Source organism: Luteococcus sp., assembly GCF_043424415.1.
Lineage (GTDB): Bacteria > Actinomycetota > Actinomycetes > Propionibacteriales > Propionibacteriaceae > Luteococcus.
Genome location: NZ_JBHWOO010000271.1, coordinates 1 through 43,990, shown reverse-complemented (window position 1 = coordinate 43,990; position 43,990 = coordinate 1). Strand labels below are relative to the sequence as shown.

The 43,990-nt window shown below is 70.7% G+C and carries 45 protein-coding genes and 1 riboswitch; of the genes, 8 read left to right on the top strand and 37 right to left on the bottom strand.

Annotation, left to right across the window (positions count from 1 at the left end; genetic code table 11):
- Positions 1–268: 268 nt before the first annotated feature.
- From ribH to ACHFFZ_RS15450, 5 genes are all read right to left on the bottom strand, one after another.
- Positions 269–736 carry a 6,7-dimethyl-8-ribityllumazine synthase gene (gene ribH, locus ACHFFZ_RS15470; protein WP_394277492.1) on the bottom strand — a complete coding sequence of 156 codons (468 nt, stop codon included), beginning with the start codon at positions 734–736 and terminating at the stop codon, positions 269–271.
- On the bottom strand, positions 733–1,965 hold the full coding sequence (gene ribB / locus ACHFFZ_RS15465; RefSeq protein WP_394277491.1) for a 3,4-dihydroxy-2-butanone-4-phosphate synthase: 1,233 nt from the start codon (positions 1,963–1,965) through the stop codon (positions 733–735). The genes ribH and ribB overlap by 4 nt, the downstream gene beginning before the upstream one ends.
- A complete protein-coding gene (locus tag ACHFFZ_RS15460) occupies positions 1,962–2,573 on the bottom strand; it encodes a riboflavin synthase (protein WP_394277490.1) in 612 nt (203 codons plus the stop codon). Before ACHFFZ_RS15460 ends, ribB begins: the two co-directional genes overlap by 4 nt.
- Complete coding sequence (gene ribD / locus ACHFFZ_RS15455) at positions 2,574–3,602, bottom strand: bifunctional diaminohydroxyphosphoribosylaminopyrimidine deaminase/5-amino-6-(5-phosphoribosylamino)uracil reductase RibD (protein ID WP_394277494.1); 1,029 nt, start codon at positions 3,600–3,602, stop codon at positions 2,574–2,576.
- A 127-nt stretch (positions 3,603–3,729) separates the two neighbouring features.
- Positions 3,730–3,860, bottom strand: a riboswitch (FMN riboswitch).
- Positions 3,861–3,949: 89 nt separating this feature from the next.
- The gene (locus ACHFFZ_RS15450; protein ID WP_394277489.1) at positions 3,950–4,744 is read right to left on the bottom strand and encodes a DUF3152 domain-containing protein; all 795 of its coding nucleotides are present in this window, start codon (positions 4,742–4,744) and stop codon (positions 3,950–3,952) included.
- Between the two features lie 111 nt (positions 4,745–4,855).
- On the opposite strand from ACHFFZ_RS15450, the gene ACHFFZ_RS15445 reads away from it, so the two are divergent.
- On the top strand, positions 4,856–5,419 hold the full coding sequence (locus ACHFFZ_RS15445; protein WP_394277488.1) for an O-methyltransferase: 564 nt from the start codon (positions 4,856–4,858) through the stop codon (positions 5,417–5,419).
- A 9-nt stretch (positions 5,420–5,428) separates the two neighbouring features.
- Here ACHFFZ_RS15445 and ACHFFZ_RS15440 read toward each other — a convergent pair whose 3' ends face one another.
- From ACHFFZ_RS15440 to ACHFFZ_RS15370, 15 genes are all read right to left on the bottom strand, one after another.
- The gene (locus ACHFFZ_RS15440; protein WP_394277487.1) at positions 5,429–6,322 is read right to left on the bottom strand and encodes a patatin family protein; all 894 of its coding nucleotides are present in this window, start codon (positions 6,320–6,322) and stop codon (positions 5,429–5,431) included.
- 170 nt (positions 6,323–6,492) lie between these two features.
- Positions 6,493–7,521, bottom strand: coding sequence for a ketol-acid reductoisomerase (gene ilvC / locus ACHFFZ_RS15435; protein WP_394277486.1), 1,029 nt, complete (start codon positions 7,519–7,521; stop codon positions 6,493–6,495).
- Positions 7,522–7,578: 57 nt separating this feature from the next.
- Positions 7,579–8,091, bottom strand: a complete 513-nt coding sequence (ilvN, locus tag ACHFFZ_RS15430) for an acetolactate synthase small subunit (RefSeq protein ID WP_394277485.1) — start codon at positions 8,089–8,091, stop codon at positions 7,579–7,581.
- Positions 8,088–9,836, bottom strand: coding sequence for an acetolactate synthase large subunit (locus ACHFFZ_RS15425; protein WP_394277484.1), 1,749 nt, complete (start codon positions 9,834–9,836; stop codon positions 8,088–8,090). Before ACHFFZ_RS15425 ends, ilvN begins: the two co-directional genes overlap by 4 nt.
- Before the next feature lie 348 nt (positions 9,837–10,184).
- Positions 10,185–10,589 (bottom strand): hypothetical protein, encoded by a 405-nt coding sequence (locus ACHFFZ_RS15420; RefSeq protein ID WP_394277483.1) that lies wholly within the window; start codon positions 10,587–10,589, stop codon positions 10,185–10,187.
- Between the two features lie 158 nt (positions 10,590–10,747).
- Positions 10,748–11,143, bottom strand: a complete 396-nt coding sequence (locus ACHFFZ_RS15415; RefSeq protein WP_394277482.1) for an HIT family protein — start codon at positions 11,141–11,143, stop codon at positions 10,748–10,750.
- A 47-nt stretch (positions 11,144–11,190) separates the two neighbouring features.
- Positions 11,191–11,952, bottom strand: coding sequence for an imidazole glycerol phosphate synthase subunit HisF (hisF, locus tag ACHFFZ_RS15410; protein WP_394277481.1), 762 nt, complete (start codon positions 11,950–11,952; stop codon positions 11,191–11,193).
- 68 nt (positions 11,953–12,020) lie between these two features.
- Positions 12,021–13,088: a DUF808 domain-containing protein gene (locus ACHFFZ_RS15405; protein WP_394277480.1), complete on the bottom strand. Its 1,068-nt coding sequence runs from the start codon at positions 13,086–13,088 to the stop codon at positions 12,021–12,023.
- Positions 13,089–13,202: 114 nt separating this feature from the next.
- Positions 13,203–16,136, bottom strand: a complete 2,934-nt coding sequence (locus ACHFFZ_RS15400) for a DEAD/DEAH box helicase (protein WP_394277479.1) — start codon at positions 16,134–16,136, stop codon at positions 13,203–13,205.
- 49 nt (positions 16,137–16,185) lie between these two features.
- Positions 16,186–17,190: a diacylglycerol/lipid kinase family protein gene (locus tag ACHFFZ_RS15395; RefSeq protein WP_394277478.1), complete on the bottom strand. Its 1,005-nt coding sequence runs from the start codon at positions 17,188–17,190 to the stop codon at positions 16,186–16,188.
- A 1-nt stretch (position 17,191) separates the two neighbouring features.
- The gene (gene tatC / locus ACHFFZ_RS15390) at positions 17,192–18,040 is read right to left on the bottom strand and encodes a twin-arginine translocase subunit TatC (protein ID WP_394277477.1); all 849 of its coding nucleotides are present in this window, start codon (positions 18,038–18,040) and stop codon (positions 17,192–17,194) included.
- 2 nt (positions 18,041–18,042) lie between these two features.
- Positions 18,043–18,270, bottom strand: a complete 228-nt coding sequence (gene tatA, locus ACHFFZ_RS15385; RefSeq protein ID WP_394277476.1) for a twin-arginine translocase TatA/TatE family subunit — start codon at positions 18,268–18,270, stop codon at positions 18,043–18,045.
- Positions 18,271–18,315: 45 nt separating this feature from the next.
- On the bottom strand, positions 18,316–18,525 hold the full coding sequence (locus ACHFFZ_RS15380; RefSeq protein ID WP_394277475.1) for a hypothetical protein: 210 nt from the start codon (positions 18,523–18,525) through the stop codon (positions 18,316–18,318).
- Positions 18,522–19,559 (bottom strand): helix-turn-helix transcriptional regulator, encoded by a 1,038-nt coding sequence (locus ACHFFZ_RS15375; RefSeq protein WP_394277474.1) that lies wholly within the window; start codon positions 19,557–19,559, stop codon positions 18,522–18,524. Before ACHFFZ_RS15375 ends, ACHFFZ_RS15380 begins: the two co-directional genes overlap by 4 nt.
- Positions 19,556–20,560 carry a helix-turn-helix transcriptional regulator gene (locus tag ACHFFZ_RS15370; protein ID WP_394277473.1) on the bottom strand — a complete coding sequence of 335 codons (1,005 nt, stop codon included), beginning with the start codon at positions 20,558–20,560 and terminating at the stop codon, positions 19,556–19,558. The genes ACHFFZ_RS15375 and ACHFFZ_RS15370 overlap by 4 nt, the downstream gene beginning before the upstream one ends.
- Before the next feature lie 112 nt (positions 20,561–20,672).
- Here ACHFFZ_RS15370 and gluQRS point away from each other — a divergent pair, with 112 nt between their 5' ends.
- Positions 20,673–21,620 (top strand): tRNA glutamyl-Q(34) synthetase GluQRS, encoded by a 948-nt coding sequence (gene gluQRS / locus ACHFFZ_RS15365; protein ID WP_394277472.1) that lies wholly within the window; start codon positions 20,673–20,675, stop codon positions 21,618–21,620.
- An 86-nt stretch (positions 21,621–21,706) separates the two neighbouring features.
- Here the strand turns inward: gluQRS and ACHFFZ_RS15360 are convergent, their stop codons facing one another.
- The 11 genes from ACHFFZ_RS15360 to ACHFFZ_RS15310 all read right to left on the bottom strand — a co-directional run bounded on the left by ACHFFZ_RS15360 (position 21,707) and on the right by ACHFFZ_RS15310 (position 31,258).
- Positions 21,707–22,801 carry an FKBP-type peptidyl-prolyl cis-trans isomerase gene (locus ACHFFZ_RS15360; protein WP_394277471.1) on the bottom strand — a complete coding sequence of 365 codons (1,095 nt, stop codon included), beginning with the start codon at positions 22,799–22,801 and terminating at the stop codon, positions 21,707–21,709.
- Between the two features lie 10 nt (positions 22,802–22,811).
- Positions 22,812–24,260, bottom strand: a complete 1,449-nt coding sequence (locus ACHFFZ_RS15355; RefSeq protein ID WP_394277470.1) for a proteasome accessory factor PafA2 family protein — start codon at positions 24,258–24,260, stop codon at positions 22,812–22,814.
- Positions 24,260–25,102, bottom strand: coding sequence for a pseudouridine synthase (locus ACHFFZ_RS15350; protein ID WP_394277469.1), 843 nt, complete (start codon positions 25,100–25,102; stop codon positions 24,260–24,262). The genes ACHFFZ_RS15355 and ACHFFZ_RS15350 overlap by 1 nt, the downstream gene beginning before the upstream one ends.
- Positions 25,080–25,790: an SMC-Scp complex subunit ScpB gene (locus ACHFFZ_RS15345; protein WP_394277468.1), complete on the bottom strand. Its 711-nt coding sequence runs from the start codon at positions 25,788–25,790 to the stop codon at positions 25,080–25,082. Before ACHFFZ_RS15345 ends, ACHFFZ_RS15350 begins: the two co-directional genes overlap by 23 nt.
- Positions 25,783–26,628, bottom strand: a complete 846-nt coding sequence (locus tag ACHFFZ_RS15340; protein ID WP_394277467.1) for a segregation and condensation protein A — start codon at positions 26,626–26,628, stop codon at positions 25,783–25,785. Before ACHFFZ_RS15340 ends, ACHFFZ_RS15345 begins: the two co-directional genes overlap by 8 nt.
- Before the next feature lie 13 nt (positions 26,629–26,641).
- Positions 26,642–27,148, bottom strand: a complete 507-nt coding sequence (locus tag ACHFFZ_RS15335; RefSeq protein ID WP_394277466.1) for a hypothetical protein — start codon at positions 27,146–27,148, stop codon at positions 26,642–26,644.
- Positions 27,133–28,023, bottom strand: a complete 891-nt coding sequence (locus tag ACHFFZ_RS15330) for a ParA family protein (RefSeq protein WP_394277493.1) — start codon at positions 28,021–28,023, stop codon at positions 27,133–27,135. Before ACHFFZ_RS15330 ends, ACHFFZ_RS15335 begins: the two co-directional genes overlap by 16 nt.
- Before the next feature lie 147 nt (positions 28,024–28,170).
- On the bottom strand, positions 28,171–28,851 hold the full coding sequence (locus ACHFFZ_RS15325; protein ID WP_394277465.1) for a hypothetical protein: 681 nt from the start codon (positions 28,849–28,851) through the stop codon (positions 28,171–28,173).
- Between the two features lie 45 nt (positions 28,852–28,896).
- The gene (locus ACHFFZ_RS15320) at positions 28,897–29,106 is read right to left on the bottom strand and encodes a hypothetical protein (RefSeq protein ID WP_394277464.1); all 210 of its coding nucleotides are present in this window, start codon (positions 29,104–29,106) and stop codon (positions 28,897–28,899) included.
- A 504-nt stretch (positions 29,107–29,610) separates the two neighbouring features.
- Positions 29,611–30,591 (bottom strand): site-specific tyrosine recombinase XerD, encoded by a 981-nt coding sequence (locus tag ACHFFZ_RS15315; protein ID WP_394277463.1) that lies wholly within the window; start codon positions 30,589–30,591, stop codon positions 29,611–29,613.
- On the bottom strand, positions 30,584–31,258 hold the full coding sequence (locus ACHFFZ_RS15310) for an NUDIX domain-containing protein (RefSeq protein WP_394277462.1): 675 nt from the start codon (positions 31,256–31,258) through the stop codon (positions 30,584–30,586). The genes ACHFFZ_RS15315 and ACHFFZ_RS15310 overlap by 8 nt, the downstream gene beginning before the upstream one ends.
- A 43-nt stretch (positions 31,259–31,301) precedes the next feature.
- Here ACHFFZ_RS15310 and ACHFFZ_RS15305 point away from each other — a divergent pair, with 43 nt between their 5' ends.
- Genes ACHFFZ_RS15305 through ACHFFZ_RS15280 form a run of 6 tightly spaced genes read left to right on the top strand, consistent with a single transcriptional unit; the run spans position 31,302 to position 37,175 of the window.
- A complete protein-coding gene (locus tag ACHFFZ_RS15305; protein ID WP_394277461.1) occupies positions 31,302–32,375 on the top strand; it encodes an ATP-dependent DNA ligase in 1,074 nt (357 codons plus the stop codon).
- Positions 32,376–32,410: 35 nt separating this feature from the next.
- Positions 32,411–33,292 carry a siderophore-interacting protein gene (locus tag ACHFFZ_RS15300; protein WP_394277460.1) on the top strand — a complete coding sequence of 294 codons (882 nt, stop codon included), beginning with the start codon at positions 32,411–32,413 and terminating at the stop codon, positions 33,290–33,292.
- Positions 33,293–33,342: 50 nt separating this feature from the next.
- The gene (locus ACHFFZ_RS15295) at positions 33,343–34,398 is read left to right on the top strand and encodes an iron-siderophore ABC transporter substrate-binding protein (protein WP_394277459.1); all 1,056 of its coding nucleotides are present in this window, start codon (positions 33,343–33,345) and stop codon (positions 34,396–34,398) included.
- The gene (locus tag ACHFFZ_RS15290; RefSeq protein ID WP_394277458.1) at positions 34,395–35,387 is read left to right on the top strand and encodes a FecCD family ABC transporter permease; all 993 of its coding nucleotides are present in this window, start codon (positions 34,395–34,397) and stop codon (positions 35,385–35,387) included. Before ACHFFZ_RS15295 ends, ACHFFZ_RS15290 begins: the two co-directional genes overlap by 4 nt.
- Before the next feature lie 22 nt (positions 35,388–35,409).
- On the top strand, positions 35,410–36,381 hold the full coding sequence (locus ACHFFZ_RS15285; protein WP_394277457.1) for an iron chelate uptake ABC transporter family permease subunit: 972 nt from the start codon (positions 35,410–35,412) through the stop codon (positions 36,379–36,381).
- Positions 36,378–37,175, top strand: a complete 798-nt coding sequence (locus tag ACHFFZ_RS15280; protein ID WP_394277456.1) for an ABC transporter ATP-binding protein — start codon at positions 36,378–36,380, stop codon at positions 37,173–37,175. Before ACHFFZ_RS15285 ends, ACHFFZ_RS15280 begins: the two co-directional genes overlap by 4 nt.
- Here the strand turns inward: ACHFFZ_RS15280 and recN are convergent.
- The 6 genes from recN to ACHFFZ_RS15250 all read right to left on the bottom strand — a co-directional run bounded on the left by recN (position 37,166) and on the right by ACHFFZ_RS15250 (position 43,665).
- On the bottom strand, positions 37,166–38,869 hold the full coding sequence (gene recN / locus ACHFFZ_RS15275; protein ID WP_394277455.1) for a DNA repair protein RecN: 1,704 nt from the start codon (positions 38,867–38,869) through the stop codon (positions 37,166–37,168). The two genes, ACHFFZ_RS15280 and recN, sit on opposite strands and share 10 nt — an antisense overlap.
- Complete coding sequence (locus ACHFFZ_RS15270; protein WP_394277454.1) at positions 38,869–39,789, bottom strand: NAD kinase; 921 nt, start codon at positions 39,787–39,789, stop codon at positions 38,869–38,871. Before ACHFFZ_RS15270 ends, recN begins: the two co-directional genes overlap by 1 nt.
- Positions 39,790–39,862: 73 nt before the next feature.
- Positions 39,863–40,615: a TlyA family RNA methyltransferase gene (locus ACHFFZ_RS15265; protein ID WP_394277453.1), complete on the bottom strand. Its 753-nt coding sequence runs from the start codon at positions 40,613–40,615 to the stop codon at positions 39,863–39,865.
- Positions 40,608–40,856, bottom strand: coding sequence for a hypothetical protein (locus tag ACHFFZ_RS15260; protein WP_394277452.1), 249 nt, complete (start codon positions 40,854–40,856; stop codon positions 40,608–40,610). The genes ACHFFZ_RS15265 and ACHFFZ_RS15260 overlap by 8 nt, the downstream gene beginning before the upstream one ends.
- On the bottom strand, positions 40,853–41,845 hold the full coding sequence (locus ACHFFZ_RS15255) for an HAD-IIA family hydrolase (protein WP_394277451.1): 993 nt from the start codon (positions 41,843–41,845) through the stop codon (positions 40,853–40,855). The genes ACHFFZ_RS15260 and ACHFFZ_RS15255 overlap by 4 nt, the downstream gene beginning before the upstream one ends.
- Positions 41,845–43,665, bottom strand: a complete 1,821-nt coding sequence (locus tag ACHFFZ_RS15250; RefSeq protein ID WP_394277450.1) for a hypothetical protein — start codon at positions 43,663–43,665, stop codon at positions 41,845–41,847. The genes ACHFFZ_RS15255 and ACHFFZ_RS15250 overlap by 1 nt, the downstream gene beginning before the upstream one ends.
- Positions 43,666–43,990: the final 325 nt, after the last annotated feature.

Here is a 43,990-nt window from a genome sequence, read left to right as displayed (position 1 = left end):
TCGACCACCTGGGCCGTGGCGAGGACGCCCGTCGGATCGAGGCGGCCGTCACCGCCGACATCGCCAGCCGGGGGGATGCGAAGCGCTCCACCAGCGAGGTCGGCGACGCGATCGCCGCCGCCGTCCGGGGCTGACGCTCCCCGAGCACACGCGAGGGCCCCCGAGTACACGACAGGGCCCCCGAGCACACGTTCCAGCGTGTTCTCGGGGGCCCTTCACTGTGCGCGGGCGCTGGCGAGGTTGCCCCACGCCACTCAGGCGTACCCCGTCAGCCAACCTGGCGCAGTGCCATCACCGTCGCGACGGCGGCGGTGGCGGCCTCGTGGCCCTTGTCCTCGTCCGAACCCGGAAGCCCGGCACGGTCCAGGGCCTGGTGTTCGTCGTCGCAGGTGAGCACGCCGAAGCCGACCGGCTTGCCGGTGCGCACCGCCACCTCGGTGAGGCCTACGGTGGCCCCCTGGCAGACGAAGTCGAAGTGCGGGGTGCCGCCGCGGATCACGACGCCCAGCGCCACCAGTGCGTCGAAGCGGTCGGCCAGCGCCGAGCAGGCACCGGCCAGTTCGAAGGTGCCGGGGACCCGCACCAGGGTGACATCGGTGACGCCGGCCTCGGCCAGACCTCGCTGGGCGCCGTCGACCAGGCCGTCCATGACGGTGGTGTGCCAGCTGGCCGCGACGATCGCGACCTTCAGCCCGGGGGCCTGGACGGTGATGTTGGGTGCTCCTGCGCCGCTCATGCGGGTTCTCCGTTCGTGGTGGTGATGTCGGTGGTGGTCAGGTCGGCCGGGAGCGCATGGCCCATCCGGTCGCGTTTGGTCCTCAGGTAGGTGAGGTTGTCGGCGCTGACGCCGGTGGCTCCGCTGCGCAGCCCCAGCACGTCGAGGCCAGCCTGGCGCAGGGCGTCGAGCTTCTCGGGATTGTTGCTCAGCAAGGTGATGCCGCGCACGCCCAAGGTGCTGAGGATGGCCGCCGCCGCCCCGTACTCCCGGTCATCGACGGGCAGCCCGAGCTCGGTCTGGGCGTCCACGGTGTCGGCGCCGCCGTCCTGCAGGTGGTAGGCGCGCAGCTTGTTCAGCAGGCCCACCCCGCGGCCCTCGTGCCCGCGCAGGTAGACCAGCACGCCGGGTTCGTCGGCCAGCAACTGCTGCGCACGGCGCAGCTGTGGCCCGCAGTCGCAGCGCAGCGAGCCCAGCGCGTCGCCGGTCAGGCACTCCGAGTGCACCCGGACCAGGTTGGCCTCGCCCAGCCCATGGGGGCTGACCATGGCGAGGTGCTCGGCACCGGTGACCAGGTCGCGGAAGCCGATCGTCTCGAAGCGTCCGGCCTCGGTGGGCACCCCGGTGCGGGCCACCTCCTCCACGCGGTCGTGCAGCTGGCGCCAGGCCGCCAGGTCGGCGATGGTGACCACGGGCAGGCCCTCGCGGGCGCCGAGCTCCAGCACCGCGTCGGTGCGCATCATGGTGCCGTCGTCATGCACCAGCTCACCAATCACGCCGACCGGGCAGAGCCCGGCCAGCCGGCACAGGTCGACGGTCGCCTCGGTGTGGCCGCGGCGGGTCAGCACTCCCCCGTCGCGGGCCCGCAGCGGCACCACGTGGCCGGGGCGGTTGAAGTCGGCGGGCGTGGCGTCTGGATCGGCCAGCAGCCGCACCGTGGTGGCGCGGTCGTGGGCGCTGATGCCGGTGGTGGTGCCCTCGGCGGCATCGACGGTGATGGTGTAGGCGGTGCGCAGGCTGTCCTGGTTCTGCTGCACCATCATCGGCAGCTCCAACCGGTCGGCCCACTGCTCCGGCATCGGGGCGCACAGGTAGCCGGAGCTGTGCCGGATCGTCCAGGCGGTCCACGCGTCGGTGAGCGTCTGGCCGGCGACGATCACGTCGCCCTCGTTCTCCCGGTCGACGTCGTCGAGCACCAACACGGGCCGGCCCTCGCGCATCGCCTGCAGCGCCTCCTCGATGGTGTTCATGCCTGCTCTCCCGCCACGACGCCGGCCACCAGCATCTTCTCGACATACTTGGCCAGCACGTCCACCTCGAGGTTCACCAGGTCGCCCACCTGCCGGCTGCCCAGCGTGGTCAGCTCCAGCGTGGTGGGAATCAGCGAGACCTCGAAGAAGCCCTCGCCGACTGCGCTCACGGTCAGCGAGACCCCGTCGACGGTGATGGACCCCTTCTCCACCACATAGCGCGCCAGGGCGGCGGACAGCTCGAAGCGCACCACCTCCCAGCGCTCGCCGGGGGTCCGCTGGAGCAGCCGGGCGGTGCCGTCGACATGTCCCTGCACGACGTGGCCACCGAAGCGGCCATTGGCGGCCATGGCGCGCTCCAGGTTCACCGGGGATCCCTCCACGAGTTCACCCAGGCTGGAGCGGCGCAGGCTCTCGGCCATCACGTCGACACTGAAGGTGGCCTCGTCGTGCTCGACGACGGTCAGGCAGACGCCATTGCAGCTGATCGAGGCGCCGGGGGTGGCGTCGCTGACCACCAGCGGGCCGCGGATGCGCAACACGGCCGATTCGGCGCCGTGCTCGATGGACTCGACCCTGCCGAGCTCCTCGACGATTCCGGTGAACATTCACTTCTCCTTGGTGGTGTTGAGCGGGTTGAGGATGAGGGCGAGGTCGTCGCCGTGGTGCTCGGCCTCGACCAGACGCAGCCGGTCGATGTCGGCGATGGTGCTGATGCCGAGGTCGGCGACGGCGGCCGGTCCCGCGCCCAGCAGGGCCGGGGCCAGGCAGCAGACCACCTCGTCGACGAGGCCGGCACGCCACCAGGCGGCGGCCAGGGTGGGTCCGCCTTCCAGCCAGAGGTGGTGGATCCCCTGCGCGGCAAGGCTTTCCAGCGTCGCGCGGGGGTCGCTGCCGGGCAGTTGGAGGAAGCGGCCGTCGTTGCCGCGAACCCGTGCGGAGGCGGGCACCGGGCGGTCACCGACCACGACACGCAGCGGCTGGCGCCCGGCTGGCTGGTCGGCGGCGTCCCGGACGGTCAGGCGCGGGTCGTCGGCCAGCACGGTGCCGGTGCCGACGACGATCGCCCCGCACCGGGCCCGGCGGGCATTCATCGCCCGGCGCATCGGCTCGCCGGTGATCCACTGACTGGTGCCGTCGGCGGCGGCGCTGCGACCGTCAAGGGTGGCGGCGAACTTCCAGGTGACGAAAGGACGGCCGGCGCCACGGGAGAAGGTCCATGTGGCATTGACCGCCCGGGCCTCGTCGGCGAGCAGCCCGCCGCGGACCGTCACCCCTGCCGCAGCCAGGGTGGCGGCCCCGCCACTCGCCTCGGGCGTCGGGTCGGCCTGGGCGTAGACGACCTCCGCGATATCGGCCGCGAGCAGTGCTTGGACGCAGGGGCCGGTGCGGCCAGTGTGGTTGCACGGTTCCAGCGTGACCACTGCCGTCCCCCCACGGGCGGCCTCGCCTGCGGCTGCCAGCGCCACCACCTCGGCGTGGGCGGTGCCGGCTCCCTTGTGCCAGCCCTCGCCGACCACGTCGCCGTGCGCATCGAGGATGACGCAGCCGACGCGGGGGTTCGGATCGGCCTCGAGGCCGTGCTGGGCGAGCTCGAGGGCACGCTGCATGGCGGTGGCCTCGGCTGTGGTCTGCATCATCTGCTCCCGGTCGGTCGACACTGTCGCTGCACCGGGGCGGGCGGGCATCAGCGGATGCGCCGCCGGCGTGCCCGGCCACTGGCCGCGCACGTCCTGGGCAGCCCGACGACGACGCCTGGCTGCTCCACGTGTTTCCTCCCATCCGGACTTTCACCGTCGGTCCTGGAATTGCACCAGGTCAGCCGATCGCTGGCTGCGATCGGGTCGCGGACTGTCACCGCCGGTTCGGACTTGCACCGACCCCGGAACACGTTGGGGCCATTGTGCCACGGCACCCGGGCAGGACGAGCCGGGGTCCGTGCGGCGACCGGGCATCCTGCGTGGCAACCCAGCACAGGCGAAACTCACTTGGGGTCGAGCGAGGGCCAGGCATTGGGCCGGCACCCGTCCAGCCCCTTGCTCTGCTGCATCATCACCGGCGCATTGGCCCCGGCCTTGGGGCATCCCAGGTGCCCCTTGCCGATGAAGTGCCCCACCTCATGGTTCACCTGGTAGGCGCGGTACTCGTCCACGTCGTCGAAGGTGGGCGTCATGTAGAGCCAGCGGTCGGTGTTCAGGATCACCTTGGTGCCGGCCCGGCAGCTCCAGGTCATCCGGATGTCAAGGGGGCACATCTTCTGCGCGGTGCCCGGGGTGGCCAGGTAGATCGTGAACTTCGCACGAGCCGGATCGGTGACCAGGCGGAAGGAGTTCCCCTGGTGTCCCAGCCAGCCACGGGGATCGTTCAGGATGGAACTCACCTGGCGGGCGGCCTGGTCGACGTCGATGCCGCTGCCATCCTCGGCCCGCACCACGTAGTCATGAACTGCGACGGTCTTGCGGGGCGGTTCGACGGTGAGCGTCGAGTTGCGCCACGTCCCCTTGCCGGTGATGCCGCTGCGACGGATGCCGTCGGTGCCGGCCGGGGCGTCGTCGGCGGCATCGGACGAGGCCGACGGGCTGCTGGTCGGACGTGAGCTGGCCGACGCAGGCGTGCTGCTGGGCGAGGGGACCGCCGGAGACGTCCGGTCATCCGGGTCGGCACGACAACTGCGCAGACTGGCCATGCCGACCAGCAGGAGCAGCAGGGCCAAGGACGCGGCCTTGAGGCGCCGTCCACGCAGGGTCAACCGCGTCGGGGCGGGGATTGGCTCACTCACGGGACCAGACTAGGTCTCAGGGGACGCGCACGGAGTTGCAGCGCCGAGGACCCGGCCATCTCACTTGGCGAGCCACCCCTTTCACTTGATGGACTCTGCGAGACTGGCGCCGTGAGCACCGCAACCGAGATCCCGCCCCTGGTCAGCAAGGCGCTGAGCCAGTGCCTGCGCACAGGATGGTTGCACACCACCCGAAACGAGACCGGTCGTCTACTGGCCACCCTGGCGGCCAGTCGCACCGGCACCGTCGCAGGCGTCTCCACCGGCAGCAGCACCGGGGTGGCCTGGTTGCGCAGCGGAGCCAGCGAGGCCACGCGCGTGGTCTGTGTGGAGTCAGACCCCCGGCGTGCCGCCCAGGCCCGTGAGATCCTGTTCGGCAGCGACATCGAGGTGCTCGACGGCGACTGTGAGCAGTTGCGCTGTCGGGCTCCCTTCTCCCTGCTCTACATGAACCGCGCCACGGCGCAGGTACTGAGCCGTGACCTGGCCCACGAACTGGTCGAGACCGGCGGGCTGGTGTTGATCGACGATCTCGAGGAGGACCCCTTCCGCGACAACGTCCCCGGCGTGCACGTCGACCCGCTCCTGGAGGGGTGGCTCACCGACGAGCGCTTCACCTCCACCGAGAGCCAGCTGGCCCCCGACCTGACGGTCATGATCGCCACCCGGACCTGAAGCGCGCGGTCAGCGCCCCAGGAAGTCCTCCCAGCGCGGCACCTCCCGACGAGCCTGGGCCATGCCCAGCCGGTGCGCCTCCCGCAGCCGGTCGATGCGCCGCTCCTGGTTGACGATCTGCATGTGGGTGGGGCGGAAGACGTAGGCCCTGCCCCTGGCCTCCAGCTCGGCCAGTTCGTCGAGCACCCGGTTGTAGTTCTCGGCACGCTCCAGAAGGCCCCGCGCGATCTGGGGGTAGCGGCGAAAGAGCACGTCATAGGCGTGCGGCAGGCGCGACGGAGCCTTGCGGTAGCCGGCCGGGCGGGTGAGGACGACGAAGAACTTCTCGTAGCCCGCATCCTGGGCGGCGTCCAGGGCGATGCCCCCATTGGGGCCCAGTGCACCGTCACACCAGGGTTCGCCGTCGATCTGGATGATCGGCATCAGTCCGGGCATGGTGGACGAGGCCCGGATGCGCTTGGCCATGGCCCGCAGGTCCGGCATGTCGTCGTCCTTGTTCCAGTAGACACACTCGCCGGTGCGGGCATTGAACCCACCCACGTTCATGGTGATCGGGTTGGCCTTGAAGGCCTCCCAGTCCAAGGGGAGGGGCTGGCCGGCCTCGCCGGTCTGTTCGTAGATGAACTCGGAGTTGAAAACCCCCTTGCCCCGCACCCAGGTGCGCCAGCTGCCGAACTCCGGCTCCAGCACCAGGTCGACGAAGCTGGCCCGGGCGCGTTCGGCGTCACGGGCCACGTAGTTCAGGCTGTTCGACGAGCCCGCCGAGATGCCGGCGACGAAGTCGAAGTACATCTCCTGGGCGAGAAGTTCCTGAACCACGGCACAGGTGTAGGCGGCGCGCATGCCGCCACCCTCGAAGATCAGGGCGGTGTCGGTGATGTTGCTGCTCAGTTCTGGTGCCACCCCGCCACCCTAGCCATCGGGCACGATGCCCTATCGGCCCCCGAAACAGACGGATTCCTGCCCCCCAACCTGTTGTGCACGTTCAAAGCCCCAGATTCGTCTGTTTTCGTCAGCCGGACGCGAAAGGGCCCCCTTCCCGCGTGCAGGAAGGGGGCCCGAAGAGCCATGGGTCAGCGGTCGGCCTTGCCCTCGGTGTAGTCGGTGTCGGTCGGCTTGATCCAGCTGAACATCTTGCGCAGTTCCTTGCCGGTGGCCTCGATCTGGTGGGCCTGCTCGGCCTCACGCATCTTCTTGAACTCGGGCGCGCCGGCGTCCTGGTCCTCGATGAAGCGCTTGGCGAAGGCGCCGTTCTGGATGTCGGCCAGCACCGCCTTCATGTTCTCCTTCACCTGGCCGTCGACCACGCGCGGGCCGGAGACGTAGTCGCCGTACTCGGCGGTGTCGGAGATGCTCCAGCGCTGCTTGGCGATGCCGCCCTCGATCATGAGGTCGACGATCAGCTTCAGCTCGTGGAGGCACTCGAAGTAGGCGACCTCGGGCTGGTAGCCGGCCTCGACGAGGGTCTCGAAGCCCGCCTGCACCAGGTGGCTCATGCCGCCACAGAGCACGGCCTGCTCACCGAACAGGTCGGTCTCGGTCTCCTCGGTGAAAGTGGTCTCGATGCCACCGGCACGAAGGCCACCGATCGCCTTGGCATAGGACAGCGCCAGCGGCCAGGCCTGGCCCGACTCGTCCTTCTCGACGGCGACGACCACCGGCACGCCACGGCCGTCGGCGTACTCACGACGCACCAGGTGTCCGGGGCCCTTTGGGGCGACCATGCACACGTCGACGCCGGCCGGCGGGGTGATGTAGCCGTAGCGGATGTTGAAGCCGTGGGCGAAGAAGAGCGCGTCGCCCTCCTCCAGGTTGGGCTCGATCTCCTCGGTGTAGAGCTTGCGCTGGGCCTGGTCGGGGGCCAGGACCACGATCAGGTCGGCCTCCTCGACGGCCTCGGCGACGCCCAGCACGCGCAGGCCCTCGCTCTCGGCCTTCTCGCGCGAGGAGCTGCCCTCGCGCAGGCCGACGCGCACGTCGACGCCGGAGTCGCGCAGGCTCAGCGCGTGGGCGTGGCCCTGCGATCCGTAGCCGATGACGGCGACGCTGCGCCCCTGGATGATCGACAGGTCGGCGTCGTCGTCGTAGAACATCTTTGCCATGGTGGGGTCTCCTTGTGCTTGGTTGGGTTCAGGTCTGTGACGGTCCGCGGACCGGTGTCAGGCGGAGGGACGGGACTTGTCGGAGATGGACCGGCTGCCGCGGCCCAGGGCCACCTGACCGGACTGCACCAGTTCGATGATGCCGTAGGGACGCAGCATCTCCAGCAGCGCGCCGAGCTTCTCCTTGCCGCCGGTGGCCTCGATGGTGATCGACTCGGGGCCGACGTCGACGGCCTTGCCACGGAAGAGCGCGACGGTGTCGATGATCTGGCTGCGGTTGGCCGGTTCAGAGCGCACCTTGACCAGCAGGAGTTCGCGCTCCACCGATCCGGCGGGCAGCTCGACGACCTTGATCACCTCGACCAGCTTGTTGAGCTGCTTGACCAGCTGCTCGAGCACCAGGACGTCGTCCACCCGGGCCACCAGCGTCATGCGCGACAGGTGCTCCTTCTCGGTGGGACCGACGGCCAGGGACTCGATGTTGAAGCCGCGGCGGCTGAACAGTGCGGCGGCGCGGGCCAGCACGCCGGGGGCGTCCTCGACCAGCACGCTGAGGGTGTGGGTGCTCACAGGACTTCCTCTTCCCAGTCGGGCGCCATGTCTCGCGCGATCTTGATGTCGTCATTGCTCGTGCCCGCAGCCACCATGGGCCAGACCATGGCGTCCTTGTGCACCACGAACTCGACCACGACGGGGCCGTCGTTGATCTCCAGCGCCTTCTTGATCACCTCGTCGACCTCCTCGGGCGTCTCGGCGCGCAGCCCGACACAGCCCATCGCCTCGGCCAGCTTGGGGAAGTCGGGGATGCGCTCGCTGCTCAGATCGGTGTTGGAGTAGCGCCGGTCGTAGAACAGCGTCTGCCACTGGCGCACCATGCCCAGCACGTTGTTGTTGATCACCGCGATCTTGATCGGGATGTCATTGAGCGCACAGGTGACCAGTTCCTGGTTGGTCATCTGGAAGCAGCCGTCGCCGTCGATGCCCCAGACCACGGCATCTGGCTCACCCACCTTGGCACCCATGGCCGCGGGGACGCAGTAGCCCATGGTGCCGGCGCCGCCGGAGGTGAGGAACTTGCGCGGTTCCTGGTGGGGCAGGAAGTGTGCCGACCACATCTGGTGCTGGCCCACGCCGGTGGCGAAGATGGCGTCGGGGCCGCTGAGCTCGCCGATGCGCTGGATCACGTACTGGGGGCTGAGGCGGCCGTCGGTCTCCTCCTCCCAGCCCAGCGGGTAGCGGCGCTTCAGCGAGGCCAGCGTGGCATGCCACGGTGACAGGTCGCCCATCTGGACGTCCTGCATGGCCTCGGTGAGTTCCTTGAGGAAGGCGCGGGCATCGCCGACGACGGGCAGGTCCGCGAGGCGGTTCTTGCTCACCTCGGCCGGGTCGATGTCGGCGTGGATCACCTTGGCGTGCGGGGCGAAGGTGTCCAGTTTGCCGGTCACGCGGTCGTCGAAGCGGGTTCCGACGGCGATCAGCAGGTCGGACTGCTGGATCGCGCCGACCGCCGAGACGCTGCCGTGCATGCCGGGCATGCCCATGTGCAGCTCGTGCTCGTCGGGGAAGGCGCCGCGGGCCATCAGGGTGGTGACCACGGGGATCCGGGTGGCCTCCACCAGTTCGGCCAGCTGCTTCCAGGCGCGGGCCCTGACCACGCCGCCGCCGATGTAGAGCACGGGCCGCTTGGCGTCCGCGATCATCCGGGCAGCCTCCCGCACCTGGCGGGAGTGGGGCCGGGTGGTGGGGCGGTAGCCGGGCAGCTCGATGCCCGACGGCCAGACGAAGGGTGCCTCACTGGTCAGGGCGTCCTTGGCGATGTCGACGAGCACGGGGCCGGGACGGCCGGTCTCGGCGATGTGGAAGGCCTCCTTGACCGCGCGCGGGATGTCCTCGACCTTGGTGACCAGGAAGTTGTGCTTGGTGATCGGCATGGTGACGCCGCGGATGTCGGCCTCCTGGAAGGCGTCGGTGCCGATGGAGGTGGAGTTCACCTGGCCGGTGATGGCCACGATCGGCCCCGAGTCCATGTAGGCGTCGGCGATGGGGGTCACCAGGTTGGTGGCGCCGGGGCCGGAGGTGGCGATGCACACCCCGACCCGTCCGGTGGCACTGGCATAGCCCTCGGCGGCGTGGCCGGCGCCCTGCTCGTGGCGCACCAGGATGTGGCGCACGCTGGAGTCGTAGAGCGGGTCATAGGCCGGCAGGATGGCGCCGCCGGGAATGCCGAAGACGACCTCGACGCCGAGTCGCTCCAGGGAGGCGACGAGGGCCTGCGCCCCTGTCATGGTCGGGGGTGTGCCGTGCTCGGGTGCCATGGCCCTGCCTTCCTGTCGATGTGCTTGCCTGATCATCCCGTGCCGGGAGCCGTGCCGGTGGCGCGTCCCGCCAGGCGGAAGCCTGACGGCCCGTGTTCCTGTCCGTGCACGAAAAAACCCTCGCTGCCGGGGCAGACGAGGGTGGCGCCGAGACCGCGGTGGTCTCAGCGCCCGGTGAGTACGAGGATGAACGGCTTCATGGCTCCATTCTGGGCAACCTGCAACCCTCCGGTCAATGATTGAGACGGAAATCCCATATTTCGGACACCAGGATGGGCGAATGCATCGGAGGCGGCACCCCCCCGGGGTACCGCCTCGGTGTGGATGCTCGTTCGGGACCGGTGTGGTTCAGGCGCGGGCCACGGTGGCGCCACGACGAACCACGTCGACATCACCGATACGGGCCGCGGCCAGCTTGGCCAGGTGACGCAGCGCCCACCCGACGAGCATCGACAGCAGCCCGAGACCCATCACCAGGGCGCTGATGCCGTAGCTCACCACGGAGGTGAACAGCGAGGCGCGCAGGAAGGAGCCGTGCAGGGAGTGCTTCTTGATGGTCTCGGCCTGGCTGCAGGCGGTGAACGGACCGGCCACCTGCTTGCCGGCGAAGGAACTCGCGTCGGCGGGGACGGTGATGTTCTCGTCCTTGAGCTGGCTGGTGACGGTGGCCCAGGTGAGGGCTCCGGCGATGATCATGGCCAGGCCGGCGAGCATGCTGAGCAGTCCGACGAGCTTGGCAGGGGTGGCATTCATGGTGGTGTCCTTGGATCCCGGACGGAGCTGGTGCCCCCATCGCACAATCCAGAACTCAACTACCGTGGTCTGGCCGCCGTCCCCTCATTCCGGCCAATGTCGTCGCCGGTTCAGCCAATCGACAGGTGAGCCCTCGCACTGCCCGAAAGACGGACTGATCAGCCCACGATGCGAGCGAGGACCTCGTCCGGATCATCGATGACCTGCTTGCGGAAGAGCTCCTGCAGGCCGGGATGGTCGTCGGTGCGGGGCACCAGGTGGACGTGCAGGTGGAAGACCTCCTGCCCGGCCACGGGACCGGCGCTGGAGATCATGTTCAGCCCGTCGGCGTCCAGGCGGTCCACCAGCAGGCGCGAGACGGCGCTGATCGCCGGGGCGATCTCGGTCAGCACCGTGGGGTCCCCGGTCAGGTCGTCGACGTGGCGCTTGGGCACCACCAGGGTGTGCCCGGGGTGCCAGGGCTCGATGTCGAGGAAGGCGTAGGCGACCTCGTCCTCGTAGACCTTCCGCGAAGGGATGTCACCGGCGATGATGCTGCAGAACAGGCAATCCATGGCTCCCATCGTAGGGGTGCCAGAAGGCCCACCGCCGCGACTGCGGGTCAACGGACCGGGAAGCCGGCCTCGCGCAGGCCCGCCTTCACCTCGGCCACCGACAGGGTGCCATAGTGGAAGACGCTGGCCGCGAGCAGGGCGTCGGCCCCGGCCCGGGCCGCCTCGACGAAGTGCTCGACGGTGCCCGCCCCGCCCGAGGCGATCACCGGCACCTCCACCACCTCGCGCACCGCACGGATCATCTCCAGGTCGAAGCCGTCGGTGGTGCCGTCGGCGTCCATCGAGTTCAGCAGCACCTCGCCGACACCGCGCTCGACGGCCTCGCGCACCCAGGCGATGGCATCCAGCCCGGCGGACTGCCGCCCGCCATGGGTGGTCACGCCGAAGCCCGATGGCTGGGACGGGTCGCGCCGCGCGTCCAGCGAGAGCACCAGCACCTGGTTGCCGAAGCGGCGGGTGATCTCGTCGATCGCCTCCGGACGGCTGATCGCGCCGGTGTTGATGCCCACTTTGTCCGCACCACAGCGCAGAAGCCGGTCCACGTCGTCGACGCTGCGCACTCCCCCGCCCACGCACAGCGGGATGAAGACGGTCTCGGCGCAGCGGGTGACCATGTCACGGGTGGTCTCCCGACCTTGGCTGGAGGCGGAGATGTCGAGGAAGACGAGCTCGTCGGCCCCGGCCTCGCCGTAGGCGCGGGCCAGTTCGACGGGATCGCCCGCATCACGCAGGTTGGTGAAGTTGACGCCCTTGACCACGCGTCCGTCGTGGACGTCGAGGCAGGGGATCACGCGCAGGGCAAGGCTCATGGCCCAAGGCTAGACCGGCCGGCCGGCCGTGACCGGTCAGTCTCGGGGACGGTCAGTCCCGGGGACGGTCAGTCCCGGGGACGGTCCTCGGCCTTGACCGGCTCGCCCTCGACGATGTCCTGGGTGCCCTCGCCGGGCCACTCGCCCTCGGCCTGCGGCTCCGGATGGCCGTCATGGCTGTCGTGGCCGTCGTGGCCCTTGCCGTGGCCGAAGGGCAGCAGCGCCAGGATGCCGACTACGACCGAGCCCACCAGGAAGCCGATGATGGCCGAGCCGAGGGTGTTGGTGAGCCAGCCCAGGGTCCCGGAGAGCGCATGCGGGACGGCGTGGGAGACCTGGTGCTCCAGGTGGTGCACGAACTGGTAGGGCCAGTGCAGGCCCAGCTCGTCGGCACCCACCATCAGGATGTGGCCACCCACCCAGAGCATGGCAGCCAGGCCGACGGTGGACAGAATCGACAGGATGACCGGCATCGACTTCACGACCAGTTCACCCGCCTTGACGCCCTTCTGGGTCATCCTGAGGCCGATGTCGTCCAGCTTGACGATCAGTGCCACCACGCCATAGACGACGGCGGTGATCAGCAGGGCGACGGCGACCAGGCTGAGGATGCGGGTCATCAACGGCTGGTCGGCGACCTCGTTCAGCGAGATCACCATGATCTCGGCGGACAGGATGAAGTCGGTGGTGATGGCGCCCTTGACCATCTTGTCCTCCTGCTCCTTGCCGCCGAGCACAACCGGGGTCTCGGGGTCGGAGTGGGGCTCGTCGTGGCCGTGTCCGGTGAGCATGCCCCAGATCTTGTGGGCACCCTCATAGGCCAGATAGGTGCCGCCCAGCATCAGGATTGGGGTCAGCAGCCACGGTGCGTAGATGCTGAGCAGGATGGCGACGGGCAGGATGAAGACCAGCTTGTTGCGAATGGAGCCGATCGCGATCTTCTCGATGATCGGCAGCTCGCGGTCCGGCGTCACGCCCTCGACGTACTGCGGGGTGACGGCGGTGTCGTCGACCACCACGCCGGCGGCCTTCACACTGGCCCTCCCGGCGGCGGCGCCGACGTCGTCGACGGACGCCGCCGCCAGCTTGGCGATCGCCGCCACGTCGTCGAGCAGTGCTGCAAGGCCACCGGCCATGGGCGTTCTCCATTCGGGTCTTCGTGGTCGCAGCACAGGGGTCTGCGTGCAGGGGGTTCAGGTCCGCGGCAATCCTAGTGGCGCATCGACCCTTTGCCTCCCATCACGAGGGGCTCAGTCCTCGTCCGGGTCGAACTCGACCACCCCGCGGCGCATGGCCCCGACCGCCTCCCTGCAGACGCGACGCACGTCGCCGGGCCCTGCCGCGGCGGCCACCTGGCCGCACATGTCGATCACCTGACGGATCCATCGCACGAAGTCACCGGCTGGTAGGCCGCTGAGCGACAGGCAGTGCGCCAAGGTGGCGCCGTCGGCCCAGGCATGGGCCGCCTCGGCAAAACCGATGTCGGGCTCGCTGCTTCGCTCCAGGCGGAAGTCTCGCTCCACCAGGCTGACGCGTCGCCAGGTCTGGCGCACCTGGTGCTGGGCGTGCTCGCTGGCGGCATCGGGCATCCGCGCCATCCGCCCCGGCACGACCCGTCGGGTCTCGAAGACCAGCGAGCTGAGCACCGCGGCCATCTGGGGCGCATCCAGGCCGTCGAAGACCCCGTCGCGCAGGCACTCGGCAGTGACCAGGTCGAGCTCGGAGTAGAGCCTGGCCAGCATCCGGCCGGCATCGGTCACCTCATCGTCCTCGCTGCCCAGGTAGCCCATCGACTCCAGCACCTGGCACAGCTTGTCGAAACGCTGGGCGATGGTGTTGGAGCGTCGCTCGGCCCGCTCGCGTGCCTGGACGCGCTCTCGCTCCAGGCGCATCGCGCGCTCGGCGAAGCGGGCATGGCTCTCCCGGTCGGGGCACTCGTGGCAGGGGTGGCGCTTGAGCTCGCGCCGCAGCTCGCTGATCCGCGCCGTCATCTCGGCATCGGCGCGGGGCCCGTGCAGCTGGGTGGGCTGGGGGTCGAGCACCCCGAGCTTGTCGCGGAAGCCGGCGAACAGGTTGCGCCGGTCGGAGGCCTGGCGCGGGTCGAACTTGCGCGGGATCCGCATCCGGCCCACCACCTGGGTGGGGACGGGGAAGTCGTTGAGGGTCAGGCGCACCATCTCGCGGCCCTCGGTGAGCACCATGGGGTGCGGCTCGGAGCCCCGGTTGCCGCGGCGGCCCGGGTCCACCACCACGGCCCATCCCTGGTGGCGCCCGCCGGGGACGTGGATGATCTCGCCGGCCTCCAGCACCAGCAGTGACTGCAGCGCCTCGGCCCGGCGGTCGGCCTTGCGCAGCCGTGCCTGCTCGTTCTCCAGCTGGCCGACCTGCTCGCGCAGCTGGGCGTACTCGACGAAGTCGCCCCGGTCGCAGTGCGCTGCCGCCAGGTAGTCGTCGACCTGCCCCTGGTTGCGCGCCGCGGTGCGGGCCAGGCCGACGACGGACCGGTCGGTCTGGAACTGGGCGAAGCTCTGCTCCAGCATTCCGCGTGCCCGTTCGCGGCCCACCCGGCCGACCAAGTTCACGGTCATGTTGTAGGTGGGGGCGAAGGAACTCTTCAGCGGGTAGGTGCGTCGCGAGGCCAAGCCTGCGACGGCGCGCGGGTCCATGCCCGGCTGCCACAGCACCACGGCGTGGCCCTCGACATCGATGCCGCGGCGGCCTGCACGCCCGGTGAGCTGGGTGTATTCCCCCGGCGTGATGTCGACGTGGTTCTCGCCGTTGTACTTGACCAGCTTCTCGATCACGACGGTGCGCGCCGGCATGTTGATGCCCAGGGCCAGGGTCTCGGTGGCGAAGACGATCTTGACCAGACCGGCGGCGAAGCCCTCCTCGACGATGGCCTTGAAGGCGGGCAGCAACCCGGCATGGTGGCTGGCGATGCCGCGGCTGAGCGCCTCCACGAAGACGTCGTGGTCCAGGGCGCGCAGGTCCGCCGGCGCCATCCCCTGCAGGTGGCGCTCGGCGATCGCCAGCAGCTGGCGTGCCTCATGGTTGGTGGTGAGGTTGATCCCGCTGGCCAGCAGTTGGCGCACGGCCCCGTCGCAGCCCTGGCGGCTGAAGACGAAGCAGATCGCCGGCAGCAGCCGGGCCCGCTGCAGCTGGGTGGTCATCACTGCGCGGCTGGGGGTCAGGCGCGGTGCGGGCCGCTCGTCGCGGTCGCGGCGGCGGTCCAGGTGGGCCTTGGCGGCGCCGCCGTACTGGCCCGAGCCGTAGCCGGCATTCTTCTTGCCCTTGCCGGAGCGTCCCCGGGGACGGCGGGAGTCGTCGCGCACCTGCTTTGCCTCGCTGCGCGCCAGTTTGAGCAGTTCGGGGTTGACCCTGGCGGCACGATCGGCGGGCAGCTCCGCCGCGGTGGGCGCGATGCCCTCGAAGAGGTCGTGCACCTTCTTGCCGGCCATCACGTGCTGGTAGAGCGGCACCGGGCGGCGCTCGGAGATCACCACCTTGACGTCGCCGCGCACCTCGTCCAGCCAGTCGCCGAACTCCTCGGTGTTGCTGACCGTCGCCGAGAGGCTCACCAGCTGCACGCTGGGCGCGAGGCCGATGATGACCTCCTCCCAGACGGCGCCGCGGAAGCGGTCGGCCAGGTAGTGCACCTCGTCCATCACGACGTAGCCGAGGTTGGCCAGCGTTGGGGAGTTGGCATAGATCATGTTGCGCAGCACCTCGGTGGTCATCACCACCACCTGCGCCTCGGAGTTGATCGACGAGTCACCGGTGAGCAGGCCCACCCGGTCGGCGCCGTGGCGGCGGACCAGGTCGTGGAACTTCTGGTTGCTCAGCGCCTTGATCGGGGTGGTGTAGAAGCACTTGCGCCCGGTCGCCAGGGCGCAGAAGACGGCGAACTCCCCCACCACGGTCTTGCCCGCGCCGGTGGGGGCGGCCACCAGGACGCCGGCCCCGGCCTCCACCTCGGCACAGGCCTTCAGCTGGTAGTCGTCCAGGGCGAAGTCATAGCCGGAGGCGAACTGCTCCAACAGGCTGCCGGGCTCGACGACGAAGGGAGCCAGCGGCCCGTCGAGCAGCTCGGAGGCGTCGGCGGGCACGACGAGCCTCTCGGGCAACGCATCGCCCGGCTCGCGGCCGTCGGAATTGTCGGGACGGTGGTCTGGTGAGGTGTTCATCACCTTCGAGGCTAGCCGGTGCCTCCGACAAAATCCGGCAGCGCCGGATTCACCGCGAAGGCACGGAACCGACGGATGCGAAGACGTCCAGCAGTCCGGGACGGCAGGTGATGGTGATGGGCACGTCGCCCAGCAGCTCACCGTCGGCCATCGCGAACATGGTGCCGCGGCTGCCGTCGCGCGCCACGCTGGCACCGTCGATGCGCACCTCGCGGGCTCGGATGACCTCCACCACGTCCTCGTGCACGTGGCTTCCCCGGTAGAGCTTCGGCAGCAATCGCAGCACGTCGCGCCGCGTGAGGCTTCCCACCAGCACCACGTCGAGCAGGCCGTCGTCCACCCGCGCGTCGGGCAGGACCTTCATGCCGCCCCCGAAGTGCCCGGCATTGGCCACCGCCACCAGCACCGAGCTGATCTCGCGGGTCTGGCCGTCGATCCACAGCCGGTAGTCCAACGGGGCGAAGCGGGCCAGTTCCGCCAGCGCGATCGCGCCATAGGCCAGCGAGCCCAGCGGTCCGATCGGGTGCGGGAAGGTGTTGGTGGCCAGGTTCACCCGCGCGTCGTAGCCGGTGGAGACCACCGAGCCGACGAAGCGGTGCTCCGCGCCGTCGCGCAGCTGGCCGGTCACCTCGGACAGGTCGATGCGGCGGGTGTGGCCGGCGACGATCGCCTCCACCGCCGAGAAGCTCTCGGTGGCCAGTCCCACGCCACGGCAGAAGTCATTGTCGGTGCCGGCGGGCACCACCCCGAGTGGCACGTCGAGGCCCTCGGCGCGGGCATCGGCACAGGCATTGAGCCCCAGGTGGGCCATCCCGTCGCCACCCATCACCACCAGCGCATCACGCCCACGTCCCTCGCGACCGCGCCGTGCCCGGGCGGCACTGGTGCGGCAGAGCTCCTCGGCGTGGGCATAGCTGGTGGAGCTGTGCACCACCACCTCGGCGCCGGGAACGGCCTCGAGCCGCTCCCGGACGCGCGGCAGCAGCTTCGCGGCCCTGCCGTGGCCCGCGCTCGGATTGACCACCAGGTGGAAGGTGGGACCGTCGGTGCCCACCTCAGTCTGCGAGCACGAGCTCGTCGCTGACGCCCCGGCGCTTGTCATTGGCGTGGCAGATGACCTCGCTGATGATGTACATGACGGCCATCGGGACGGCCAGCGCGCACATGCTGAAGGGGTCCTGCGAGGGCGTGGCGACGGCGCCGAAGATGAAGCACAGGAAGATGCCGACCGCGCGGTACTTGCTGAGGGTGCGTGCCCTCAGCACGCCCACCAGGTTGAGGGCCACGAGGATCACGGGCAGCAGGAAGGCACCGCCGAAGACCAGCAGCATCACCGACAGGAAGTGCAGGAAGTCGCTGATGTCCTGCAGGTTCACCACGCCTTCGGGCGTGAAACCCAGCAGCATCGCGAAGCCCTTGGGGCTGATCCAGTAGCCCAGCGCAATACCGGAGAGGAAGAGCGGGATTCCCGTTGCCAGGAAGCCCAGGGTGTACTTCTTCTCCTTGGCCAGCAGTCCGGGCGCGATGAAGGCCCACAGCTGGTAGAGCCACACGGGGCAACTCACCACCAGGCCTGCGTACAAGGCGGTCTTCAGCGTGAACATGAAGGGCGTCGACACCCCGCTGGCCACCAGGTTCACGTCGGCTCCCGGATGGGCCGCCTCGTACATGACGATGGACAAGCGGTAGGGACGAAAGACCAGTCGGTACAGCAGGTCGCTCCAGATCAGGCAGATCGCCGTCGCGAGGACCACGGCGATGGCCGACAGGATCACCCGGTAGCGCAGCTCCTTGAGGTGGTCCACCAGGGCCATCGACCCGTCCTCGTCAGGCCGGGGTGCCTTCATCCAGGACAGGTCCACGCGTCGTCGCCGCCGGACGGTGGCGCCACTGGACTTCGCCACGATCAGGCTTCGAACTTCTTCTCGGTCTCGACGACGCGGCCATCGGCCGACTCGACGCGCGTGGTCTCGACCTGCTTGGGCTGCTCCTTCTTGAGCGTGGAGGTCTCCTCCTTGAACTCGCGGATCGCGCGTCCGGACGCCTTGCCGACGCCGGCCAGGCGGGTGCCGCCGAAGAGCAGGATGGCGATGGCGAGGATGATCAGCAGCTCGGTGGGGCCCAGATTAGGCATGGTCTCGTTCTCCTCGGGTTCGGACGCGGGAGGTCCGCGTCCACATCAGGTGCGATCGGACCGCTGCGATGCGGCGGCACGTTCCGCGGGCAACTCTAGCTCCCCCAACAGCGTGGTCATCTCACCGAGCGTGCGCCCCTGGGTGCGCAGCTCCTGGTACAGGGCGCGACCCTTGCGCCACAGCACCCAACCGCACCCGGCCAGCACCGCCACCTGCAGCAGGCCGATCGCGGTCCACAACAGCAGCCACTTCACAGCCCCTGCCCCGATCCCGCGTCCTGGCCGACCCCCGTCGTGTGCTGCCGGTGTTCCCAGGCGTGCACGGAGGCGCCGAAGATCTGCTCGTTGAGGGCCAGCGCCTCGCGCGCCTCACGGGCCGCGTCCTGGCCGGCGCCGGCGGGCTCCAGCACCCGGGCGTCGCCCCCCAGGCGCAGCAGCAGGCCGCGCAGCCAGGCGGGGTCCGAGACGGGAAGCGTGGCCACCAGCTGTTCACCATGATTTCCACCGGGGTGCACCTGGCTGGTCGGGTGGTACTCCACGATCCACTGCGCGGCAGGCGCCAGCTCCAGGGTCACCTCGGGCTGGCCCGGGTCGAACCACCCCTGGGTGGGCTCCGGCGCCGGACCGTGGTCGACGGCCTGCTGCCCCACCTCCTCCACGCGCACGATCCGGTCCAGCTTGTAGGTGCGCCAGGCCTCACGTTCCAGGCTCCAAGCCTGCAGGTAGGCAGCACCATCGCGCAGGTCGATGCGCACCGGGTCCACCTCGGGGGTGGAGGTGAGGCCGCGCGCCAGCCCGTCGTAGACCAGCCGGACCCGGCGGCCGTCCTCGATGGCGCTGGCCAGGCTCTCGCGCACCTGCTCGTCGCCGCTGGCCACGCGGATGGCGACCCGGCCCGCGGCATCACCCTGGACGAGGGCCTCCAGCTTCGCCAGGGCGCTGGTGACGGCCGCGGCGGTGCTGCCACTGGCCACCTCGGCGACGGCCCGCAGCGCCACCACCAGGCTCATCGCCTCGTCGAGGGTGAAGCGCAGCGGCCGGCTCAGGTAGTCGGCATTGGTCAGGTGGATGGTGCCCTGCTCCGCGGCGGCATCCATGTCGATCTCGATCAGGTCGCCGGGCAGGCCGCCGGGCAGCCCGCACATCCACAGGACCTTGAGGTCCTTCATCACCTGGGCCGGGCTCACCTCGAAGGCCTGCGCGACGTTGGCCACGGGAATTCCGGGGTGGGCCTGGAGGTAGGGAACCATCGCCAGCAGGCGGGCCACCTGGTCTGCCGAGGTGCTCATTGCCCCACCTCCGGGTGCTCGACTGAATACTCGTGGTCGGCCAGGGGCTGGTTGGCGTCGACGACGGCCTGCAGCTGCTCGACCACCTGGGCGCGCAAGGCAATGGGTTCCAGCACCAGCGCGTGGGCCCCGGCGGCGCAGACCTCGGCAACCAACTCGGGCCCGGTGGCATAGGGCACCCGCCAGGCGCTGAAGCCCTGCGGCAGGGCCAGCGAGGTGGAGGCTGGCCGGGAACGACGCGTCAGCAGCGGGGCGTGGCCGTCGCGCACGGCCACCAGGGCGGTGCGTCCGGGCCCGGCCGGTTCCAGGCGACGGGCCAGCTCGGCCAGGTCCACCTCGGGCACCTGATAGGCGCCGGCCTGGTCACCCAGCACGGCCTCGCTGGTGATCCGGCTCATCTTGAACATCCGCGGCTCGCCCCGGCCCAGGTCACGCCCCAGCACATACCAGCGGCCCTTGCGCCAGGTCACGCTCCACGGCTCGATCACGCGGTCCTGGTCGCCGCCGCGGTAGCGGAAGCTGACCCGCCGGCGCTGCAGCGTCGCCCGCCAGATCGCCTCGAAGGCGGGCTCGTCGGCGGTGACGGCCGGCGCCAGGGCGGCCAGCCGGTGGGTGTCGGGCTCCACACCGGCGGCGCGCAGCTTGGCCAGGGCACTGACGGTCTGCTCGGCCACGCTCGCCTGCTGCCAGACGCGGGCAGCCGCGCCCAGGGCGGTGGCCTCGTCGGGGGTGAAGTCGACCGGCGGGAACTCGAAGTCGTCACGACGGATCCGGTAGCCGGCCTCATCGTCGAAGAGCAGTTCGTTGTGGCCGGTCTCCACCGGGACGCCCAGGGCGCGCAATTCGTCCTTGTCCCGTTCGAAGGTGCGCTCGAAGGCGGCGTCCGAGAGGCCTGCATAGCCCTCGACGATCTCGCGGATCTGGCTCTTCGGCAGGAAGCGCCGGGCGGACAGCAGACAGATCGTCAGGTTGACGATCCGTTCGCTCTTGCGGGGTGCCATGGTGACCTTCTGCCGGGGGTGCTGGGGGCGCCGGGGGGCAGGGTCGAGGCTACCAGCGCCGCCGGGGCCCGGTGGGGAAAGGGGGATGGTGGCGAGGGGGCAGGATGGGTCCATGACCCCAGCAGCAGGTACCGACCCAGTCACAGCGCCGCCCACCCATGGCGCCGGACGCTTCGCGCCGTCGCCCACGAGCTCCCTGCACCTGGGCAACCTGCGCACTGCCCTGCTGGCCTGGCTGTGGGCACGCTCGGAGGAACGCAATTTCCTGCTGCGCATCGAGGACCTGGACCAGCAACGGGTCGCCGCCGCACCCCAGGTGGCCCGGGAGCAGCTCGACGACCTCGCCCGGATAGGCATCGACCACGACGGTCCGGTGCTGCGCCAGTCCGAGCGGCTGGAGATCTACCGCGAGTACGCCGAGCTGCTGGAGACCTATGAGTGCTTCTGCACGCGCCGCGAGATCGCCGAGGCCTCCCAGGCACCCAATGGCGGGCCGGGCGCGGCGAGCTGGCGCCCCTACCCCGGCACCTGCGCCCAGCTGTCCAGCGCCGAGCGTGCCGAGCTGCGACTGACCCGCGCGCCGGCCATCAGGGTCCGCAGCGGCGTGGACGCCTTCACCGTCGACGACGCCCATGCCGGGCGCCACACCGGCCCGGTGGACGACTTCGTGCTCTTTCGCGCCGACGGCACCCCCGCCTACAACCTGGCCGTGGTGGTCGACGACGGACTGCAGGGAATCACCCAGGTGACCCGTGGCGACGACCTGCTCGACTCCGCTCCCCGCCAGGCCTGGCTGGCCCAGCAGCTCGGCTTGCCCGTGCCGCACTACGTGCACGTCTCGCTCGCGCTCAATGCCGACGGCCAGCGCCTGGCCAAGCGCGACGGGGCCGTCTGCCTGTCAGACCTGCAGGCCCAGGGCATCGGACCCACCGAGGTGGTACGACGACTGTGCCGTTCCGCGGGCCTGCCCGAGGCCGACGACGCACCGGGAGTGCTGGCCGCCCTCGAACCGGGCCAGCTGGACAATCCCCTGGTCTGGCAGCCCTGGGTGGTCGACTGAGCCACCCCACGGACGAGGCGACGGGCCGCAACCCACTGGGTTTGCGGCCCGCGCTCGTGCCTTCGGTCGGGAACCTCAGGCGAGGATCACTGGACGGCCTGCGAGGCATCCATCGCGTGCAGGATGTCGATGACGTAGACCATCGTCGACTTCGCCGGGATGTTCTCCACCTTCTGGTTGCCGTAGGCGTCGGCCGGAGGGGAGACGATCAGCACTCGGCTGCCGACGGTCTGGTTCACCAGGCCCTTCTTCCAGGCCGGGATCAGGTCGGTGAGCTTGCCGGTCTGCGGACCCTCCTTGTAGCCGTCGGCCACCAGCGTGCCGCCGTCCCACAGGTAGGCGCGGTAGGTCACCATGACCGCATCGTTGGCCTTCACCTGGGCGCCGGGGCCCTTGATGAGCGGCTGCACCTCGAGCTTGGCCGGTGCCGCGGTCTTGGGCACGGTGACGCTGGGGACGCCCTTCGCATCCTCCTTGACCGTCGGCAGGCCCGCCTTGGCCTCGACGGCGGTGCCGGTGGCCTTGGTGAAGGGGGTGGAGACGACGTCGATCACGAAGACCAGGTTGTCGCCCTTCTCGATACCGGCCTGCGGGTTGCCGCCGGTCGAGTCGTAGCCGTCGGCGCCGGTCATCATCACCAGGACCCTGCTGCCGACCTTCTGGCCCTCCAGGGCCTTCTTGAAGCCGGTGACCACCTGCGCGGTGGAGAAGGTGGCGGTCTGGCCGCGGCTGAAGGACTCGTCGAAGACCTTGCCGGTGCGGGCATTGACACCCTGGTAGTGCACCTCCACCTGGCCGCCCTTGGCGACGGTGGGTCCGTCGCCCTGGCTGAGCACCTTCACCTGGGTCTTCTCGACGGCCAGCGGCCACTTCGCCTTGACCGAGGGCGCCTTGCCGGGCCCGGTCGGGGTCACGGTCAGCGCCGAGAGGTCCTTGATGACGGTCGGCTTCACCTTCGGAGTGGCCGGGGCGCTCGATGCCGGGGTGGCGCTCGCCGCGGGAGTCGCGTTGGCGGCGGGTGTCCCGGAGGCGGCGGGGGTCGGGCTCTTCGCCGCCTCGTCGCTGCCACCGCAGGCGGCCAGCGTGGCGCTCAGGCCCAGGGCCAGGACGGTGGTGCCGGCACGGCGCAGGGCCCGGGTGCCGAGAGCGGGCAGGGAAGGGGTCTGGTTGGAGTCACGCACGGATTCGAGACTACCCGAGGCTGCTGGGCGTCCAGGCGCGGCGCGACGCGAAGCCACCCGACTCCTTGCGGCGCGGCTCGCTGGCCATCCGGCGCACCAGCTCGTCGACCCTGGAGTCCTGGCTGCACAGCGGATCGTCCAGGTCGACGCGCCCGTCGGCCAGGTCGTGGCAGTCCAGCCGCACCCAGTCGACGGAATACTCCCGCCGATGCTGCTGGGCGGCGGTGACGAAGGCGCCGCGCAGCCGGGCGCGGGTGCTCTGCGGCGGGCTGTCGACGGCGGCCAGTGCGTCATCGCTGCCGTCCCACCGCGCCAGCTGGCCGCGCTGTTCCGCCAGCCGCGCCAGGCCCTGGCCCGCCACGATGTCATGCCAGGCCAGGTCCAGTTGTGCCAACCGGGGGTCGTCCTCGGCCATCCGGTGACGACGTGCCTGGGCCGTCAGCAGCCGCCACTTGGCCACCCAGTCCACCTCCGCCTCCACCCGGTGCAGGGCGTCATCGGCGATGGCATCCAGCACTCGCCCCCACAGCCGGTGGGCGGCGCGCAGCTCGTCGTCGTCGGCCAGGTCGGCGGTGCGCTCCCAGCAGGCGCGCTGCACGTCCAGGGCCACCATGCCGGTAGGGGTCACCACGGCGCGACCGCGCGGGTCCGCGGCGACCTCCCGGATGCGACGACCCGCCTCGTCCACCGCCAGCGACTCGAAACGCTCCCCCTGCTCCACGGCGCGCAGCACCAGTTCGGTCGATCCCAGGCGCAGCAGGGTGGTGGTCTCCAGCATCGTCGAATCTCCGACGATCACGTGCAGGCGACGAAAACGCTCGGCATCGGCGTGTGGTTCGTCGCGGGTGTTGACCATGGGCCGCGATCGGGTCGTGGCAGATCCCAACGGGTCCCACATGTGCTCGGCGCGCTGGGAGAGCAGGAAGCGGGCCTTGCCCTGCCGGTCACGCTGCCAGTGGCCGGCGCCGCACAGCAGCTGCCGGGTGACCAGGAAGGGGGTCAGTGCCTCCACCAGGGCGGCGAGCTCTCCGGTGCGGGCCACCTGGAAGTTCTCGTGGCTGCCGTAGGAGTTGCCATGGGAGTCCACATTGTTCTTGAACAGGCTGGTCCGGGCCTCGAAGCCCTTCTCGGCGAAGCGCTCCCGGCAGCGGGCGGCCAAGCGGTCGAGCACAAGGTCGCCGGCGCGGTCCTGGGCCAGCAGCTCGGCCAGGGTGGAGCACTCGGCCGTCGCATACTCGGGGTGGGCGCCGACGTCGAGATAGAGCCGCCCGCCATTGCGCAGGAAGACATTGGTGGAGGCATTGCTGCCCACCACCGGCTCGAAGAGGGCCTGGGCGCCCTCCTCGGCAGAAAGCCGCCGCCAGCCCGCCGGGGACGGGTCCCGGGGACTGGCGGCCTCCAGCGGGCGCACGCGCACCTGGAGCCCGTACTCGGTCTCCAGGCCGCGTACGCGCCGCATCACATCTTGACCAGATCGAGCAGGGCGCCCAGTTCCTCGCGGGTCAGTTCGCGGGCCTCGCCGATGCCGAGCTGCCCCAGGCGCACCGGCCCGATGGCGGTACGGCTGAGCTTGCGCACGGGGTGGGCGATGGTGTCCATCATCCGTCGCACGATGCGGTTGCGTCCCTCGTGCAGGCTCACCTCCACCAGGCTCTTGGTCTCCGAGCGCATCACGAGCTTGACCCTGTCGGGGCGCACCGGGCCGTCATCCAGGCGCAGGCCCTTCTCCAGGCGACGGATCGTCTTGTTGTCCATGAAGCCCTCCACCTCGGCGAGGTAGGTCTTCGGGACCGCGTACTTCGGGTGGGCCAGGCGGTGGGCGAAGTCGCCGTCATTGGTGAGGAAGATCAGGCCCTCGGTGTCGGTGTCGAGGCGGCCGACGTGGAAGAGCCTCAGCTGCTGCCAGCTCTTCTTGTCGAACTGGATGTCGCCCAAGGTGGGACGGCCCTCCGGGTCCTCCATGGTGGAGACCACGCCGCGCGGCTTGTTGAGCACCAGGTAGACGTGTCGTCGCGGCGGTGGGATGCGGGCGCCGTCGACGCGGATGGTGTCGGTGTGCGGGTCGACGCGCATGCCCTGCTCGCGCACGATCTCGCCGTTGACCTCGACGCGTCCGCGGTCGATCATCTCCTCGGCGGCACGGCGCGAGGCGACGCCGGCCTGGGCCAGCACCTTCTGCAGTCGGATCGGCTCGCTGGCCTCGGGCTCGTCCGTGCTGGCCTCGGACTGCGGGGCCGGGCTGGGCTCGGGGGTCGAGTCGGTCAGGATTTCGTCGACCTCACGGTCGTCGTTCTGGGTCATGGCTCTCTTCATCCATCGTTGGTTCCGCGACGGGCTCGCCGCGCTGTTGCGGCCCGCCGGTGCTGCCCTGGGCGTCCTGCCCGGGGCCCTCCTGCTCGGCCGTCTGTGCCAATTGTGACAGCTCCGCCTCCAGGGCGGACGCATCGGGCAGGTGGGGAGCCAGCGGGGGCAGCTCGCCGAGCCCCGCCAGGCCCATCCTCTCCAGGAAGTACTCGGTGGTGGTGAAGGTGATCGCACCCCCGCCCTCGGTGGGCGGGTTCTCGGCCAGCAATCCCCGGTTGAGCAGGGTGCGCACCACGCCGTCGACGTTCACGCCGCGCACCGCGGAGATCCTTGCCCGGCTGATGGGCTGCAGGTAGGCGACCACGCTCAGGGTCTCCAGGGCGGCCTGGGAGAGCTTGTTCTGCTGGCCCGAGACGACCCAGGCGCTGATCAGCTCGGCGTGCTCGGCGCGCGTCCAGTAGCGCCAGCCGCCGCCGATGCGTCGCAGCTCGAAGCCGCGCCCGGTGCGGTCGTAGAAGTCCACCAGGCTGGCCAGGGCCCGCTCCACCACCTCGACCGGTTGCTGGACCGCCTCGGCCAGTGCCTGGCTGCTCATCGCCTCCTCGGCCATCAGCAGCAGGGCCTCCAGGCCTCCTTCGACCTGCTCGTCCGGCTGGGCCTGCTGGCCAGTGTGGTGCTCAGTCATCGTCCTCCTCCTGGCTGGCCGCCGGGCGGCCGTCGAACTCCTCGCTGACCTGCACGTCCCCCTCGGCCTCGCCGGTCCAGCGGATCGTGAGCTCCCCCAGCGGCGTCAGCTGTTCGAAGGCGATGGCCCGGTTGCGGTAGAGCTCCAGCAGCGCCAGGAAGCGCGCCACCGTGGTGATCCGGTCGGCGTCCCCGGTCAGGGCCCTGAAGGTGAGGGTGCCCTGACGACGCAGCCGGTCGGCCACCAGCTGGGCCTGCTCGCGCACGCTCACGGTGGAGCCGTGCAGGTGCTCCAGGCTCACCTCCGGCGGCCGCTCGGGCGTCAGGGCCCGGGCGGCGATCCTGGCCAGCTGCTCAGGATCGGCGACGATGTGCACCTCGGGCAGCAGGCCGGCGAAGCGCGGCTCCAGCCCGCCCGGGCGCGCGAAGCGACGGGCCTGGTCGGCCATCCGTTCGGCGAAGGAGGCGCTGACCAGCTTGAAGGCGCGGTACTGCAGCAGGCGGGCGAAGAGCAGGTCACGGGCCTCGAGCAGCGCCAGGTCCTCCTCGTCGGCCACCTCCCCCTGGGGCAGCAGCCGGGCGGCCTTGAGGTCCAACAGGGTGGCGGCCACCAGCAGGAAGGAGCTGGTCTGTTCCAAGTCCCAGACCTCGCCTCCAGCCTTGACGTGGGCGATGAACTCGTCGGTCACTCGGGACAGGGCCACCTCGGTGACGTCCAGCTTGTGGCGGCCGATCAGCTGCAGGAGCAGGTCGAAGGGTCCCTCGAAGTTGTCCAGGACGACGGTGAAGCCCCCGCTGGCCTGGCCGGGGGCCGTCACCTGAGCGGTGTCCACGCTCACTGGCCCTCCGGGCTCACTCGGTCTCGAGGCGACGCACCAGGTCGGAGTCGGCGCCGCGCGCGGCCAGGTCGGCCATCACCAGCGCCACCGACTCCCGCACGATCCGTCCCCGGTCGACCGCCAGCCCGTGCTCGGCACGCAGCGTCAGCCGGGCCTGCTCCAGCGCGAGCAGTTCTTCGCTGCTGACGTAGACGGTGATCTTCTCGTCGTGACGGACCCGGCCGCTCGCACCGCGGCGCCGGTCGGCGGCCTCGGTGGCGGCAGCGGACTTCGCCGCGCTGCGCGGTGCCGGGGCCTTCTTCGCCGGGGCGGGGGCCTGCTGCGCCGGCTCGGTACGGCGCGCCGTGGTCTTGCGGGGCGCGCTCTTGCGGGCCGTGCTGCGCTCGGGAGCAGGCTGCGGCTCGGGGCTGGCCTGGGGCGCCTGTTCGACCAGGTCGGGCTGCGGCTCGGCTTCCTCCGCCGTCGAGCTGGTCGGTCGGAAGAGCTCCGAGGCGCCCGGCAGGCTCACTCGGCGTGACACCTGGCCAGCACCTCCTTGGCGAGCTGGCGGTAGGCGGCGGCACCGGGCGAGGAGCTGGCGTAGCTCGTGATGGGCTCACCGGCGACGGTCGTCTCGGGGAACTTGATGGTGCGCTTGATGACGGTGTGGAAGACCTGCTCGCCGAAGGCGTCGACCACGCGCTCCAGCACCTCGCGACTGTGCAGGGTGCGTCCGTCGTACATGGTGCCCAGGATGCCCATCACCTGCAGGCTCGGGTTGATACGGTCCTGCACCTTGCCGATGGTATCGGTGAGCAGCGCGATGCCACGCAGCGCGAAGAACTCGCACTCCAGCGGCATGATCACGTAGTCGGAGGCGGTCAGGGCATTGATCGTCAGCAGGCCGAGCGAGGGCGCGCAGTCGATCAGGATGACGTCGTACCGGTCACGGACCTTCTCCAGCACCCGCAGCAGGGTCTGCTCGCGGGCCACCTCGTTGACCAGCTGCACCTCGGCGCCGGACAGGTCGATGTTGGAGGGGATCATGTCGAGGCCCTCGGTGGAGGTGGGCTCGATGACCTCCTCCACCTCGTACTCGCGGCTGAGCAGCAGGTTGTAGATGCTCACCTCGATGGAGTGCGGGTTGACGCCCAGGCCGACCGAGAGCGAGCCTTGCGGGTCGAAGTCCACCAGCAGCACGCGACGGCCGGTCTCCACCAGTGCCGCGCCCAGGTTGATGGTGGTGGTGGTCTTGCCCACGCCACCCTTCTGGTTGCACATGCTGATGATGGTGGCGCGCTTGGGGCCCTCGCCCGGCGGCGTGGGCTCGGGCAGGTGCGGGAAGGTGCGGCCCGTGGGATCCTCCGCACCGGCCTCGGTCTGCACGTCATTGCGTCGGCTGCGATCGACGCTCACCGTGGACTGGTTCTGGTCGTCAGGATTCTCGGTGGGCTCCACGATGTGCCTTTCCTTCTGGTGATCAGGTGGACGCGTCCTGCTGCGCCCGGATGCGTCGAATGACCAGCCTAGTACCCATACGACGTGCGGGCTCCCCGCGCGCGCTCAGCAGGTCGGAATCGCCCCGTTGTGGCCGTAGGGCTCCAGGTGTGTTCCCTCGACCCACACCTGGGGCGGGGCATCGGGGGTCATCGGCTCCACCAGGTACCAGGACTGCCTGGGGTCGCTGCCAGCGGTGCGGCAGAAGGCGAAGACCACGCGGTGGTTGAGGATCCCGTAGCCGTCGTCGACCACGGCCCCCTCGCGCGAGGGCTGGTCCCGGGCCTCGGTGCGACCCTCCCCCAGCCCGAAGACGCCATAGGCCCACGGCCGCATCGGGGCGCTCGGCGCCTTGTCGGCCCCGGGCACGGCAGGCAGCACCTGGGTGCGCCACTGCTCGTCGCTGAGCTTCTTGGGGTTCTTGAGGTAGCAGCGCATCCGGTTGGAGCAGGCAACGTCGTCTCCGACGGGCGGGGCCTCGCTCGGGACGGAGGTGTCGGCGGTGACCTGGACCGACGGGTGGTCGGCCGGTCCAGAGCCCTGCCCCGTGGGGGTCGAGGCCTGCCCGGTGGCCGGCGAGGCCGGGGTGGGGCCTGCCTGCTGGGAACCCGAGCACCCAGCCAGAGCAATGAGCGTCGCCAGGGCGAGCGGGGCCAGGGCCCGACGGGGTGCGGTGCTGCGCTGAATGGGGGCTTCTCCAGAGGTCGAATGGATGCGTGTGTGCGGGCAAGCACCGGGTGGAGCCATGGGACCCACCCGGTGCTCAGGCCCAGGTCCTGCCGGACCGAGGGGTCACCACCAGGTGAACCAGTCCCACGAGCCATCCTCGGGGTTGGGGGTGGGAGCCGGCTCCCAGGTGGGCTCGTCGGTGGGCGTGGTGGTCGGCTCGGCGGTGGGCTGCACCGCCGGCGTGGAAGTGGGCTCGGCCGTGGGTGTCGCGGTCGGGCTCTTGGTCGGGGCGGCAGTCGGGGCGGGGGCCGCCTGGATGGCGGCGCCGCCCATCGTGCCGTGACGCTGCGGTTCGGTCGCGGCCGCCGGGATGGCGCTGGTGTCCAGGCCCAGACCGTGGTCGGCGGTCGTGGTGGTGTCCTGCGGCAGCGGCCGGCATCGCGGGCAGGACCATGAGGGTGAGCGAAGCAGCCGGCAGGCTGCCCCCGAGTGCTCGCATCACGTCTTCTCCTGGGGTTCTTGCAGTGGGGGTGGGTCGTCTGCGCCAGACGCGCCGGACACCACCCAGAAGTTGAGCCCTTTCTCAGGCAATCGCCCCATCTGCAGCTTCCGGCCGAACCGGACCGAGGCAGCCGCCCGCCCACGGCCCACCTCGCTCCCGCCGCGCGGTCCAGCACGAACCGACCCTTCCTGACAAGGCTTTCCTGTTCCGCCAGTGGATGCCGCGCGGACGGAGGCAGCACCCTCGCGGAGTCCGCCGCTCGATTGTCAACTCGATGGCGTCACGAATTCTGGGGGCTCTGGGGCCACTTGGCGTTTCCACCTGGTGGGACGCTCTCAGCTGTGCGGCGGCTGTGTCGCCCGGTGGCGAGCCCGGGGGTGCGCGCCCAGGTAGACCTCGCGCAGGTGCTCCACGCTGACCATCGTGTAGATCTGGGTTGTGGTCACCGAGGAGTGACCCAGCAGCTCCTGCACCACCCGCACGTCGGCGCCGCCATCGAGCAGGTGCGTGGCGAAGGAGTGTCGCAGGCTGTGCGGGCTCACGCTGGCCGAGATGCCGGCCGCGCGGGCCGCCTTCTGCAAGATTGCGTGCGCGCTCTGCCGGCTCAACCGGCGTCCCAGCGAGTTCAACAGCAGCGCCGGGCCGGGAGCCCTGGCCTTCTGCTGCCACTGCGGCCGGCCGCGCACCAGCCAGGCCTCGACAGCCTCCCGGGCATAGCTGCCCAGCGGCACGACGCGCTGCTTGTCCCCCTTGCCGGTCAGGCGCAGGCCAGCTCCGGGGTCCTCCAGCACGCGGGCCAGATCGTCGACGTCCAGGTCGCACAGCTCGCTGATGCGTGCGCCGGTGCCGTAGAGCAGTTCCAGCAGGGCCCGGTCCCGCAAGCCCTCGACGCTCTCGACATCGGGCGTCTCCAGCAGCGCCTGCACCTGGTCGATCGACAGGGCCTTGGGCAGGCGTGTGCCGAGCTTGGGCACCTCCAGGTCGGCGGCGGGGTCATTGCCGGTCAGGCCGTCGGCCAGGGCGAAGCGGTGCAGGTTGCGCACGGCGACCACGGTGCGGGCGACGCTGGCCGGGGACAGGGCGGGGTGATCGGCGTCGCCGGTCGTCAACCAGCGCTGGAAAGCGGCGAGGTCACTGGTGGCGATCTCGTCGAAGGCCTCGATGCCGCGCAGCCGCAGGTAGCCGGCATAACGCGTCAGGTCCCTGCGGTAGGCGGACAGTGTGTTGGCTGACAGTCCCCGCTCGACCGCCAGATGGTCCAGCCATGCGGTTGCCACCCCCGACAGCGTCCCCCAGCTGGCGCTGGGCTCAGTCATCCGACTCCATCGCCCGTCGTTCGGCCACGCGGGCGGCCCACAGGTCCCGGGCGGGCCAGGGGGCGTCGGCCGGTCGCAGTTCGTCGAGGCGTCCGGCCAGTCGCGCAGCCTGCAGGGCCATGGTCCCGCTCACCATGGACGGGGACTGGATGGTGCCGGCCAGGATCTGCGTGGCCAGCTCGTCGAGGGGCACCCAGCTGATGTCCATGTGGGCCTCCTCGTCCTCGACCACGAAGCCCTCGGGGCGCGCAGTCGCGGACAGTCCACGGGCGAGATAGATCCGGATGGACTCCTCGCAGCCGCCGGGAGTGGTGAAGATGTCGACCAGCACCCGCCAGTCCTCGGCCTTCAGCAGCGCCTCCTCGGCCAGTTCGCGCTGTGCCGCCGCCAGGAAGGACTCCCCCTCGGCGTCCAGCAGTCCGGCCGGCGGCTCGACGAGCTTCATCGCCACCGGGTGCCGGTACTGGTGGACGACGGCAACGCGGTCCTGCTCGTCGAGGGCGATCACGGCGACCGCACCGGGGTGGGTGAGGTACTGGCGGGTGAAGACCTCTCCCGAGGGCGGCCTGATGTCGTCCTCGACGAAACTGCACACCCGGCCGGTGCCGAGCACGCGGTGCTCGTCGATGGTCCAGGCTTCGGCACGGTCCAGCGGCATGTCGCTCATGGTTCCAACCTATTGCGTCCGGTATCGCTGCCACACTGGGGACATGCAGCTCCCCCTCGACCTCCCCATCGCCCCGATGCTCGCCAAGGCCGTGGCCGAGATCCCCGCCGCCGGCAGCGTCGAGGGCGGCTGGAGCTATGAACCCAAGTGGGACGGCTTCCGCTGCATCGTCTGCCGCGACGGCGAGGAGGTGGAGCTGCTCAGCCGCTCCAAGAAGTCGCTGAACCGCTACTTCCCCGAGGTGGTCGCACAGGTGCGCGCGCACCTACCGCAACGCTGCATCATCGACGGCGAACTGGTGGTCCGCGCCGGCGGACCGGGTGCGCAGAAGCTCGACTGGGAGTCCATCAGCGCCCGGATCCACCCGGCCGCCTCACGCATCGAGCGCCTGGCCCGCGAGAGCCCGGCCGAGCTGGTCTGCTTCGACCTGCTGGCCCTGGGCGAACAGGACCTCACCGGCCTGGACTTTGCCCAGCGTCGTGCTCGACTGGAGGAGCTCTTCGGTGGGTTCGACGCCCCTGGCATCCACCTCACCAGGACCACCGCCGACGAGCAGGAGGCCCGGGACTGGTTCGAGCGCTTCGAGGGCGCCGGCCTGGATGGCGTGGTCGCCAAGCGCAATGACGGACCCTACGAGCAGGGCAAGCGCACGATGCTCAAGGTCAAGCACAAGCGCACCGCCGAGGCCGTGGTGATGGGCTACCGGCTGCACAAGTCCGGTGAGGGCGTCGGCTCCCTGCTGCTGGGCATGGTCGACGAGCACGGCGAGCTGGTGCCGGTGGGTGGCATCGCAGCCTTCACCGCGGCCCGCCGCCGCGAACTCGTCGAGGAGCTGGCCCCACTGGTGCTGCGTGATCCCCATGGCGCGGTGCAGCAGGCCAGTCGGGAGCGCTCCCGCTTCACCAGTGCCGCCGATGCGGCCTTCGTACCTCTGGACCCGCGGCTGGTGGTCGAGGTCGCCTTCGACCAGCTGGAGGGGCGGCGGTTCCGGCACGCAGTCATCTTCCTGCGCTGGCGCCCCGATCGGGAGCCGTCGAGCTGCCTGCTGGAGCAGGTGGAGCGGCCGATCGCCTACGACCTGGCCGAGGTCCTGGCCCCACACCACACCGGAAATTAGGTAAGCCTTACCTATCCATTGCTAGAGTTCTGGGCGTGCCCACGCCCTACGAGTGCCTCGACGCCACGGTGGCCGCCGTGGCAGACCTCACCCCCAGCATCCGTCGCGTGACCTTCCACGGCCCCGCGCTGGGCCGCGTGCACCCGCGCTGTCTGGACCGCAGGATCAAGCTCGTCCTGCCACGCCACCAGGGTGACCTGTTCGAGGACATGCCCCGCGGCGGCGACTGGTACCAGTCCTGGCAGCGGCTCGACCCCCGCCCAGCGCTGCGCACCTACACCGCCCGGCAGGTGCGCCCCGCCAGCGCCGAGGTGGACATCGACGTCATCCGCCACGGCACCGCCGGCCCTGCAGGCCGGTGGATCGAGCAGGTCCGGCCCGGTGAGCGCCTGCTGCTCGTCCTGCCCGTCGCAGATGTCGACGGCAGTGACGAGCTGGGCATCGCCTGGCGACCCGGGGCTGCCCGGGAGGTGCTGATCGCCGGCGACGCCACCGCCGCCCCGGCGATCGCGAACATCCTGGCCTCGCTCCCCGCCGATGCCACCGGCACGGCGCTGGTCGAGCTGCCCACCAGTCAGGACCACTACCCCCTCCAGGCGCCGCCCGGCATCGACGTGCGCGTCCTCGCCTGTGACGGCGCCGCGCCGGGAAGCCTGCTGGAGCAAGAGCTCGCCGCCGTGGCCTGGCCGCCGGACTGCCCCCTGCCCTCCCGCCAGGCCGTTGAGGACCAGACCGTGCCGGATGCGCCGCTGTGGCAGGAGGCCCAGACCGACGCCGACACCCGGCACTATGCCTGGCTGGCAGGCGAGAGCACCGCCATCACCCGCATCAGGCGCCACCTGGTGCAGGCCCGCGGCTGCCCTCGCCAGTGCATCAGCTTCATGGGCTACTGGCGGGCCGGCCGCGCCGAGTGCTGACCGCAGCCACCCCCGATCCCCTCCCGCACCACGATCACCCAGGAGAACCAATGGACGCCCACTTCACCCGCCGCAATCTGCTCGGCCTTGCCGGCATCACCGGGCTGGCCACCCTCGTCGGCTGCTCCGGCAACCAGTCCGCCGCCCCCGAGACGCCGGCCGCCCCGGGCGCCGGCAAGAACAGCTCGAGCGAGGGCAGATTCCCGGTGACCATCAAGCACGCCCTGGGAACCGCCACCATCGACAAGGCCCCCACCAAGGTCGTCACCCTCGGCCAGGGCGCCGCCGAGGCCGCCATCGCGCTGGGAGTCTTCCCGGTCGGCACCGAGACCTATGCGTGGGGAGCCGACAAGGACGGCCACCTCCCCTGGGTGCGCGAGGCCTTCGAGAAGGCCGGCAAGGCACTGCCCCGCACCTTCGCCGGTGGGGAGCAGCTCGATGTCGAGACCATCGCCACGCTGGAGCCCGACCTGGTGCTCGCCCCGTGGAGCGGCCTGACACAGAAGCAGTACGACCTGCTCAGCGAGATGTGCCCCGTTGTCGCCTACGAGAAGACCCCGTGGACGACAACCTGGCAGCAGGAGATCAGCACCGTCGCCACGGCCTTGGGCCGCCCCGCCGACGGGCAGCGGGTCATCGCCGAGCTGGACAAGACCCTCGCCGATGCCGCCGCCGAACACCCGGACTGGAAGGGCACCACCTTCAGCTACATCTACACCCAGGGCCAGGGCACGCTGGGCATCTACCTGCCCACCGAGCAGCGGGTCGCCATGATCAGCTCGCTCGGCCTCACCCCCGACCCGGCCACCGCATCGATCAAGGCCAAGGACGGCTCCGACTGGGCGCTGATCGGTCTGGAGAATGCCGACAAGCTCGACGGCTCCGAGCTCGTCTTCACCTGGTACATGGACGCGGCCACCAAGAAGCAGGTGCTCTCGCAGCCGCTCTATGCCTCGATCCCGGCCATCAAGCGCGACACCGTCGTCACCTCGCAGGACCCGCAGCTGGTCACCGCGATGAGCATGATCAACCCGCTCACGGTGCCGTGGGCGCTGCCCAGGATCACCCCACTGATCGACGCCGCCGTGAAGAAGCTCGGCAAGTGACCCGACGCCACCTGGGCGTCCCGCGCACCGCCACCGTCCTGGCACTCACTGCCCTGGCGCTGTCGGTGCTGTTCAGCCTGGCCCTGGGAAGCCGCGCCATCGGCCCCGCGGCCCTCTGGCAGGCGGCCCAGGGCCTGGGCGACGAGCACACGCGCGCCGTCCTGGCCACCAGGATCCCCCGCACCCTGTGCGGGCTGCTGGCCGGGGCGGCGCTGGCGGTCTCCGGCGCCGCCATCCAGGTGGCCACCCGAAACCCGCTGGGTGACCCGGGAGTGCTCGGCCTGACCAGCGGCGCCGCGGCCGGGATCGTGCTGGTGGCAACCTCGGCAACGCTCGCGCCGCTGGGGCTGGTGGGCGGCGCCTTCACCGGTGCCCTGCTGGCCACCGTCGCCGTGCTCGGGCTCGGCAGCCTGGGGCGTGGCCCCGATGCCACGCGCCTGCTGCTGGCCGGCGCCGTGGTCACCACCGTCGCGATGGCGCTGTCCCAGTCGCTGGCGCTGCGCGACCAAGGGGCCTTCGACGCGCTGCGATTCTGGTCGGCCGGCTCGCTGTCGGCCGGCGCCGCCCTCACCGCGCCGGTGCTGGTCACCGCCGCAGCCGGTGCCCTGCTGCTGGCCGGCACCAGCCGCGGACTGGACGCGCTGGCCCTGGGTGATGACGCAGCAACCGCACTGGGGCAGCGCCCCGGCCTGGTGCGGGGCCTGACCTTCCTGGCCGTGGCACTGCTCACCTCGGCGGCGACGGCGGTGACGGGCCCGATCGCCTTCGTCGGTCTGGCCGTGCCGCACCTCGCCCGCGGCCTGGTCGGTGGCGGCGCCCGGGCGCTGCTGGCCTGCTGCTTGGTGCTCGGGCCCTGCGTCCTGCTGCTGGCCGATGTCGCCGGCCGGTTGGTGATCCGCCCCTCGGAGGTCCCGGTCGGCGTGGTGACCGGCTTGATGGGGGCGCCGCTGCTGCTCGCCGTGGTGCGTCGCACCAGGGGTGCGCTGTGACCGCGCAGCACGAGGGTGCGCTGTGACCGGCCGTCGCTCGGTCGCCGTCGTCGCCCTGCTGGCCGCGGTCCTGCTGACGTGCAGCGCGACGCTGGCCTGGGGCCGGTTGGGCATCTCCCCGCCCCGCCAGCCACAGGCCCTGCTGGACCTCCTCAGGGGCGAGGGCGGCTTTGCCCTGCGTCGGCTGCGCGGTCCGCGGTTGGCGACCGGGCTGGCTGTGGGCGCGGCCCTCGGCCTGGCCGGGGCGCTCTTCCAACGCTCCACCGCGAATCCGCTGGTCACACCCGATGTGGTCGGCATCACCGCCGCGGCTGGTGCCGGAACGGCACTGGCCACCCACCTGAACTTCCCCGTCATGGTCGGCGCCCTGGGCGGGGCGCTGCTCGGGGGCCTGCTGGTGGCCTGGGGGACGACGACGGGCTTCCGCAACCCGGGGGCGGTGATCGTCGCCGGGATCGGGGTGGCGGCCGGGTCCACCGCCACCACGCAGCTGGTGCTGGTCTGGTCGCGGCAGGCCGAGGCCCTGGCCCTGGCCTCGGCCCTCACCGGGTCGCTGAACTCCCGGGCCTGGTCCGATGCCGCCCTGGCCTGGGCAGTGCTGGTGCCGGGCACGCTGGCCGCGCTGGCCCTGCGCACCGACCTCGACCTGGTTGCGCTGGGCGACGATGCGGCCCATGGGCTGGGCTCGCGGCCCGCAGCCGTGCGCAGCACGGCGTTGGCCCTCGGTATCGTCCTGACGGCCGCCGCCGTGGCCGTCGCCGGGCCGATCACCTTCGTCGCCCTGACCGCGCCCCACCTGGCCCGCTGGCTCACCGGCCGCCCCGCCATGGGGACCGCCGCCCTGGTCGGTGCCCTCGAGGTGTGCGCCGCGGACCTGGCCGTCGCCCGCTGGCAGCCGCTGACGGCGCTGCCGGTCGGGGTGGTCACCGCCCTGGTAGGCGGCGTCTTCCTCGGCATCCTGCTCATCTCCCAGTTCCGGAAGGGGACGCTGTGACCCTCGCGCCCACCATCACCATCTCCGGGGCGACGGTCCGCTTCGGGGACTTCACCGCCGTTGACGCCCTGTCCGCCACCATTCCCGCCGGCTCCTTCACCGCGGTGATCGGCCCCAATGGCTGTGGCAAGTCCACCCTGTTGCGTTCGCTGTGCCACCTGCGGCCGCTCGACGAGGGGCGCGTCGACGTCGACGGACGCGCCGTCGGCGACTGGGGGCGTCGCGAGCTGGCGCGCACCGTCAGCCTGCTGCCGCAGCAGACCGTCGCCCCGCCGGGGCTCGTGGTTGCCGAGCTGGTGGCGCGAGGACGACACCCGTACCACTCCTTGTTGCGCAACAGTGCCCCCGGTGATGCCGAGGCCATCGAGCGGGCCGTGGAACGCGCCCAGGTCGGGCCCCTCTTGCAGCGCCGGGTCTCGGAGCTGTCCGGCGGGCAGCGCCAGCGCGTCTGGCTGGCGATGGTGCTGGCACAGGACACGCCCGTCGTGCTGCTGGACGAGCCCACCACCTACCTGGACCTGGCTGCCCAGTACCACCTGCTCGACGTCTGTGCCGACCTGGTGGACGAGGGACGCACCGTCGTCGTCGTCCTGCACGACCTGCCCCAGGCCGTCGCCTATGCCGACCACGTCCTGCTGATGGAGCGCGGACGGCTGGTCGCCGACGGGCGCCCCCGCGAGGTCGTCACCGAGCGGGATGTCGCCGAGGTCTACGGCATCCGTTGCCGGGTCGACCTGGACGACCCGAGGGGCCCGGTGGTCGCTCCCCTGTCGCGAGCCGAGCGTCAGGCCTGACCGGCGGCCTCCAGCAGTTCCCTGGCGTGGGCCATCGACGAGTCACTGGACTCGATGCCGCCCATCATCCGGGCCAGCTCCTGTAGCCGCTCTTCCCCGGTGACGCGACGCAGGTTGCTGACGGTCACCTCACCATTGGTGGACTTGTCGACGACCAGGTGGGCATCGGCGAAGGCCGCCACCTGGGCCAGGTGTGTCACGACCACCACCTGGCAGTGCTTGGCCAGCATCGCCAGCCGCCGTCCGATCTCGACGGCCACCGCCCCGCCGACACCGGCATCGACCTCGTCGAAGACGCAGGTGTGCACCCCACGGTCCTCTCCGGCGTCGGCATCGGCGAGCACCACCTCGAGCGCCAGCCGCACCCGGGACAGCTCGCCGCCGGAGGCCACCTTGCCCAGGGGGGCGGCGGGCAGGCCCGGGTTGGCGGCGAAGACCAGCTGGATGGACTCGGCGCCGTGCGGGCCGAGCGCGTCGAGGGGCTTGAGCTCGAAAGCGAGCCGGGCGTGGGGCATGGCGAGTGCTGCCAGTTCGCCCTGCACCTGCTCGGCAAGGCGCTGTGCCGCATCGCTGCGGGTGCTGGTGATCGATGCGGCCTGACGGGCCAGCGACTCGTCGAGTGCGGTGACTTCCTGGCGGATCTCGGCGATCCGGTCGTCGGAGCCCTCGAGCTCGCCCATCCTGGCCGCGGCCGTGCGCGACCACTCCAGGACCTCCTCGATGGTGGTGCCGTACTTGCGGGTGAGCCCGGCCAGGGCGGCGCGGCGCTCGGCGATGGCCTCCAGCTGGCGCGGGTCGGCCTCAAGGTCGGCCAGGTAGCTGGCCACCTGCGCAGCCAGGTCATTGACCAGGAAGCCGGTCTCGCGCATCTGCTGCGCGATCTGGGCCGCGGCGGGGTCGAGTGCCTCGACCTGTTCCATCGCCTTGCGTGCCTCGCCAAAGAGCCCGACGACGCCTGGCTGGTCGGTGAACCCCTCCGTGGAGCCGCTCAAGGCGCCCGAGGCGGACTCGGCGAGGCGCTGCAGGTCGTCGGTGGCCTGCAGTCGCTGGGCCTGCGCGGCCAGCTCGGTCTCCTCCCCCGGCTGCGGGTCGACGGCGGCAATTTCGTCCAGGCCGAAGCGCAGCAGGTCCTGCTCCCGGGCCCGCTCCTGGGCCCTGGTGACGAGTTCGTCCAGCTCATGGCCCAGTGCCGCCCGCCGCTCGTGGTCGGCGCGGTAACGGGACAGTGCCTGTGCGTGTTCGGGTCCGCAGAAGCGGTCGAGCACCTCGCGTTGGCGCTCCGGGCTGCCCAGACGAATCTGTTCTGACTGGCCGTGGATGGTGGCCACCTCACCGGCCAGGTCGGCCAGCCGCCCCACCCCGCTCTGGCTGCCGCCGACGAAGGCACGGGAACGGCCCGCGGCACTCACGTGGCGGGCCAGCAGGAGTTCGTCGTCCTCGATCACGCCGCCGGCTTCGTCGACGGCCTCGGCGATGTGCTCAACGCCGGTGAAGCGTCCCTCAACCAGGGCGCGGCGCGAGCCGTGGCGCACGACGCCTGCGTCGGCGCGGCTGCCCATCAGCAGCCCCAGTGAGCTGACCACCATCGTCTTGCCGGCGCCGGTCTCGCCGGTGACGGCGGTCATGCCGGGGTGGAATTCGATGGTGCTGGACTCGATGACGCCCAGGCCTTCGATGTGCAGTTCGGTGAGCATCAGTGGCGTCCTCGGAATCCCTCGACGGGGAGGCCGAACTTCTTCACCAGGCGTGTGGTGAAGGGTTGTGGGGCCAGACGGGCGATCAGCAGGTCCTTGTCGCCGCGGCGCAGCACGATCCTGCTGCCGGGGGCCGCATCGACGGTGCGGGCCCCGTCGGCCCACACCACGGCCGGGACATTGCGTTCGCTGCCGACCATCAGGTCAATGGTGGAGCGAGGGCTGAGCACGACCGGCCCGGTGAACAGGGCGTGGGCCGACAGCGGCACCAGCTCCATGGCCTCCACGTCGGGCCACATCACGGGCCCGCCGGCGGAGAAGGCGTAGGCGGTGGAACCGGAGGGGGTGCTGACCAGGATGCCGTCGCAGCCCCAGCGGGACAGCGGGCGGCCGTCGACCAGGGCCAGCACTTCGAGCATGCGCTCACGGGCGATCTTCTCCACCGACACCTCGTTGACGGCGAAGGAGGTCCACTGCAGGTCCCCGGTGGGCTCGTAGACGTCCACCGAGAGCGTCAACCGGCGCTCCACCTTGAAGCTGCGGGCCTCGACGTGGTCGGCGAGGTGACCCACCTCGGACGCCTCGAACTCTGCCAGGAATCCGACATGACCCAGGTTCACCCCCAGCAGGGGCACCTGCCAGGGCACCGCCAGTTCGGCGCCGCGCAGGATCGAACCGTCTCCGCCGAAGACCAGCACCATCTCCACCTGGGGCTCGCGGGTGTCGAGGAGCTGCACCTCCACCTCGGGACGCACCAGGGCGCGCACGGCCTCGTAGGCCTCCGCCAGCACACGGGTGGCGATCCCACGGACTGCGATCTGCTCGATGAAGTCGACGGCACTGTCAAGGGCCTCGGGCCTGCTGGGGTGCAGCAGGACGGCCACTGCCCGCGGCGCGGGGGTGTCAAGGTCATCGCTCACGTTCTCCACCCTAGCCGGGAGCACTGACTGGAAGTGGGCCCGAGCCTGCTCGCCGGCTGGTGCTCCCCCGGGCTCAGACGCGTTCGAAGAGCACGAAGTACTCGATGTTTCCGGCCGGGCCGGGCAGGGTGCTGGGCGAGCGCCAGCGGTCGGTCCAGCCGAGTTCCCGTGCTGCCGCGCAGACGGCTTCGACCGCCTCCAGGCGAGTCTGTTCGTCGCGTACGACCCCGGCGGAGCTGAGCCGTCGTCGTCCCACCTCGAACTGGGGCTTGACCATGAGCAGCGCCTTGCCGCCCGGGGCGATGACCGAGAAGATCGGTTCCAGCAGCAGGGTCAGGCTGATGAAGCTCACGTCGCACACGGCCAGGTCGACCGGACGACCCCCGACATCGGCCAGGGCCAGGTGTCGCAGGTTGAGGCCCTCGTGCGCCACGACGCGCGGATCGTCGAGCAGGCTCTGGGCCATCTGCCCGTGGCCGACGTCGACCGCATGCACCTCCACCGCTCCCCTGCTCAGCAGCACCTCGGTGAAGCCGCCGGTCGAGGCGCCCGCGTCCAGGGTCCGCTCGGGGACCCGGTCCCAGCCCAGCTCGTCGAGGGCCCCGAGCAGTTTGTGCGCGGCGCGAGAGACCCAGGCGGTGTGCTCGTCCAGCGTGATCTCGCAGTCCTTGGGAACGGACTGGGAGGCCTTGGTGGCGGCGCGTCCGTCGACCTGGACGATGCCCTGCTCGACCAGCTTGCGGGCCAGGCTGCGGCTCCGGGCCAGTCCACGATCCACCAGTTCGAGGTCGAGGCGGTTGGTCCGTGTCCGGTCGTGGTCAGCCATGGGACCTCATCTGTTGCGCGATCGTGTGCGTGGGCGACTGTCGGCTCTCCTCGAGGGCCCGTCCGAGTGCCTCCTGGGCGGCCGCAAGGGCAGCGTGGTGCTCGGCCAACGGCCGCCGGTCCAGGTCCTGCAGTTCGCGCAGGACCTGGTCGACGGTGCCGTTGCCGGTCCGCGGCGGTGTCGGCACGGCACCGGTCTGGTCGGTCCAGGAGTCCTCGGACTGGGCTTCGGGGGTGCTCACTGCACCTGGTCCAGCCGGTCCAGCACGCCCGCATCGGCCCCGGTGTCCCAGGCCAGCTGCAGGACGGCCCACAGGGCGTCCAGCTGCTCCTCGCGTCCCGTCGGCACCTGGTCGAGGTGGATGCGCCCGTCGACGATGAGGGCCTGCTGATCCCGGCAGCGTGCTTCCTCGCCCTCCAGGGTGGCGCGTCGGGCCGGCTCCAGCAGGGAACGCAGGTCGTGTCCGATCGTGGTGGGCCGCTGGTCCTCGGGTGCCTGCAGCAGGTCCTGCTTGCCGTGGGCACCGGTGAAGACGAAGAGGGAGTCCATGCCGACGGCCACGGCACCCTGCACGTCGGTGTCGAGACGGTCACCGACGAAGATGGCCTGCCGGGTGCCCATGCGGCGCATGGTCTCCTCCATCAGCGGGGTGCACGGCTTCCCTGCCACTGTCGGCTCCTGCGTGACGGCCACCCGGACGGCGGCGATCTGCGCGCCGGCGCCGGGCACGAGCCCGACGTCGGTGGGACGGGTCGAGTCGGTGTTGGTGGCGAACCAGCGCGCGCCGGCCTGGATGGCATGGCAGGCGTCGTCGATCCGGGGCCAGGTCAGCTGCGGGTCGTAGCCCTGGATGACTGCCGATGGCCTGTCCTCGCGCGACCAGACGGGGACCATGCCCGCGGCCTCCACCTCGTCGGCCAGTGCCTGGGTGCCGACGACGAGCACACGGCTGCCGGGCTCGAGCGCCTCGGCCAGCTGTCGAGCCCCGGCCTGCGCGCTGGTGACCACGTCCGACAGGTGCGCCTCCACACCCAGGCCGGTGAGCTGGTCGACGACCACCTGCGGCGGGCGGGCGGCATTGTTCGTGACGAAGCCGACCTGCACGCCGAGCTCGCGCAGGGCCGCGATCCCCTCGGGGGCTCCCTCGACGGGGGCCGGCCCCAGGTAGACGACGCCGTCCAGGTCGAACAGCGCGGCCTCATAGGCATCCACCAGACGGGGGTCATTCATCACTTGTCCTCCGAATCCTGCATCGCCGCTGCATCGGCAGTGTCCCCGGCCTCATCGGGCCAGTCAGTCTTGTCGCTCTGGTCAGCCCGGGCCGGCTCGCCGTCGGTCGAATCCCCACCGCTCTTGTCGTCGCGGTCCACGAGATCCTCGGCGGCGGGCTCGCTCGCCTCATCGTCCTCGGACTCGTCGACCTCGAGGACGAAACCGTCGAGCGCGTTGATCCTGTCCTGCGCATCAAGGGTCTGATCGGTGTCGTGCTTGAGCGCCGAGACGAACCACTTGCGTGCCTCCTCGGTGTCTCCGGCGTCCTCGAGCAGGTCGGCGAAGGCATAACGCATCCGGGCCTGACCGAGCTTGTTGCCGGGAATGTCGGAGATACCCCGCTTCAGCAGCCGGATGGCCTCGGCCTGCTGGCCCATGTCGGCGCGAGCCCCGGCCTCGACGAGCAGCATCTCGACGCGTTGGGTTGCATCCAGCTGTTCCCGCTCGGCCTCGCGCGCCAGCTTCAGGGCATTCTGCGGACGGCCCAGGGCGCGCTCGCAGTCGGCCAGCACCGGAAGGTACTCCGCACCTCCGGTCATGCGACGCATGGCGCGGTATTCGTTGAGCGCGACGGCATACTCCCCTGCCGCATAGGCGGTCTCGGCGGTGGCCTCACGAACCACGGGCAGGCGGGCGGCACGACGACGGGCGGCCTCGGCATGGCGGTAGGCCATCGCCGGGTCCTCGTCGATCAGTGCGCCGGCTGCGACCAGGTGTGCGGCGACGATCTGCCCCAGGTCCTTGGGGAGTCCTCGAAGCTCGGCCCGGACCGGAAAGGGCAGGTCCTTCTCATCGATGTCGGTGGGCGTCTCGGGCTCGTCCTCGCGCGCTGCCAACCCGGGACGCACGAAGTCTTCGCGTTCCTCGCGGCCGAAACGGTCCTGGCGCGGCCCCCGGCCAAAGTCATCGCGGCGCGGGCCGCGCGAGTCCTGACGGCGGTCATCGCCGCCACGGTGACCTCCGCGCTCGACGCCATCACGGTGACCATCACGGGCCTCGCCGCCCTGGTAGCCCCGGCGCTCTCCATCGCGCGATCCGCGACGCTCATCACCACCCTGGTATCCGCGGCGGTCACCCGAGCCGCGGTAGCCGTCACCGTCGCGCGAGCCACGGTAACCTCCACGCTCGCCACCACCACGGTAACCACCACGGGCGTCCTCCCCCCGGTAGCCTCGACCCTCTCCGGAGGCGAAGGGCCGGCGCTCGCCGTCCCCGCGTCCTCGGTCATGTCCGCCACGCCCCCCGGGGCGCTCGTCCTCGCGACGGTAGCCACGGGCCCCATCGGCGCTACGGCCACGCTGGTCATCACGTCCCCAGGGACGGCGGTCACCCTGTCCCGCCCGGCTGCCGCGGTCATCGCGAGGATCACCGCGACCGTCTCGCCTGTCGTCGTCACGGCGCTGTCCACGCTCGTAGCCTCCGGAGCGGTCGGAGCGGTCGGAGCGGTCGGAGCGGTCATTGGGCGAGTCCTGGCGCTGACCATAGCCCCGCTGTCCTGAACCGCCGGCGTCGCTGGAACGACGGCCCTGCGAATAACCGCGTCGATCCGAGTCGCGATGGCGCTCACCGTCATGTGCCGGACGGCCGACGGATCGCTCCTCACGGCCATCCCCGCCTCGATATCCCCGCCGCTGGTCGTCACGCGGACGGTCCTGTCCGTGCGGGGGACGCGACGACTGGTCGCGATCAGTGCGCGAGCGTCCGTCGGACGCGCGTCCACCGCGACTGTCGCGACGATCTCGATCGTCGAAGGAACCGTTGTTCGGGTAGTCAGACATGTTCTCATCCTGCCGCAAGTTGGCGTGCTGTGGTGTGTGGCCGATGTGCCGCACCGGGCCTTACCGCCACGTCGAGCGATGGACTGTGAGGATCTCGTCCGCCTGAGCAGAACCACGACGGCTGTGCCCTGGGCGAGACGCGGAAGCTCTTTCCCATCGCATCAAGAGGTCTCTGTGTGCAATTGTTTTCGGGCATGAAAATACCCCCTGCCAGGAACCCATGAAGAGTCCCGACAGGGGGTATGTATAAGTCCGGCGGCGTCCTAGTCTCCCACAGGATCCCTCCTGCAGTACCATCGGCTCTAAAAGGCTTAACTTCCGGGTT

Coding starts and splice junctions, on each gene's coding strand:
- ribH (WP_394277492.1), bottom strand. CDS start 736: ATGAGCGGCGCAGGAGCACCCAACATCACCGTCCAGGCCCCCGGGCTG.
- ribB (WP_394277491.1), bottom strand. CDS start 1,965: ATGAACACCATCGAGGAGGCGCTGCAGGCGATGCGCGAGGGCCGGCCC.
- ACHFFZ_RS15460 (WP_394277490.1), bottom strand. CDS start 2,573: ATGTTCACCGGAATCGTCGAGGAGCTCGGCAGGGTCGAGTCCATCGAG.
- ribD (WP_394277494.1), bottom strand. CDS start 3,602: ATGCAGACCACAGCCGAGGCCACCGCCATGCAGCGTGCCCTCGAGCTC.
- ilvC (WP_394277486.1), bottom strand. CDS start 7,521: ATGGCAAAGATGTTCTACGACGACGACGCCGACCTGTCGATCATCCAG.
- ACHFFZ_RS15425 (WP_394277484.1), bottom strand. CDS start 9,836: ATGGCACCCGAGCACGGCACACCCCCGACCATGACAGGGGCGCAGGCC.
- ACHFFZ_RS15420 (WP_394277483.1), bottom strand. CDS start 10,589: ATGAATGCCACCCCTGCCAAGCTCGTCGGACTGCTCAGCATGCTCGCC.
- ACHFFZ_RS15415 (WP_394277482.1), bottom strand. CDS start 11,143: ATGGATTGCCTGTTCTGCAGCATCATCGCCGGTGACATCCCTTCGCGG.
- hisF (WP_394277481.1), bottom strand. CDS start 11,952: ATGAGCCTTGCCCTGCGCGTGATCCCCTGCCTCGACGTCCACGACGGA.
- ACHFFZ_RS15405 (WP_394277480.1), bottom strand. CDS start 13,088: ATGGCCGGTGGCCTTGCAGCACTGCTCGACGACGTGGCGGCGATCGCC.
- ACHFFZ_RS15400 (WP_394277479.1), bottom strand. CDS start 16,136: ATGAACACCTCACCAGACCACCGTCCCGACAATTCCGACGGCCGCGAG.
- tatA (WP_394277476.1), bottom strand. CDS start 18,270: ATGCCTAATCTGGGCCCCACCGAGCTGCTGATCATCCTCGCCATCGCC.
- ACHFFZ_RS15375 (WP_394277474.1), bottom strand. CDS start 19,559: ATGAGCACCTCGGCAGACCAGGTGGCCCGCCTGCTGGCGATGGTTCCC.
- ACHFFZ_RS15370 (WP_394277473.1), bottom strand. CDS start 20,560: ATGGCACCCCGCAAGAGCGAACGGATCGTCAACCTGACGATCTGTCTG.
- gluQRS (WP_394277472.1), top strand. CDS start 20,673: ATGACCCCAGCAGCAGGTACCGACCCAGTCACAGCGCCGCCCACCCAT.
- ACHFFZ_RS15355 (WP_394277470.1), bottom strand. CDS start 24,260: ATGCGGCGCGTACGCGGCCTGGAGACCGAGTACGGGCTCCAGGTGCGC.
- ACHFFZ_RS15350 (WP_394277469.1), bottom strand. CDS start 25,102: ATGACCCAGAACGACGACCGTGAGGTCGACGAAATCCTGACCGACTCG.
- ACHFFZ_RS15345 (WP_394277468.1), bottom strand. CDS start 25,790: ATGACTGAGCACCACACTGGCCAGCAGGCCCAGCCGGACGAGCAGGTC.
- ACHFFZ_RS15325 (WP_394277465.1), bottom strand. CDS start 28,851: ATGGCTCCACCCGGTGCTTGCCCGCACACACGCATCCATTCGACCTCT.
- ACHFFZ_RS15320 (WP_394277464.1), bottom strand. CDS start 29,106: ATGGGCGGCGCCGCCATCCAGGCGGCCCCCGCCCCGACTGCCGCCCCG.
- ACHFFZ_RS15315 (WP_394277463.1), bottom strand. CDS start 30,591: ATGACTGAGCCCAGCGCCAGCTGGGGGACGCTGTCGGGGGTGGCAACC.
- ACHFFZ_RS15310 (WP_394277462.1), bottom strand. CDS start 31,258: ATGAGCGACATGCCGCTGGACCGTGCCGAAGCCTGGACCATCGACGAG.
- ACHFFZ_RS15305 (WP_394277461.1), top strand. CDS start 31,302: ATGCAGCTCCCCCTCGACCTCCCCATCGCCCCGATGCTCGCCAAGGCC.
- ACHFFZ_RS15295 (WP_394277459.1), top strand. CDS start 33,343: ATGGACGCCCACTTCACCCGCCGCAATCTGCTCGGCCTTGCCGGCATC.
- recN (WP_394277455.1), bottom strand. CDS start 38,869: ATGCTCACCGAACTGCACATCGAAGGCCTGGGCGTCATCGAGTCCAGC.
- ACHFFZ_RS15265 (WP_394277453.1), bottom strand. CDS start 40,615: ATGGCTGACCACGACCGGACACGGACCAACCGCCTCGACCTCGAACTG.
- ACHFFZ_RS15255 (WP_394277451.1), bottom strand. CDS start 41,845: ATGAATGACCCCCGTCTGGTGGATGCCTATGAGGCCGCGCTGTTCGAC.
- ACHFFZ_RS15250 (WP_394277450.1), bottom strand. CDS start 43,665: ATGTCTGACTACCCGAACAACGGTTCCTTCGACGATCGAGATCGTCGC.